The organism is Arsenicibacter sp. R0_47, from assembly GCF_057652235.1.
The window spans coordinates 1-57,671 of record NZ_JBYFCJ010000011.1; the positions used below are offsets into that span (position 1 = coordinate 1).

At 47.9% G+C, this 57,671-nt stretch carries 39 protein-coding genes and 1 rRNA gene (1 of these 40 running past the window's edge); 23 read left to right on the plus strand and 17 right to left on the minus strand.

Features of this window, described 5'->3' with window-relative positions; all coding sequences use genetic code 11:
* Both AC23NW_RS18555 and pruA read right to left on the minus strand, forming a co-directional pair.
* Window positions 1-69: ribosomal RNA gene (locus tag AC23NW_RS18555) — 16S ribosomal RNA — on the minus strand; the annotation flags it as partial.
* A gap of 197 nt (window positions 70-266) precedes the next feature.
* A complete protein-coding gene (pruA, locus tag AC23NW_RS18560) occupies window positions 267-1,898 on the minus strand; it encodes an L-glutamate gamma-semialdehyde dehydrogenase (RefSeq protein ID WP_487451172.1) in 1,632 nt (543 codons plus the stop codon).
* Between the two features lie 143 nt (window positions 1,899-2,041).
* Between pruA and thrC the strand changes: the two genes are divergently transcribed.
* Window positions 2,042-3,349, plus strand: coding sequence for a threonine synthase (gene thrC, locus AC23NW_RS18565; RefSeq protein WP_487451173.1), 1,308 nt, complete (start codon window positions 2,042-2,044; stop codon window positions 3,347-3,349).
* 35 nt (window positions 3,350-3,384) lie between these two features.
* Here the strand turns inward: thrC and AC23NW_RS18570 are convergent, their stop codons facing one another.
* The 5 genes from AC23NW_RS18570 to AC23NW_RS18590 form a co-directional block, all read right to left on the minus strand.
* Entirely contained in the window at window positions 3,385-5,196 is a 1,812-nt protein-coding gene (locus tag AC23NW_RS18570) for a tetratricopeptide repeat protein (protein ID WP_487451174.1), read from the minus strand.
* Window positions 5,197-5,708: 512 nt separating this feature from the next.
* Complete coding sequence (locus AC23NW_RS18575) at window positions 5,709-6,593, minus strand: class I SAM-dependent methyltransferase (protein ID WP_487451175.1); 885 nt, start codon at window positions 6,591-6,593, stop codon at window positions 5,709-5,711.
* Between the two features lie 80 nt (window positions 6,594-6,673).
* Entirely contained in the window at window positions 6,674-8,542 is a 1,869-nt protein-coding gene (gene mnmG, locus AC23NW_RS18580) for a tRNA uridine-5-carboxymethylaminomethyl(34) synthesis enzyme MnmG (protein ID WP_487451373.1), read from the minus strand.
* A gap of 147 nt (window positions 8,543-8,689) precedes the next feature.
* Window positions 8,690-12,100 carry a DUF4175 family protein gene (locus AC23NW_RS18585; RefSeq protein ID WP_487451176.1) on the minus strand — a complete coding sequence of 1,137 codons (3,411 nt, stop codon included), beginning with the start codon at window positions 12,098-12,100 and terminating at the stop codon, window positions 8,690-8,692.
* 39 nt (window positions 12,101-12,139) lie between these two features.
* Entirely contained in the window at window positions 12,140-12,505 is a 366-nt protein-coding gene (locus tag AC23NW_RS18590; RefSeq protein ID WP_487451177.1) for a hypothetical protein, read from the minus strand.
* Between the two features lie 49 nt (window positions 12,506-12,554).
* Here AC23NW_RS18590 and AC23NW_RS18595 point away from each other — a divergent pair, with 49 nt between their 5' ends.
* Window positions 12,555-13,253 carry a ComF family protein gene (locus AC23NW_RS18595; protein ID WP_487451178.1) on the plus strand — a complete coding sequence of 233 codons (699 nt, stop codon included), beginning with the start codon at window positions 12,555-12,557 and terminating at the stop codon, window positions 13,251-13,253.
* A gap of 51 nt (window positions 13,254-13,304) precedes the next feature.
* Here the strand turns inward: AC23NW_RS18595 and AC23NW_RS18600 are convergent, their stop codons facing one another.
* The 3 genes from AC23NW_RS18600 to AC23NW_RS18610 form a co-directional block, all read right to left on the minus strand.
* Window positions 13,305-14,567 carry an SUMF1/EgtB/PvdO family nonheme iron enzyme gene (locus AC23NW_RS18600; RefSeq protein WP_293843733.1) on the minus strand — a complete coding sequence of 421 codons (1,263 nt, stop codon included), beginning with the start codon at window positions 14,565-14,567 and terminating at the stop codon, window positions 13,305-13,307.
* A gap of 48 nt (window positions 14,568-14,615) precedes the next feature.
* Window positions 14,616-17,981 carry a transcription-repair coupling factor gene (gene mfd, locus AC23NW_RS18605; protein WP_487451179.1) on the minus strand — a complete coding sequence of 1,122 codons (3,366 nt, stop codon included), beginning with the start codon at window positions 17,979-17,981 and terminating at the stop codon, window positions 14,616-14,618.
* A 95-nt stretch (window positions 17,982-18,076) separates the two neighbouring features.
* Window positions 18,077-19,006, minus strand: a complete 930-nt coding sequence (locus AC23NW_RS18610) for a DUF72 domain-containing protein (RefSeq protein ID WP_487451180.1) — start codon at window positions 19,004-19,006, stop codon at window positions 18,077-18,079.
* Window positions 19,007-19,175: 169 nt separating this feature from the next.
* Here AC23NW_RS18610 and rplM point away from each other — a divergent pair, with 169 nt between their 5' ends.
* From rplM to ftsZ, 16 genes are all read left to right on the plus strand, one after another.
* A complete protein-coding gene (gene rplM, locus AC23NW_RS18615) occupies window positions 19,176-19,619 on the plus strand; it encodes a 50S ribosomal protein L13 (protein ID WP_071505111.1) in 444 nt (147 codons plus the stop codon).
* Between the two features lie 14 nt (window positions 19,620-19,633).
* The gene (gene rpsI, locus AC23NW_RS18620; protein WP_487451181.1) at window positions 19,634-20,020 is read left to right on the plus strand and encodes a 30S ribosomal protein S9; all 387 of its coding nucleotides are present in this window, start codon (window positions 19,634-19,636) and stop codon (window positions 20,018-20,020) included.
* Between the two features lie 152 nt (window positions 20,021-20,172).
* Window positions 20,173-20,994 carry a 30S ribosomal protein S2 gene (rpsB, locus tag AC23NW_RS18625; RefSeq protein WP_487451182.1) on the plus strand — a complete coding sequence of 274 codons (822 nt, stop codon included), beginning with the start codon at window positions 20,173-20,175 and terminating at the stop codon, window positions 20,992-20,994.
* Window positions 20,995-21,157: 163 nt separating this feature from the next.
* On the plus strand, window positions 21,158-21,991 hold the full coding sequence (tsf, locus tag AC23NW_RS18630) for a translation elongation factor Ts (RefSeq protein WP_293843655.1): 834 nt from the start codon (window positions 21,158-21,160) through the stop codon (window positions 21,989-21,991).
* 178 nt (window positions 21,992-22,169) lie between these two features.
* Complete coding sequence (locus AC23NW_RS18635) at window positions 22,170-22,778, plus strand: RNA polymerase sigma factor (RefSeq protein WP_487451183.1); 609 nt, start codon at window positions 22,170-22,172, stop codon at window positions 22,776-22,778.
* 1 nt (window position 22,779) lies between these two features.
* Window positions 22,780-22,953, plus strand: a complete 174-nt coding sequence (locus AC23NW_RS18640; protein WP_487451184.1) for a hypothetical protein — start codon at window positions 22,780-22,782, stop codon at window positions 22,951-22,953.
* A gap of 19 nt (window positions 22,954-22,972) precedes the next feature.
* Window positions 22,973-23,833 carry a mechanosensitive ion channel family protein gene (locus AC23NW_RS18645; RefSeq protein WP_487451185.1) on the plus strand — a complete coding sequence of 287 codons (861 nt, stop codon included), beginning with the start codon at window positions 22,973-22,975 and terminating at the stop codon, window positions 23,831-23,833.
* A 1-nt stretch (window position 23,834) separates the two neighbouring features.
* A complete protein-coding gene (locus tag AC23NW_RS18650) occupies window positions 23,835-24,791 on the plus strand; it encodes a DUF3078 domain-containing protein (protein WP_487451186.1) in 957 nt (318 codons plus the stop codon).
* Window positions 24,792-24,866: 75 nt separating this feature from the next.
* Window positions 24,867-25,196, plus strand: a complete 330-nt coding sequence (gene mscL, locus AC23NW_RS18655; protein ID WP_487451187.1) for a large-conductance mechanosensitive channel protein MscL — start codon at window positions 24,867-24,869, stop codon at window positions 25,194-25,196.
* 133 nt (window positions 25,197-25,329) lie between these two features.
* Window positions 25,330-26,691 carry a UDP-N-acetylmuramoyl-L-alanine--D-glutamate ligase gene (murD, locus tag AC23NW_RS18660; RefSeq protein WP_487451189.1) on the plus strand — a complete coding sequence of 454 codons (1,362 nt, stop codon included), beginning with the start codon at window positions 25,330-25,332 and terminating at the stop codon, window positions 26,689-26,691.
* Between the two features lie 32 nt (window positions 26,692-26,723).
* Entirely contained in the window at window positions 26,724-27,887 is a 1,164-nt protein-coding gene (locus AC23NW_RS18665; protein WP_293843673.1) for an FtsW/RodA/SpoVE family cell cycle protein, read from the plus strand.
* A 33-nt stretch (window positions 27,888-27,920) separates the two neighbouring features.
* Entirely contained in the window at window positions 27,921-29,012 is a 1,092-nt protein-coding gene (murG, locus tag AC23NW_RS18670; protein ID WP_487451190.1) for an undecaprenyldiphospho-muramoylpentapeptide beta-N-acetylglucosaminyltransferase, read from the plus strand.
* Window positions 29,009-30,394: a UDP-N-acetylmuramate--L-alanine ligase gene (locus AC23NW_RS18675; RefSeq protein ID WP_487451192.1), complete on the plus strand. Its 1,386-nt coding sequence runs from the start codon at window positions 29,009-29,011 to the stop codon at window positions 30,392-30,394. Before murG ends, AC23NW_RS18675 begins: the two co-directional genes overlap by 4 nt.
* A 37-nt stretch (window positions 30,395-30,431) precedes the next feature.
* The gene (locus tag AC23NW_RS18680; protein ID WP_487451194.1) at window positions 30,432-31,205 is read left to right on the plus strand and encodes a cell division protein FtsQ/DivIB; all 774 of its coding nucleotides are present in this window, start codon (window positions 30,432-30,434) and stop codon (window positions 31,203-31,205) included.
* Window positions 31,202-32,569: a cell division protein FtsA gene (gene ftsA / locus AC23NW_RS18685; protein ID WP_487451195.1), complete on the plus strand. Its 1,368-nt coding sequence runs from the start codon at window positions 31,202-31,204 to the stop codon at window positions 32,567-32,569. Before AC23NW_RS18680 ends, ftsA begins: the two co-directional genes overlap by 4 nt.
* A 77-nt stretch (window positions 32,570-32,646) precedes the next feature.
* The gene (gene ftsZ, locus AC23NW_RS18690; protein WP_487451197.1) at window positions 32,647-34,101 is read left to right on the plus strand and encodes a cell division protein FtsZ; all 1,455 of its coding nucleotides are present in this window, start codon (window positions 32,647-32,649) and stop codon (window positions 34,099-34,101) included.
* Window positions 34,102-34,187: 86 nt separating this feature from the next.
* Here ftsZ and AC23NW_RS18695 read toward each other — a convergent pair whose 3' ends face one another.
* On the minus strand, window positions 34,188-34,748 hold the full coding sequence (locus tag AC23NW_RS18695; protein WP_487451199.1) for an NADPH-dependent FMN reductase: 561 nt from the start codon (window positions 34,746-34,748) through the stop codon (window positions 34,188-34,190).
* A gap of 95 nt (window positions 34,749-34,843) precedes the next feature.
* Between AC23NW_RS18695 and AC23NW_RS18700 the strand changes: the two genes are divergently transcribed.
* Window positions 34,844-35,548, plus strand: a complete 705-nt coding sequence (locus AC23NW_RS18700) for a DNA alkylation repair protein (protein ID WP_487451201.1) — start codon at window positions 34,844-34,846, stop codon at window positions 35,546-35,548.
* A 74-nt stretch (window positions 35,549-35,622) separates the two neighbouring features.
* On the opposite strand, the gene AC23NW_RS18705 is transcribed toward AC23NW_RS18700, so the two are convergent.
* The 3 genes from AC23NW_RS18705 to AC23NW_RS18715 all read right to left on the minus strand — a co-directional run bounded on the left by AC23NW_RS18705 (window position 35,623) and on the right by AC23NW_RS18715 (window position 44,220).
* On the minus strand, window positions 35,623-39,045 hold the full coding sequence (locus AC23NW_RS18705; RefSeq protein WP_487451202.1) for a VCBS repeat-containing protein: 3,423 nt from the start codon (window positions 39,043-39,045) through the stop codon (window positions 35,623-35,625).
* Between the two features lie 99 nt (window positions 39,046-39,144).
* Complete coding sequence (locus tag AC23NW_RS18710) at window positions 39,145-41,001, minus strand: RagB/SusD family nutrient uptake outer membrane protein (protein ID WP_487451204.1); 1,857 nt, start codon at window positions 40,999-41,001, stop codon at window positions 39,145-39,147.
* A gap of 18 nt (window positions 41,002-41,019) precedes the next feature.
* A complete protein-coding gene (locus AC23NW_RS18715) occupies window positions 41,020-44,220 on the minus strand; it encodes a SusC/RagA family TonB-linked outer membrane protein (protein WP_487451205.1) in 3,201 nt (1,066 codons plus the stop codon).
* Window positions 44,221-44,661: 441 nt separating this feature from the next.
* Here AC23NW_RS18715 and AC23NW_RS18720 point away from each other — a divergent pair, with 441 nt between their 5' ends.
* The gene (locus AC23NW_RS18720) at window positions 44,662-48,888 is read left to right on the plus strand and encodes a hybrid sensor histidine kinase/response regulator transcription factor (protein WP_487451207.1); all 4,227 of its coding nucleotides are present in this window, start codon (window positions 44,662-44,664) and stop codon (window positions 48,886-48,888) included.
* 25 nt (window positions 48,889-48,913) lie between these two features.
* Here the strand turns inward: AC23NW_RS18720 and AC23NW_RS18725 are convergent, their stop codons facing one another.
* Window positions 48,914-50,422, minus strand: a complete 1,509-nt coding sequence (locus AC23NW_RS18725; RefSeq protein ID WP_487451209.1) for a c-type cytochrome domain-containing protein — start codon at window positions 50,420-50,422, stop codon at window positions 48,914-48,916.
* 45 nt (window positions 50,423-50,467) lie between these two features.
* Window positions 50,468-51,535 carry a 6-bladed beta-propeller gene (locus AC23NW_RS18730; RefSeq protein WP_293838373.1) on the minus strand — a complete coding sequence of 356 codons (1,068 nt, stop codon included), beginning with the start codon at window positions 51,533-51,535 and terminating at the stop codon, window positions 50,468-50,470.
* A 122-nt stretch (window positions 51,536-51,657) separates the two neighbouring features.
* On the opposite strand from AC23NW_RS18730, the gene AC23NW_RS18735 reads away from it, so the two are divergent.
* From AC23NW_RS18735 to AC23NW_RS18745, 3 genes are all read left to right on the plus strand, one after another.
* Window positions 51,658-52,035, plus strand: coding sequence for a hypothetical protein (locus AC23NW_RS18735; RefSeq protein WP_293838376.1), 378 nt, complete (start codon window positions 51,658-51,660; stop codon window positions 52,033-52,035).
* A gap of 127 nt (window positions 52,036-52,162) precedes the next feature.
* Window positions 52,163-55,183, plus strand: a complete 3,021-nt coding sequence (secDF, locus tag AC23NW_RS18740; RefSeq protein ID WP_487451210.1) for a protein translocase subunit SecDF — start codon at window positions 52,163-52,165, stop codon at window positions 55,181-55,183.
* Window positions 55,184-55,370: 187 nt separating this feature from the next.
* Window positions 55,371-56,864: an APC family permease gene (locus AC23NW_RS18745; protein ID WP_293840679.1), complete on the plus strand. Its 1,494-nt coding sequence runs from the start codon at window positions 55,371-55,373 to the stop codon at window positions 56,862-56,864.
* A gap of 54 nt (window positions 56,865-56,918) precedes the next feature.
* Here AC23NW_RS18745 and AC23NW_RS18750 read toward each other — a convergent pair whose 3' ends face one another.
* Window positions 56,919-57,671, minus strand: the 3' portion of a protein-coding gene (locus AC23NW_RS18750) for a cystathionine beta-synthase (RefSeq protein ID WP_487451212.1). Its footprint extends 639 nt past the window's final position; the window shows 753 of its 1,392 coding nt (coding positions 640-1,392); the start codon falls outside the window, past its right edge — the gene reads right to left on this strand; it ends in the stop codon at window positions 56,919-56,921.

Sequence of the window (57,671 nt, forward strand, 5' to 3'; positions counted from 1 at the left end):
CCGTTCGACTTGCATGTATTAGGCCTGCCGCTAGCGTTCATCCTGAGCCAGGATCAAACTCTCCATCGTAAATAATTTGCGTAATCCGAAGATTACAATTTTCTAGCCAAATTTAGTGCTTATTACTGATATCAATACGTCAAAGAACTGGTTCCTTTTCAGGATGGCGGCTAACCGTTTGTTAGCCCGTTGTTGTTGATTGGGACTGCAAAGGTAGGGGCATTTTTTACGTTTGTCAATACCTCTGCCAAAAAAAAGTTAAATTTTTATTCGGCCTGTAAGAAAGGATATTCGTAACTAACTGGAGGAGAGAACGTTTCCTTAATTGTTCTTGCCGAAATCCACCGAAATAAATTTAACATTGATCCCGCTTTATCGTTCGTTCCGGATGCTCTGGCCCCTCCAAATGGTTGCTGACCCACTACAGCACCGGTTGGTTTGTCATTAATATAGAAGTTGCCGGCAGCGTTTTCGAGTGCTTTTGTGACCTTTTCTACAACATACCGGTCTTTCGCAAAGATTGACCCTGTCAATGCGTAAGGGGATGTAGTATTGATAATAGTCAGGACCTCATCAAATGCATTGTCATCATATACATACACTGATAGCACTGGTCCGAATATTTCTTCGCACATAGTCCGATAGGCAGGGTCCTCTACTTTTAAAACCGTTGGCTCTATGAAATAACCGATGCTGTCGTCATAATTTCCTCCTGCTACGACCGAAACGTCTTTACTTGCCCTGGCTTCGTCTATATAGGCGGCTATTTTCCGGAACGACCGTTCGTCAATGACAGCATTTATGAAATTGGAGAAATCTTCAGTACCGCCCATTTTAAGCGTTGCCAGCTGTGCCTGTAGTTTACTTTCTATTGCTGCCCACAGCGACTGCGGAATGTACGCTCTGGAAGCGGCTGAACACTTTTGCCCCTGATATTCGAAAGCCCCCCGCAATAAGCCGGTAACTACTTCATCAACACCAGCTGAATTATGGACTAAAACAAAGTCTTTTCCACCTGTTTCGCCAACTATCCGCGGGTAGGTTTTATACCGGTGAATATTTGCACCGATAGTTGACCAGATTTGCTGAAACACTTTTGTACTACCCGTAAAGTGAATTCCGGCAAAGTCAGGATGACTGAATATGATGTCACCGGCTACCGGACCATCTACATAGATAAGGTTGATTACACCGTCAGGCAATCCCGCTTTCTGTAATACTTCCATGATTACCTGAGCGGAATATACCTGTGTATAGGCGGGTTTCCACACAGCAACATTTCCCATCAAAGCAGCTGATGTAGGTAAATTCCCCGCAATAGCCGTAAAGTTGAATGGTGTCAATGCAAATACAAATCCTTCCAGCGGACGGTATTCAAGCCGGTTCCATATGCCGGGTGATGAATTTGGTTGTTCCTGGTAAATCTGCGTCATGTAGCTTACATTAAACCGCAGAAAATCGATCAGCTCACAGGCAGAGTCAATTTCGGCCTGGTATGCGTTTTTAGACTGCCCCAGCATGGTAGCAGCGTTAATCTTAGCACGATAGGGTCCGGCGATTAACTCAGCGGCTTTTAAAAAAATAGCCGCCCGGTTTTCCCACGATAAATTGGCCCAGCTTTCTCTGGCCGACAGTGCGGCATCAATTGCCTGATGGACATGCGTTGCGTCACCTTCATGAAAGTAACCGAGTGTATGTTGGTGATCGTGTGGTGGCGATAACCGGATTTTATTACCGGTAAATACCTGCTCACTGCCAATATACATCGGGATGTCAACTTCTGTTGCCCGCAACTCGTTGATCGCGCTCTTCAATGCTTCCCGTTCCGGTGAACCGGGGCGGTATTCTTTTACTTGCTCGTTTGCTGGCGTTGGAACTTTGCTGATTCCGTAAGACATAACTGAAGTGCTTTTTTTCTCAAATTTAGTACATCCTCTAACTTTTTCATTACTATGCTATGCCGCCGGCGCTACCTAATTACTTTTACAAGAGGGGCTTTTGGGTGATTTCCTGTAACTTGCCAGCGTTTTAGTCAATCATCATGCAGTTTTACAGTACGAATAATAACTCTTCAAGGGTTTCCACAAAACAAGCACTTTTCCACAGCATGCCTGTGGATAAAGGCCTTTATATGCCTGTTTCGATTCCTTATCAGGACATTTCATTCTTTGATAAGATTGCAGGTGGTTCACTTGCCGATGTAGGTTACGAAATTTGTAAGTCGCTTTTCGCGGGTGAAATAGCCGATGCTGACCTTCAGCAAATAACTCATCAGGCCTTTCCGTTTGAAACACCGGTTATCAATCTTACAGAAAAAAATCTGGGGGTTCTGGAGCTATTTCATGGTCCTTCTCTTGCTTTCAAGGATGTCGGAGCCCGTTTCATGGCTAGCTTAATGTCTTACTTTTCCGGTAAAACGGATAAGGAGGTCCATATTCTTGTTGCAACATCCGGCGACACCGGCGGAGCAGTTGCGATGGGCTTTCATAATGTTCCGGGCGTACGGGTTTCCATTTTATATCCTAATGGCCGTGTCAGCGATCTGCAGGAAAAACAGCTGACTACGTTAGGCGGCAATGTTCAGGCTTTTGAAGTCAAAGGCTCATTTGATGATTGTCAGGCAATTGTCAAGCAGGCGTTCCTCGATCCTACCCTGACCGACCGCGTTGCGCTTTCATCAGCCAATTCTATCAATATATTCCGGTTAATCCCGCAAAGTTTTTACTATGTGAGTGCTTACGGCCAGTCAAAGCACGTTGGTAAACCAATTGTATTTTCGACACCAAGCGGAAATTTCGGTAACCTCAGCGCCGGTGTTTTAGCGCAGCGTATGGGTTTGCCTGTACATCACTTTATCGCGGCAACAAACCTGAATCATGTTGTTCCTGATTATCTGCATACCGGAGCGTATCAGCCTAAAGAGTCTGTTGCCACCATCTCCAATGCAATGGATGTCGGTAGCCCAAGTAATTTTGTGCGTCTGACACACTTATACGGCGATCAGTTTGACAATGTTTCCCGGCAGGTTAAAGGTTATTATTTTGATGATGCTGCCACAGAAGCAGGCATGCAGCAAATCTATGCCCGATATGGTTATGTCGCCTGTCCGCATACTGCTATCGGCATTATGGGGGCTCAGGAAGACAAAAAGCAGACGAACGAAGACTTCTATCATATTGCTTTGGCTACAGCCCATCCTTCTAAATTTAAACCACTTGTTGAGCAAGTGTTAGGTATAGAGGTTGATGTTCCTGAACGTCTGGCTGTTTTATCAGCGAGGGAAAAAAAATCATTTTTGATTGATCCGGATTACGAAAGCTTTAGAGAAGCCTTTTCTGCTACTTTATAACAAAAAGGCCGGAGACTTACTCTCCGGCCTTTTTGTTAATTCAATACATCGCCCCGTAGTGCTCTGAACCGCTTTCTGGCTTCAGCCCCATAAATACTAGCCGGATAGTCAGTCAATAACTTCTGGTACAACGCCATCGCCGCAGCTTTGTCCTTTTTACGCTCTTCAATGATTTTTGCCTGCAGGAACAGAGCATCATCGCCAAGTATATCCTGCGCATACTGACTTAACAGTTGCTTCAGATCTTCCAGTCCCTCATCCGTTTTACCTTGTTTGAAATACGTATTGGCACGTAACCACAGGATTTCATCAGCAAGCATGTGATTCTGATACTTTTTCAACATTTCTGACAGGTTATCCACAGCTTCCTCTGTTTTGTTCTGAAATAACATCAGTTCAATAGCAGCATATTCACGAAGTGCCGTTTCATTGCTGTCCAGACCTGTGTTATCCAGAATCAGAAGACTCAGGGATCCAGCGTCATTTGCGATCTCCCGCGATGTAGCCAGTTTAAGGATGTCCAGAATGTCTTTTGCCACGGCAAAGTTTCCGCTATAGTAATGCAGTTTGGCATTTTTCAGCTTGGCCTCGTGCCCTAGTGGCTCTTCCTTCTGCGATTTTTCCACCTGTGCATAGAGCAGCGTTGCTTCCCACGGTTCTGCCTTCAGCAGATATACATCTCCCTTATCAATTTTACACCGGTCTATGAAGTTTTTATCGCCTTTGCTTAAGTTGATCGTCAGATCCAGGACGGTTAACGCCGTGTCTTTTTCGTCCAGGTAGTTCGCGTACAGATTAGCCGTACTTCGTAGTGCCTCCAATGTTTTAGCACTTGTACCTACCTCCTGAAGCATTTTCTGATAATCTGTAATCAGCTTACGTATTTCTGATTTATCCACAGGATACGTGTTTTTAACCTGCTCCTCCCGTGCATTAATGACCATCCGCCGGGCAAATGCATATAATTGCCCCTGTGGATAAGTCGTGGCTACATAGTCAAATGCATCGGCAGCCGTCTTATATTCTTTGTTGTTGAGCGCGATTACCCCTAAATCATAAACCCGGCTTCCGTTCAGCTTAAGCCGCTTATCAGTCGCTTTTTCCTGCAATAACGCCCTGCTGAATTTTTGTTTCTGAACGAAGTACCATGTCAACAGCTCGCTATGTCCAAGCTCCATGGGCTCCTGCTGTATCCGGCTATACAGGACTTTTTCCAGTAACTCTTCTTCTTTTGAATTAATAAGCCCCTGTAATCCGGCTAAGACGACTTCCTTTTTGTCAATCTGCCGGTTCAGTGAAATCAATTCATTGATCCATTTCTCCGTTTGACCCGCTCCCCGGTAAAGCTTCGATAGTTCTTCATTGTAGGCATTTGGGTTACCACTTTGCGTGCGGGCCATTTCAAGCGCTTTAATTGCCCACCGGCTTTCGCCGATGTCGTTAAATGCGATAGTTACCTGCTCCAGCTTTACCTGTGATTTTTTTGCCAGATCCAGGCCTGCCTGAAAATGCTTTTGCGTTTCGGTTGTGTCCCCCTGCTGATTATAGACCATTCCGGTCAGGACTTCAAAGATTGGTGCGTTTACTTCGTCGGAACGGGTTTGCTTCTTCAGGAATTTCAATGCCTCTTCGTCACGCTTTGTTTTCAACAAACTATTCACATAACGAAACCCGACCGGCCAGCTCGTTTTTTCTTTAAGCACCTTTGCGTATTCCACAGCTGCTTTTGCATACTCCTCTTTCTTGTAATACTCATTTGCCAGCTCATCCGACACAGACTGCCCTGCTGCTGCTCCACCCACAAGCATCAACAATCCTAACAGATTATTAACAACCCTATTTTTCATTTTATAAATATCTTTTTTAAATAACGTTATTATAAGATTTAGCTGTGTGGAAATGTGAATTACTTGACTATGCACACATTATACACATTTAACAAATAGTAATCAACATAGTTATCCCCTTTTTCCACGTAAGCTATCCACTTATAATTGCTTGTTTTTAAGTGAATTAACATGTTGTCCACATTTTGCCGGTTTTTTTATTAACAAATCCACCAGGTTAGAAGATCCACAATTGACCTATGCGTATAACGTGTGTCTTCTATGTTTATGAATTGTCGTTTTTCCCGACAGCCCAATGTGGATAAGTCAAAAAGTGAATATCTATAAAGTTATTCACATTCTGACCATGGTTAAGATTATAGTTATCCACGGTCAATCCGGAGTTATACACAGCCTTATCCACAGAAAATTTTCACTTTTTTTATTTTACATTGACCTTTTATCCAGAAACGCTAAATGAGTTCTCAGGCGTGGATAAGTAAAGGGCAGGCATCACAGCACACAGTTATGCCTTAATGACGGAATATGTAAATCACGCTGGAGTAATTACCGGACTTGCGGGCTGCCCTGTTAGATTTCATGCCTTGCCAGAAACTCTCAATCAGATTGGTACGGCCATCCCGATATTTAGTACTGAGCATGGCAATATAGAAGGAGTCAAAATACATTGGCCGCTGCTCTTTCAGGGTTAGGGCATGTTTAGCCATTAGCTGTTTAATCGTAGCGGGAGTGAAATGATGCAGGTGTCGTGGGACGTCATATGCTGCCCAGTGCTCTTTATAATAAACAGCATCTGCTGATGCATTATTTGGTACAGCTATGATTAACGTACCTTCCGGCTTCAACAATTGCTTTAACCGCGCGGCTGCCTGATCAAGCTCAGCAACGTGTTCCAGTACGTGCCACATCGTAATGACATCAAATTTCTGAGTTGAATCTAACTGCTGCAAGCTCTCCCCTACCCTACTGTTTAACCGCGCTGCTGCAACACTGCGGGCATCTGCATCAGGTTCAATTCCCTGAATAGTCCATCCGCTGTGTTGGCAGGCTTCTAAAAAACTGCCTGTTCCACATCCGATATCCAGAATGCTGCCTGTTCCTTTATTTAACTCGTGAATCAGATTTACTTTTCCTTTCAGGGTATACTGCCGGACTGTACGGTATAAAAAATTTATGAGTCCTTTGCTTTCGTCGTTGTGAGAAACATATTGTTCCGATTTGTAAAAACGGCCAATAGATTGTTGGTCTGGTCTTGGGTTGGTGAAACGAAAGTTGCACTGCGTGCATTCCTGAATGTCGAAATCTGTGTGGCTGACCAGATAATCTTTACAGGTAATAAAGTTGCGGAGTTTACCGGATCCGCAAACCGGACATGCCGTTAGGGTTTCTGTACTCATAAAAGGTTAAATCGATATGTTACAAAAATCCCCTGATAACAGGTGCTGTTCCCGTTATCAGGGGATTGTCAGTTTTAAAATTACCGGCCCATGTACACCAGAAGAATGGAAATATCAGATGGGCTGACACCACTTATCCGCATCGCCTGCCCGATAGTAGCCGGCCGCAAACGTTTCAATTTATCTCTTCCTTCAAACGACAAGGCGTGTATCCGGTCATAATCAAAAGCAGGATTGATTTCCAGTCCCTCCCATTTAGTGATCTTTTCCGCATTTAGCCTTTCACGGTTCAGATAGTCTTCGTATTTGATTTCAATTGCTACCTGTTCAACGGCCTTTTGTGGTACTTCGATATAACGTTCATTTTCCGGTAGCCATTTCAATAGCTCTGTTACATCATCGAATCCAATCTCCGGTCGTTTAATCAGTGTATACAACGGACTTTTTTCCCGGATTGCTGTACTGCTTTTTGTCGATAGCCAGTCATTGATTTCGTCGGGTTTAACTTTTGTTACTTTGATATCATCAATCAGATTGGCTACCAATGTACGTTTGTCCTGCAATTTCTGATAACGCTCTTCGCTGGCTAATCCGATAGCATACCCTTTTTCTGTTAGCCGGAGGTCTGCATTATCCTGCCGGAGAAGCGTTCGGTATTCTGCTCTCGACGTAAACATACGATAGGGCTCTTCTGTACCTTTTGTAATCAGGTCATCGATCAGTACACCGATATATCCTTCAGACCGGGAAATGGTAAACGGATCCTTTTCTGTTACGTTCTGATGCGCGTTGATACCGGCAATAAGTCCCTGGCAGGCTGCTTCTTCGTATCCGGTGGTTCCGTTTATCTGTCCTGCAAAGAAGAGATTGTGGACCAGTTTCGTTTCAAGTGTATTCGTTAATTGGGTTGGCGGGAAAAAATCATATTCGACTGCATAACCCGGACGAAACATTTTTACCTGTTCAAATCCGGCGATTTTACGCAATGCTTCATATTGAACATCTTCCGGCAGAGATGTTGAAAATCCATTCACATAAACTTCTACAGTATCCCAGCCTTCCGGTTCTACAAAAATCTGATGCCTGTCTTTATCGGCAAACCGATTGATTTTATCTTCTATAGACGGACAGTACCTTGGACCAAGGCCTTTGATGCGGCCTGTAAACATCGGCGATTTTTCAAAACCGGTTTTAAGTATATCATGCACCTGCTGATCTGTATACGTGATCCAGCAACTCCGCTGTTTTGTTAACGCAGGTGTATCCATATACGAAAACTTGTCAGGATTTTCATCTCCTTTCTGTTCCTCCATAGCTGCATAGTTGAGGCTGCGGCCGTCAACCCGCGGAGGTGTACCGGTTTTCATACGCCCTGATTCAAAACCAAGCGTAATCAATTGCTCGGTTAAACCAGTAGCTGATTTCTCCGCAGTCCTCCCACCCCCAAATACTTTTTCACCGATGAAAATCCGTCCGTTCAGGAATGTCCCGTTTGTCAGCACAACTGCTTTTGCGTGGAACGTAATGCCCATGCTCGTTTTTACACCTGTGACCTGTCCTTTGTCAACGAGTATTTCATTGACTGTATCCTGCCAGAAATCAACATTCACATTTTGTTCCAGTGCCATTCGCCATTCATTGGCAAACACCATACGGTCACTTTGACAACGCGGACTCCACATGGCCGGGCCTTTTGAGCGATTCAGCATTCTGAACTGAATCATGCTCTTATCACTTATGATACCTGACATACCACCCAGTGCGTCGACCTCCCGAACAATCTGCCCTTTAGCGACTCCCCCCATTGCAGGATTGCAGGACATCTGCGCTATGGTTTGCATATTCATTGTGATCAGCAATACCTTAGAGCCCATTGCGCCTGCTGCATGTGCTGCCTCACACCCTGCATGCCCTGCACCTACTACTATTATATCGTATGAAGCGAACATTTTTGCGAATTTTGTAAAATGTTTCACGTGGAAACTTTTGCAAAGTTGGTGAATTCGTGGAAAATAAAAGAACTTATGAGGAACAACAGGTATAAAAAAAAGGTGCCACACATAATGTAGCACCTTTTGAAAAAAGCTAATGATCAATTACTTAGATACTTTTTGCAAGTATTGATTAGCTTCCTTTTTATAGAAAGAATTGTAATTCGGAGTTACCGAACGTAACACTTCAACTTGTTTAACCTGTTGTTTATTCGTTAATGAGTCAAAAAACGGAGGCGTACTGCGTTTTGATGATTTTGCGGTCTCAGCCTGTCTTTTCGGATCCTCTTCCTGCTGCTTCAAGGCTTTCTCAGATTCCAGCAACCGAACCATGATTTCATTCTGACGATTGATTGTATTCTGATTGACACGCTTATTCACGAGATCTGTTTCCGTTTCATCCATCTTTTCCATTAACTCATTCACCTGCTTGTCCATCTGCTTACCCGCCTCAGTGCCTTTGTTCTTTTCCTGAAGCTGTTTCAGCATATTACGGATCATCGCCTGCTCAGCAGCTAAACGCGAAAGTTCTTCTGATAAAGCACGGCCCGATTGGCCACCTTGCTGAAGTTTCTGCATTCTGCCATTCAATTTCTTCTGCATCTCTCCCATGTCCCCATCCGGCTTCTGGCCTTTCTTACCTTTACCGCTAGCGCCCGGCATAGCCATTGCGTTCATCTGCTGCTGCATATTTTTCAACGCATCGCTCAGCATCAAGGATAGATTATTCATTGATGTCATGGCATACTGTTGCTTAGAGGCCGCCTGATTGAGCCGGCGTTCACGGATCTGAAGCACACTTTCATCCATATAGCCTTTCATATTATTAACCTCTCTGGTTACAAAAGACTGGATCTGGACCACACGGCTTGCTAATGCGTTCAAGCTATCTTCAATTACTTTAGCATCATCCTGTAATTTAAGCTGCTCCTGAGAGAGCTTAACAACGCGCGGATCCTGCAAGGTCATGCCTTTAAAATCCTTCATAATCCGCTCCTGTGAAAAAGACAGTGTAATCAGGTTTTCCAGAATATTGCGCAAATCATCAATGTTCTCCTGCGCTTCATCCATTTCCGCAGATTCCATTGCTTCCTGCATCTGTTGTTTCATCTTGCGCATAGCCTTCGCTGTCTTACTCTGCGATGATGATGCATTCTTGCTTTTCTTCTGATTCAACTGCTGCTTGGCATCCTGCATCTGTTGTTCGATGTTTTGCTGCTCATCCTGCTGTTGATCCGGCATTTTAAGGTTATCCTTCTCGGCTTGTTTCTGGATGTCTTTAAGTTGCTCCTGGAGTTTCTTAAAATCTTCCATTGCTTTTTCCTGATCTTTCTTCTGCTGTTCCAGATCAGTCTTTTCGTTGCCGTCCTGCTTATCCTGCTTGCCGTCTTTGTTGTCCTGTTTGCCGTCTTGGTTATCTTGTTTACCGTCCTGCTTATCCTGCTTACCGTCTTTGTTATTTTTTTCGTCTGCTTTATTGTTCTCCTGAGCTTCTTTCTCCTGTTGCTGAGCTTGTTTTTCAAGCTCTTCCATTGTGTTTGAGATTTTTTGCTCTAGCTGCATTTGCTTAAATAATTTGAGAGCACGCTCTAAATCCCGTTCCATGTTGCGTTCTTTGCGGCTCAGGCGATCCAGCATCTCTGATGCTTTATCATCCTGTTTGCGTTCAAGAAGCTGCTTCAGCTCATCATACAGCTTTTTTGATTCAGGATCTAACAGTTCATTAAAGAGCTTCTGCAACTGCTGCATTTTTTCCTGTAGCTGCTGATCTTTCTGGTTAAAGCGCTGTTGTGTATCATTCGTTTTCTGGAATTGCTCCTGCAACTGCTGAATTTCCTTCAACAACTCTTCCCGCTTTTGCAGTACTTCATTGAGTTGCTTTTTGTCCTGGAAGTCGGAAGTTTTCTTCGTCCTCAACCGGTCTTCCATCTGATTCAGCTCCTTTTTAATATTTTGCGTCTTACTGAGCGCTTCGTCAATCTGCTGTTCAGTCTTCTTCGCTGACTCATCAATTTGCTTTTGTACCTCGCTGTTAGACGGGATCGCAAAATTCAGCGGATTTGAACGCGCTGATTTCGGGCCGTTGACACCATCGTTATCCCAAACCTGAACGAAGTATTCAATCCGGTCTTCCTGTCCCAGCTGTAAACTATCAAGGTACCAGTTGTAAGAGTAATTCTGCGATGTTGTATTTCTGTTGACAGGAATGTCTTTTGAATACAAAGGCGAAAATTTACCTCCTTTCTGTATACGGTAATTGAGTTTAAGCTTTGTAAAGCCATAATCGTCCGAAATTAAACCTGACAGCGCTATGTAATTATACGTAACTGTATCCTGAACCCGCTCAATTGAGATTGTCGGAATACGATCAGGAATAACCTGGATATTGTATTGTATATTAGACGGTGTAGCGACTTCCTTATTTTTCAGAGAAACAGTATAAACCGCATTCTGCATAACGCGGCGTGAGATGGCAAACTCATTGGTCTCGGCTGATTTAGTCCAGGCGGTAATCGATTCTGAATTGAACCGCAAGCCTAGGGAGTCAGTATGGTCCGCCGTAAAATTCCAGTCAATAACAGTGCCTTGCGGTACCAGAAGATTACCAACGTTCGACAATTGTTCTGCTGGTTTGTTGAGGTAAGCCGGGTAAGTGAGCTTAACATCAAAATTGAGCACGGCCGGCCGGTCAATCAGCGATAATGTATATTGGTCTGAATTAAACCCGGATGCCTCCAGATGAAAATCCAGATCGCGCTGAACATTGTCAAACGTGTAATGGTAAAGTCCGTTCGTTTGTTCAAGTTTAAAGCGTGTACCATTGGCAACCAGGTAAACAGATTGGGGTAGGGCATCGCCGGTGAGCTTTACCGTCAGCGGAAAATCTTCATTACGGAAGGCTTTCATCGACTTATTCTGAATCACAAATTTAAACGGTGCTTCTTCGGCAAACTCTTTATTGTAGTTGACAATCCGTGCAGATGGTTTTGAAAAAAAAGCCGGATTCACCAGAAAAATAAAAAGAATTAACGCAAGCGGCGGAACGGCATATTTTAAAAACTGCCGGTTTTTATCAATCTGTATTGCGTTAGCAAAACGATTTATCAGCAGTTGCTGAGATCTTTGCTGTAAGCTGGCCTGAAGAAGATCACTTTCAGAAAGACTAATCCGGCGCAGCTGAAGTGTATTCAGCAGCTTATCGCCCACTTCAGGAAAAAAACGACCGATCTGAGCAGCGGCTTCATCATCCGTCAGTGATTTCCGGAGCCCGTAGAGGCTGAGCAACGGCTTTATGATAAAAAGGAAAAGGCTGACAAAAGTCGTCAGCACAAAGGAAAAGAATAAGACGCCACGCCCTGTTGAACTAAACCGCCCGACAAATTCGGCCGTGTTTATGAGCAGATATAAGGTACCTAAAATGGCAAAGAAGAATAAGCTTCCTTTTACCAGCTGATTTAAGTAAAAGCGTTTTTTATATTCTTCGATCCGTTGCAGCAGAATATTGTAAGACTCCATATAAAAAAACGGTTGTCAAAGGTGTATAGGTAAACAGGCTCAGATTAGCTGATGATGCTGGAAATAAGAAATAACATGCTCCTTTAGAAATGCCTCCTGCGCTAACAAGTCATTCAGCGGAAGTGGCTTTTGTAAGGAATATTGCGGCCACCCATCCAGATCAAATCCATCAAACTGATAATAGCCCTGAAGGCTCAGAACACTACAGATAGCAATATGAAGCAAATCTTGTTTTTGTTCTTTGGAAAAACGTTTAGGTCCGCGGCCAAGCTCCTGCATGCCAATTAAAAATAAGACACCATTAAGATCAGCCGGACGCTTGCCGACAAATTTTTCCAGATGCCCTATCAAATCTTCCCAGTTTTCGTCTAATGAGTTAGCCGTCAGTTCGTGAGATGTATCCATAGACTCTCTAAGTTACAACATATAAGTCAATTAATAACGAATATTTTGTATGATTCGATTACTACGCCGGGTACTAATTGATTTTATTGATCTGCTTTTACCATGTTCCTGTCTTGCCTGTCAAAAGACGCTGGAAACAGGCGAAGCGTTGCTTTGTATTTCATGCCGGTTAAAATTACCCGAAACAAATCTGCATAGTACGCCTCTTGTTATAACCAAATTTACCGGAAAAGTGCCCGTCGATTTTTCAGTTTCCTATCTGTATTTTACTAAAGGAGGCATTGCACAAAAACTGATCCATCAGATCAAATACCGGGGAAAAAAGGAGACGGCCCGGCAGTTAGGATTCTGGTACGGAAACAGGCTGAAAGATGAGTCGGATCTGATACTGGAAACCGATTTACTGGTTGGGGTACCTTTGCACAAAAGCCGTTTAAAACAGCGGGGCTATAATCAGGCTGACTGGATTGCTGAAGGGCTTTCTGATGCGTTGAATATACCCTTTTCAACCAGCCTGCTCCAGCGCCATGCTTTTCAGGGATCTCAGACGAAAAAGAGTAAGGTAGAGCGCTGGGAAAACGTAAGAACTGTATTCTCGGTGACGGATAACAGCCGCCTTTCCGGAAAGCGGGTTATACTGGTGGATGATGTACTGACAACCGGGGCAACGCTGGAGGCCTGCGCTCAAACTCTGCTACAGGCAGGGTGTGCATCTGTTGCCGTAATTACTCTGGCAATAACAAAATAAAAAGCGGCTGTTCCGGATCAGAACAGCCGCTTCCTGTAAAAAAGAACTTAATTACTTGTTACGTCCCAGACCGATCATAGCGCAACGGAAGCCGATTGAGGCAGTTGCTGAATCCTGGTCAAGGAAACGACGCGTACCTGGTGATAACCAGTAAGCAACGTCATTCCACGAGCCGCCTTTATACACACGAAGTTTATCATTAATCAGTGACTCTTTCGTGTTATAGTTTTTGGCTTCGTCCAGATAACCATTCCGGCGGATTGGGTTCAAATCACTCACATCACTGAATGACAGCGGACGGTAAACGTCATATACCCACTCGTTTACGTTACCTGCCATGTTATAAAGACCAAAGTCGTTGGCCGGATATTCCCAGATTTCCTGGGTGATAATGGCGCCATCATTTGAGCGACCGGCGATACCGGCGTAGTCACCACGGCCACGCTTAAAGTTGGCTAACATCTGGCCTTGCTTACGCCCTTTCTTCGGATTTCGGATCGATGATCCATCCCATGGGTAAATACGCTGGTTAGCCTGATTTTCATCAACATACTGGGTGCCAATCATAGCCTTTGCTGCATATTCCCATTCTGCTTCTGTCGGCAGACGATATTCAGGAAGAATCAGGCCGCTTTCAATGCCCGGACGCGCAGGGGCAGATGAAGCCTCAGCAACAGCCGCCGCCGCTGCATCGTCTTTCTTAGACTTACGTTTCAGCGAGAATCCGCCGCCTTTTTTCTTAGTGCTGGTACCACCTTTAGCTAACTCTGTATTAACAGCATTTGTCCGCCATGCAGCATAGTCATTGGCCTGAACCCATGAAACACCAACAACAGGATAATAACGGAAAGCAGGGTAGCGTAAATATTGCGTTACATACGAGTCATTAAACGAGAGCGGATTAGCCCAGACTGTTGTATCGGGCAATGCCGCACGGACAACTTCCTCAGACGAGTCGCGCTTGAGCGCGTCAAGGTATTCTAAGTAGTGTACGTTTGCCATTTCTGTTTCATCCATGTAGAAGGACTGAACACTGACTGTCCGCTCGCGGTTGTCGCGGGTGTTCATTACATCCTCTTCCAAAGCACCCATTGTAAAACGGCCACCTTCGATGAAAACCAGGTTAGGCCCACCATTAGGCGCTTTGAACGATTTTACCTGAAATCCTTCTTTCTGGTTGTATGCTATACCCGTAGCCGTACTCTTCTTTCCTGGCTTCACGCTGGTCGGGTGTTTTTGTTTACTACAAGCTGCTAGTGCCAAGGTAGCCAGCAGGACATAAGCCGCTCGTTGCAAGTGATACGTTTTAATCATCGCTGTATCTGTGTAAGTCGGAATTGCAAAAGTATGTAATATTGATAACTAATCCGTTAATGCTGTCAGCACTTCATCCATTTGTATAACGGACGAAACATTGCTGTGTGTAAAAATAAGCCGGTTTTTCACGTCTTTCAGCGAACACCTGAGCGGATTCAGCTTGATGTAATCAATAACTTTGCCAAACTGCTCTGACTGAAAGAAACGTTCTGCTGTTCCGGAACCATTCTCGGAAGAAACGAAGTACCCCTTCAGGATATTATTCTTCAGTGTTAGTTTTTCGAGGTAAAGGCTTTCAGCTTTCCACCTAACGTTCACCATCTTAATCAGGTTTTCAACTTCTTCCGGCAGCGGGCCGAAACGATCTTCGACTTCCTTACGGAATGCTGCCAGCTCTTCCTTATTTTTGATATTATCTAACCGAGTATATAACGACAAACGTTCTGATATATTCGATACATATTTCTCCGGTATAACAACCTGTAAATCGGTTTCAATAACCGTATCCGGCACAGCCGCTTTGAACGGATTCGAATCCGGTAAAAATAGGTCTTTAAACTCGTTTTCGCGCAGTTCCTGTACGGCTTCGTCCAGAATCTTATGGTACATTTCGTAGCCCAGATCGTTAATGAAGCCGCTTTGTTCGGCACCCAGCAGGTTACCTGCCCCACGGATGTCAAGGTCACGCATCGCTATTTTGAAGCCCTCCCCTAAATCAGAAAAATCTTCCAGTGTTTGCAGCCGCTTACGGGCATCCGAGGTAAGAGACGACTGAGGAGGTGTCAGTAAATAACAGAACGCCTTGCGGTTTGAACGCCCTACCCTACCCCGCATCTGGTGGAGATCTGACATACCAAACATGTGTGCTGAATTAATCAGGATGGTATTGGCGTTGGGAATATCCAGCCCCGACTCAATAATATTAGTAGACACCAGAACGTCGTACTCGCCTTCAATAAAGCGGGTCATGACTTTTTCCAGCTTTTCGCCTTCCATCTGTCCGTGGGCCACACAAACACGGGCATCGGGCACCAGCCGCAAAATCAGATTACCGATTGACTCAATATCACCGACGCGGTTATGGACGAAAAATACCTGACCTCCCCGCCGCAGCTCATAGCTGATCGCATCACGAACAGTCGTTTCGCTGAAGGTATGCACTTCTGTGGTTACAGGCTGGCGGTTTGGCGGAGGGGTGGCAATAACGGATAAGTCGCGGGCACCCATCAATGAGAAATGCAATGTTCTCGGAATCGGCGTGGCGGTCAGCGTCAGGACATCTACTTCAACGCGCATTTCCTTAAGCCGGTCTTTGGTTTTAACACCAAATTTCTGCTCTTCATCAATAATAAGCAGGCCCAGGTCTTTGAACTTAATATCCTTATTTACAATACGGTGCGTGCCAATCAAAATGCCGATTTCACCGGCAGCCGTTCCTTTCAGAATATCTTTGATCTGACCGGTCGTCCGGAACCGGTTGATGTATTCAATCTTAACGGGAAAGTCAGACAAGCGCTCGGAGAACGTCCGGTAGTGCTGCATGGCCAGAATGGTAGTTGGCACCAGAACCGCAACCTGCTTATTGTCCGAAACAGCTTTAAATGCCGCGCGTATGGCTACTTCAGTCTTACCAAAACCAACGTCACCGCATACAAGCCGGTCCATCGGGTGAGGTTGTTCCATATCAACCTTTACATCCGCTGTAGCTTTGGCCTGATCCGGTGTGTCTTCGTAGATAAAGGAAGATTCGAGCTCGGCCTGCAGAAAGCTGTCGCGGCTGAACGCATACCCGGGCGCCTGACGACGTTTTGAGTAGAGCGAGATAAGCTCCTTGGCAATGTCTTTGACCTGCTTCTTAACGCGTGATTTTTTGAGTTCCCATTCCTGAGAGCCCAGTTTGCTCATGGTTGGCGGTCCGCCCTCCTTGCCGCTATATTTGGCAATTTTATGCAAGCTGTGAATACTGACCAGCAACACATCATTATCGCGGTAAATCAGACGGATTGCTTCCTGCATCTTACCACCAACGTCTACTTTCTCCAGACCGGCAAACCGACCGATACCATGGTCAATATGAGTCACATAGTCACCAGCCTGTAGTGTTTTTAACTCTCTGAGTGTAAGTGCTTTTGATTTGGAGAATTTATCCTGAACGCGGTACTTGAAATAGCGGTCAAAAATCTGGTGATCAGTAAAGCAGGCTATTTTGAGGGATTCATCAATGAAGCCTTCACGGAGACCTATGTTCATCGGCTGAAATCTGACAAACGGATCCAGTTCTTCAAAAATCATCCGTAATCGTTCCAACTGCTTGAAAGACTCGGCTGCAATAATGTTGGTAAAGCCTTTCGATTGATTTTCAGCCAGGTTTTCGACAAGCCGTTTGAAATCCTTGTTAAAGGAAGGCTGGGCTTTAGCCTGATAGAGCTGTTTAGTTTCGGTTTTAAAGTAAAACTTACGCCCGAATTCAACCGTTGTAAACTGTTTAAGCTGATTCAACACTGAGCGGCGGGTCTCAAAAAGCTGATTAGGATCAGAAACGATCTTTACACCACCGCTACCGGCCACCACCGCTTCAAAGCTTTGCTCGGCTTTCTCAAAGCACTTATCCACAATGTCGAGCGTGAAATCCACATCTTTCAGCCAGACAACCGTATTTTCCGGTAAAAAGTCGAGGAAGGGTTCACGGCTTTCCTGAATCAGTTTAGTCTGAATGTTGGGAATAATGTTGATAAAGTCGACGTTGGTTGTGGATAACTGCGTTTCAGGGCTGAAAAAGCGGATGCTTTCCACTTCATCGTCAAATAAATCAATGCGGACCGGAAATTCGGAGGCAAAGGAAAACACGTCGATGATCCCGCCCCGCAGTGAAAACTGGCCGGCTTCGTAGACAAAATCTGTTTTCTCGAATTCGTAGTCCTGCAACAGTTCTGATACAAAGTTAGTATCAAGCCGGTCGCCAACACGGATGGTTAAGGTATTTGCCTGAAGTGAACGCTTGTTAATTACTTTTTCCGACAAGGCCTCCGGATACGTAACAATAAACAGGTTTTTGGTGGCTGTTGAGTTAAGCTTATTCAGGACTTCGGCCCGCATCAACACATTTGCATTTTCAACTTCTTCGTATTGATAGGGCTTTTTATAGGACATCGGAAAAAGCAACACATCCTTCCCCGTCAGGTTCTGTAAGTCGTTATAAAAATAAGCAGCTTCGTCACGGTCATTTAAAATAAACAGCTGACTGCCAGTTGTCAGGTTGCCGATTGCCGAGGCCAGAACAGCATCAATACTACCAACTAAGCCCTTTATCTGTAACCGCATAGGCTCTCCGGCACGATGTAGCAGCGGTTCGGCAAGGAGCTGAATAAAGCTGTCGTCGGAATAAAGCCCGATTAATTCTTCCGGTTTCAAAATACCTTTGGTTAATGTGATAACGAACGCACCAAAAGCCGCGGAGACCTGATCTACGCGGCAAAAAGTTAACCTATATTACAGAGAAATGTTGTTCAGAACAGATTCCCCTGAATCACTTGCGGTTGTAAAGTTGGTTCTTTTAGGGATAGGCCACAATGTTTGTTCAGCCCGCGCACCCAGTACCGGATCAGTTCCGGGGCGGTATCGTTGTCATCGCCACCTCCGTGAACAAAGATATAGGCCGTCTGCAATCCCTTGTCAAACCATGTCTTTAACCGCTGAATCCACGCATCAGTTCGCGAATAATCAGATTCATGCCCTTCATTGGCAATGAAACGCAGCGTGAGGACCGGACTGCTCAGACCCATGTGCAGCACGTCGCGCCGACCGGCAACATCGGTAATGACAACATGCCGGTGTAAACCATGTAGTTTTTCGAGCGTTGACTGCCAGATTTCCGTGTGTTTAAACCAGTCGGGATGCCTGAATTCGACCGCGACATTCAGTTCATCGGGCAGATGCTTCAGGTAATTAGCCAGTACCGGCCATTTTTCCGGCGAAAAAGCCGGTGGCAACTGCAGGAAAGACATGCCCAGAAACTGTTCGAGCGCAAGAATGGCATTAACAAATTCTTCGGTGATAAATTCCGTCGCGAGCAGCATACGTTCATGGCTGATCGACTGCGGAAATTTAGGGCAAAACGTGAATCCGGACCGGAAAGGCGACGTACCGGCTTCTGTTTTCCATTTCTCAAGCATGCCTTCCGTCGGAATCTGGTAATGGGTGAGATTCAGCTCAATGGTATTAAACTGCTGCACATAATGGTGTAAAAAATCCTTCTCTTTAGCGGTAGAAGGATAAATTTTACCAACGTATTGCTTGTTTGCCCAGACCGGACCTCCGATGAAAACCTCAGGATGACCGGCCCGTTCGACTGCTGTCCATATCCTGGTATTAAATGCCGGATCGGGCGGAAGTATGGGGCTTACAGCGTCCAGATTGGTGGTTTTTCCAAATTCCATATCGGCGAAGAAGTTACTGGTTCTTTGGTGTAACAACAATCCATAACTGAAAAAGTTGAAATTAGTTGTTTCTCAGCACGATAACCTCTATATTTGCACTCCCGTTTTTGGGCGGGGACGGATTGCTCTTAGCAATTAATTCGAAATCAACCAATTATCAATACAAACAGTGAATACACTCAGTTATAAAACCATCTCCGCTAACAAAGAGACGGTGCAAAAAGACTGGGTTGTGATTGACGCAGAAGGACAAGTGCTGGGTCGGCTGGCCAGCCAGGTTGCCTTCATGATTCGCGGCAAACACAAGCCGAATTTTACACCACACGTTGACTGCGGAGACAACGTGATCATTATCAATGCTGACAAGATTCGTCTGACCGGCAAGAAACTGACAGACAAAGTGTACGTACGTCACACTGGCTACCCTGGTGGTCAGCGTTTTGCGACGCCGCGCCTGCTGTTGGAAAAACATCCGGAGCGTGTTCTTGAGCACGCCATCCGTGGCATGTTGCCTAAAAACCGTTTAGGCCGCCGGTTGTTCACAAACCTGTATGTTTATGCTGGTGGCGAACACCCGCATGCAGCTCAGCAACCTAAAGAAATTAAATTCTAACAGGCGCAAAACACATGGAAAGAATTAATGCCATTGGCCGCCGGAAAACAGCCGTGTCACGTGTATACATGACAGCTGGTAACGGAGCCATCACGGTAAACGGGAAAGACTACAAACAGTATTTCCCATCAGAAGTTCTGCAGATCATCACCAACCAGCCGTTTGCTACAGTTAACGGTATGGGCGCTTACGACGTGAAAGTAAACGTTCGTGGCGGTGGTGTTACCGGTCAGGCTGAAGCCACTCGTATGGCAATCTCACGGGCTCTGTGCGAAGTAAACGCTGAGTTCCGTCCTGCCCTGAAGAAAGAAGGCTTCCTGACACGGGATTCACGTATGGTTGAACGGAAAAAATACGGTCGTGCCAAGGCTCGCCGGCGGTTCCAGTTCTCTAAACGTTAATCACCGGAATGGGCAAACGGTCTCATTCTCGGGCCGGATTATTCTGCTCATTCTGAATTAATTATTTTAAAGTCGTCCAGACTGCCCTTAGATGTTGCCGACGGGCGGTGCTGCGTAACCAAATTTCAAAAAATCAATTTCACTAACAGAAAATGGCACAAGTGGAATATAAAGACCTACTCGACGCTGGTGTGCACTTCGGTCACCTTACGCGTAAGTGGGATCCTCGTATGGCTCCGTACATCTTCATGGAGAAGAACGGTATCCATATCATTGACTTGAATAAAACTCTCGCGAGCCTGCAGGAAGCTCAGAATGCTATCCGTGGTATTGTTCGTTCGGGCCGTAAAGTGATGTTTGTGGCTACGAAAAAGCAAGCTCAGGAGATCGTTGCTGAAGAAGCACGTCGTCTGAAAATGCCATTCGTTACGGATCGCTGGTTAGGTGGTATGCTGACTAACTTCGCGACGATCCGCAAGTCGTTGAAGAAGTTGCAGACTATTGAGAAAATGTTGAAAGATGAAGCAACGGCAGGTAACATTGCCAAGCGCGAACTTTTAACGCTGACTCGCGAAAAAGATAAGCTGGAGCGTGTATTGGGCGGTATTACTGACCTGACTCGTTTACCGGCAGCACTGTTTATTGTTGACGTGAAGCGGGAACATATTGCTGTTGCAGAAGCTAAGCGCCTGGGCATCCCGGTATTTGCAATGTGCGATACGAACTCGAATCCGGATATGGTTGATTTCCCGATCCCGGCTAACGACGATGCTTATAAGTCAATCGCTCTGATCACTCTTGCTATGGGTAAGGCTATCGAAGAAGGTCTTATGGAACGTAAGCAGGATAAAGACGATCAGCGTTTGCAGGAAGAAGAAGAAGCAAAGCGTGCTGAAGATGTTCGTCAAGCTGCTCAACCTGTAGCTGAAGCTTCTGAAGGTTCAGAACCTGTAGCTACTGAGCAGGGAGAATAATCTGAGTTTACCGGTAGTGTTTCGTTTTCTGTAAATGAACATTCTATCGTAAAACTTCTGAGAATAGCCCGTAGCCAGCCGCTATGGGCTATTCCATTATAATTTAAAGCCTATTGTTGGCTTATTGTTAATTTCGACAATTTATTTATTTATAAAACTTAATATGGCAATCACCGCAGCAGACGTTAACAAACTTCGGCAAGAAACCGGAGCCGGTATGATGGACTGTAAGAAGGCTCTGACCGAAGCAGACGGCGATTTCGAAAAAGCAAAAGAGATTCTGCGTAAGCAAGGTCAGAAAATCGCTGACAAGCGTGCTGACAATGCAACTGCAGAAGGTGCCGTTCTGGCACAGGTAAGCGAAGATGGTAAGAGCGGTATCGTTGTCGCTCTGGCTTGCGAAACTGAACCGGTTTCAAAAGTTGCCGACTTCCAGACACTGGCAAAAGCTACACTGGAATCAGCTGCTGCATCAGGCGCAACTACAAAAGACGCACTGTTAGCTGTTGCTCAGGCAGACGGCCGTACATTGCAGGATCACATCACGGATTTGATGGGTAAAATCGGTGAGAAAATCGATATCGTGTCGTTTGAAGTTGTTACAGCTGATCAGGTTGTAGCTTATATCCACTCAAACGGCAAATTAGGTGTACTGGTTGGCCTTGTTAATACAAACGGTACCGACGTTTCAGAAGTTGGCCGCGATGTAGCGATGCAGGTAGCTGCCATGAAGCCGGTTGCTATCGATAAAGACGGTGTTGATGCCAGCATCATCAGCCGCGAAATCGAAATCGGTAAAGAGCAGGCACGTGCTGAAGGTAAACCGGAAGCTATGCTGGAAAAAATTGCTATGGGTAAACTGAACAAATTCTACAAGGAAAATACCTTGTTAAATCAGGAATTTGTTAAGGATAACTCATTGACAATTGCTCAGTTACTTGACAAAACGACCAAAGGGCTGACAGTTTCTGTGTTTAAACGTGTTGCTATCGGTTAAGCCGGAACGACTCCCTTATAGTATTGAAAGCCCGGACTGCACAGCAGTCCGGGCTTTCTTTTTGGCGTATGAATATATGAAGTAGATAAATTTTTATATTTTTAATAATTCTGAAAAGAATACATAAGCATGGCGTTACTTTTTATATAAATTCTTGTCTTATAGGAGAACTTGTCCTATGAAAGCATACACTGACGAAGAACTCGTAAAATTGTACGTAGAGACACAGCGAAATCAATATTTCGAGGTCCTGTACAGCCGCTATTGTGATAAGGTTTATCGCAAGTGCTTATCATTTACTAAAGACCCTGCGCGGGCCGAAGATTTCACGCACGATATTTTTCTGAAGCTGATCGTCAAGTTAGGTGGCTTTAAGGAACAGTCGAGGTTTTCAACGTGGCTCTATTCAGTGACGTATAATCACTGTATGGACCATGTCAGAAGCAAGAAAAACGTAGAAGTCCTGGTAGATGACGATCATGAACATCTGCTGAATTTCAGCGATGATGACGATGAACTTGACTTTTCAGAAATGTCTATTCAGGGGTTACGGAAAGCTATGGAGAAAATGACAACTGAAGAACGGAGCCTGTTGATGCTCAAGTATCAGGATGATGTCACGATCCGTGATATGGCCGAAATCCTGAATCTTACCGATAGTGCTGTCAAAATGCGCCTGAAGCGTGCAAAAGACAAACTTAAAAAACGGTACCTGGAAAGCGTTGTGTTTGGAATTTTAGTAGCACTGAGATGGATTTCGGCTAAGTTTCCGGTACGATGGTTTTAAAATGATAGAAAACGTTTTTAAACAGCTCGAATCGGACGATAGCTGTCCTGCCCATTTGAAAACAGAAATCATTTCTGAAATAGATTTGATCAGAAATGCTTTGCAGGTAGTTGAGTTGTATGCCGGTGACCTCTTTGGCGTTTTATCTGCTTTGACGAATCCTCTGGAAGATTAATCACTCAAACGCCTGCGTAATGGATAAACTGCCTAATCTGACTGAAATTTTAATCAATACCTTCCGTACTTTGATTAATCAGTTTATCAATTTTGTCCCGAAACTGATTGGTGCCGGTGTTGTGCTGTTAATCGGTGTTTTGGTAGCCAGAGTAACGTCAATTGTTGTCAAAAATATACTAGGGCGTATTGGTTTTGATAAAATCGGTGACAAGCTGAATGAAATTGATTTTATCAAACAATTACAGACTGAAATCAAACTTAGTGAGCTAGTTGCTAAAGTACTGTATTACTTTATCTTGCTGGTATTCATTACTGCGGCAACCGAAACCTTAGGGGTTAAAGCCATTTCGGATATGGTCCTGTCGCTGGTAAATTTTATTCCCAAAGTTATTGCTGCGGCAATCATGCTTCAGATTGGCGTCCTGGTTGCTGATGCTATGAAAAAGGCAGTTGTATCGCTTTGCCAGACCTTTAAAATTGCGTCCGGTAAATTACTTGGCATGATTGTTTTTTTCTTTTTCCTGATTATTACTATTATCAGTTCACTTGGCCAGGCCGGAATTAATACGGAATTACTCGAATCCAGCTTTAATTTATTGATTGGCGGAATCATATTTGCTTTCGCTGCCGGATACGGCTACGCATCCAGGGATGTTATGGCAAATATTTTGTCATCATTCTACTCTAAAAATAAATTTCAGGAAGGCCAGACCATTCAGATTGATGATGTCAAAGGAGTAATTGTTAAAATGGACAATACATCAATTACCCTGCGGACTGATGTATCAACGTCCGTTTTTCCGCTTCAGGCACTCCAGTCAAAACGGGTTGATATATTTCCTGATCCACCAACGAACGTAACTGACCCGATTGCTTAAAATGAAACTTTTCTACCTGCCCATTACACTACTTACACTTGCTTTTACATCACTTGCCAACGCTCAGACTTCGCCCGTAGTAACGACTAATTTTGCTGATACAGTGAGCGTCAGAAAGGATACTACCTACTGGCAGAAGTCCTTTACTGGTGGTGTCAACTTTAACCAGGCATCCTTTAGTAACTGGGTCGGAGGCGGTGTCAATTCAGTTGCCCTGGGCATGGTTATGAATGCCCGTGCATTATATGAGAAAGGGCGTACCTCATGGGACAATACTGCAGACTTACAGCTTGGCTATGTGACGCAGCGTGGCGACACCCGGAAGGCAGCCGATCAGGTTTTCGTAAACTCTGTTTTAGGTCATAAAGTATCTAAGAAAATGGATATTTTCGGCTCGGGTACCTTCAATACCTTTTTTGCGCCTGGCTATCGGTATGACAAACTTCCCGGCGATCAGAAGCGCCTGTTAGTGTCTAATTTTCTGGCACCTGCACAGATCACCTTTGCATGGGGTGTAGCTTTCCGGCCTAATGACTGGTTTTCGCTTCGATTGAGCCCTTTCTCGCCCCGGTTTACCATCGTCAATGATCCGGATGTCCGGATTAAAGAAGTGAACGGCGTTTATGTAAAAGATCCGAATGTAGTTGCATATGGCGTGAATCCGGGTAAAACAACACGGATCGAGTGGCTGGCGCTGCAGTTACAGGCTGCAGTAAGTAAAAAGCTGGGTGAAAATGTGAGTATTAATGCCCGTTATCAGCTGTATGCCAACTATAAGCAACTGAATGCGATTGATCATCGTCTGGATGCTGTCCTGACAGCTAAAGTGAGTAAGTATTTAAGTACAACATTTGGTTTGATTTTACTGTACGATAAAGACTTTGCCACTAAACTTCAAATACAGCAAACGCTGGCTATAGGGCTCTCTTACAACATTAGTACGTTCCGAAAAAAATAGTGCCGAAGTTGTATACATATTTATAAGTGTATAACTTACAATCTATTCCATAGTAACTTAAAACCTTGAAAAACTATGCTTAAGGAGTTTCGTACATTCATGGCACAGGGTAATGTGCTTGATCTGGCCGTCGGTGTTATCATTGGTGCGGCTTTCGGAAAAATTGTGAATTCATTGGTTGAAGACGTTATTAATCCTATCCTGGGCCTGATCTTAGGTAAGGTTGATTTCAGCGAGTTAAAGGTTGTTCTGAAAGACGCCGCAGATGGCCAGGCCGAGGTTGCTATACGGTATGGTAATTTCCTGAACCAGGTGATTCAGTTTGTTATTCTGGCCTGGGTAATTTTCCTGATTGTAAAGGCCGCCAACAAAATGAGGCTCTCAAACTCGATGGACCCGAAATAATAGTATTAATTACTTCATGATAAAAGCCCCTTCTTTGCGATGGGGCTTTTTTATTTACATTAATTTTGGTGCGCATTTAGCATAAACAGCTATTTGGCGATTATTAATTCATCGGTGTACAGCATAGTCAGGTATGGAAAAGCAGAAATTAGTAATTCTGGGTGGCGGAGAAAGCGGAGTCGGTTCGGCCTTGCTGGGAAAAGCAAAAGGCTACAGCGTTTTTTTATCCGATCGGGGCCTGCTGAAAGATTCCTATAAGCTTACATTACAACAAGCCTCCATTGATTTTGAAGAAGGTACCCATACCAAAGACCGTATCCTGGAAGCTGATGTTGTGGTAAAAAGCCCGGGTATACCGGATACGGTACCACTGGTGGTTGAACTGCTGCAGGCAGGTGTTCCGGTTATATCCGAAATAGAATTTGCCGCCCGCTATACCCATGCCCGTCTGATTGGGATCACAGGCAGCAACGGAAAAACGACAACGACGCTGCTGACGTACCATCTTTTGAAGGAAGCAGGATTGAATGTAGGTTTAGCCGGTAATATCGGCGATAGCTTTGCGAAACAGGTGATCGATGATCAGTTCGATTATTACGTTCTTGAGCTGAGTAGTTTTCAACTGGACGGGATGTTTGAAACTCACCTGCATACCGCAGTTTTATTGAATATTACGCCTGATCACCTGGATCGGTATGGGTATAACTTCCGGAATTACGTGAATTCAAAATTCCGTATTCTGCAAAATATGTCCCCGAAAGATCACTTTATCTACTTTGAGGATAGTACGGTGATTACTGAAGGGCTGGCTGAGCGTTCTGTTGAGGTGAATACATTACCCGTTTCGCTGACAAAGGCGCTTACTACCGGCGGCTATATGGCCGGAGAGCAGTTACTTGCGTCAGCAGGTGGCAACCCAGTATCAATTGATCTAAAAACATTGCCGCTAAAGGGTAAACACAATGTTATTAATATGCTGGCGGCCTCTCTGGCAGCATTAACGGCCGGAGTAGCACCGGAGACGATTGCAGAAGGCTTGCTTAGCTTTAAAAATGCTGCACATCGTCTGGAACCGGTGGCAACAATTGACGGAGTTCAGTTCATCAATGACTCCAAAGCGACCAATGTTGATTCGGTGTATTATGCCCTTGAAAGCATGACTGCCCCAACAATCTGGATTGCAGGTGGCCAGGATAAGGGCAATGACTATAGCCAGCTTGACGAGCCGGTAAAACAAAAAGTAAAAGCACTGATTTGTCTGGGAAAAGATAACCGGAAACTCATCGATTATTATACCGGTAAAATTCCGCAGATTACAGAAACACAGGATATACATGACCTCATTAAGCAATCATTACTTTGGGCCGTACCCGGAGATGTTGTCCTGCTTTCTCCGGCTTGTGCGAGCTTTGATTTGTTTAAAAACTACGAAGATCGTGGTAATCAGTTTAAGGAAGCGGTTCTCAAGGCCGCAAATGAAGGTATAAATCAATAAAGGGTACTTGCAGCTTGTAAGCGAATAAACGTATGACGTTCTCAATCGGAGATTGGTTGAAATTTAACCTGAAGGGCGATCGCCAGATCTGGTGGATTGTACTGTTCCTGTCTATCATGAGTGTGCTGGTCGTATATAGTGCAACGGGGACGATTGCTTTTCAGAAAATGCAGGGTAATACAGAATCGTATCTGTTGAAGCATTCCGCACTGGTAATCCTGGGGCTGGTGTGTATGTACTTTGCTCATAAAGTCAACTATGTCTATTATGCAAGGCTGTCAAAGTTCGGGATGTGGCTATCGGTTCCGCTGCTTTTATGGGCTTATTTTAAAGGTGTAAATGCCAATGACGCCTCGCGCTGGATTACCATTCCGATCATTAATCAGACATTTCAGCCCTCGGATTTAGCCAAACTGGCGCTGATTGCCAACCTGGCGGCTATGCTGGCGAAACGGCAGCGGGTAAAATACGAACCTAAAGTACTGGTCAATATGATCGGCTGGATCGGAATTATCTGTGCGCTCATTATCCTGACCAATACCTCAACGGCCTTGCTGCTGGGCGCAACCTGTTTTCTGCTGATGTTTATCGGCCGTGTTCCGTTCACCTACCTGATGGGCATGGTCGCCTTTTGTATTGTGGTCGGCGGTATTGCGCTGGCTGTCGGTCAGCGTTTACCAACTGCGATCAACCGTGTGAAAACGTTTTTCGGCGAGACCAACAAGCGGATGAGCAAGGAGGAGAGTGCGGAAGCCAAACGACAGCTTTTTCAGAGCCATCAATCCTTTATCGCGCTGGCAAACGGCGGCATTCAAGGACAGGGTCCGGGACGCAGCCATCAGCGTAATACATTGCCTCACCCCTACTCCGATTTTATTTTTGCCATTATTGTTGAGGAATATGGCCTTTGGGGAGGGTTACTCACAGTAGCGGCCTACGTCTGGCTGCTGGCCCGCGGGATGAGGGCTATGCGGATAAGTACACGTCCTTTTGGCGGATTATTATCCGCAGGACTAACATTTAGTTTAGTTTTGCAGGCTATGGTAAATATGGCTGTAGCCGTCGGGTTAGTTCCGGTTACAGGACAGCCGCTCCCCCTGTTAAGTATGGGGGGAACGTCATTGATTTTCACCGGCATCGCAATCGGCATTGTGATCAGCGTGAGCCGTGATGAAGTGGATGAAAGTAAAATTTAAACAGCTGATTCAGCGACAAACCATAGCAAGCGCATGAGAGTAATCATAAGCGGAGGCGGTACCGGTGGTCATATTTATCCTGCCATTGCTATTGCCAACGAGCTGAAATACATTGACCCGTCAACGGAAATCCTGTTCGTCGGCGCCGAGGGGAAAATGGAGATGGAGAAAGTACCTAAAGCCGGATATTCGATTATAGGATTGCCGGTTGTAGGTATAAAGCGAGAATTGACAGTTACTAATCTGGTTTTCCCCGTCAAATTAGGAAGGAGTTTACTTAAAGCAAAGTCCATAGTCAGTGACTTCAAACCTGATGTCGTGGTCGGAGTCGGCGGTTATGCCAGCGGACCGGTACTACTCTCGGCATCATTAGCCGGTATTCCGACACTGATTCAGGAACAGAATTCATATGCCGGATTAACCAATAAGGCGCTGGCACGCTGGGCCAAACGGATTTGTGTCGCCTATCCTGGAATGGATGCGTTTTTCGCAGCGGGTAAAATCAAAGTAACCGGCAATCCGGTACGGAAAGATATTCAGTTTGCCGACCAGCAGCTTGATGCCGGCCGGCAGTTTTTTGGCCTTAGCGCGGATAAGCCAACGGTGCTGGTAATCGGCGGAAGCCAGGGCGCAAGAACCCTGAACGAAAGTATAGAACAGGGGTTATCTGCCTTTGTAAATGCCGGAATACAGGTACTCTGGCAAACCGGAACCGGTTTTATCGACCGGGCCCGCAAAGCAGTTACGGATGCGGGTACCAGTCTGATCAAGCCGTACGACTTTATCTATGAGATGGATAAAGCCTATGCGGTTGCGGATGTTGTCGTCTCAAGGGCTGGTGCTTTGTCGGTTTCAGAGCTGTGTCTGGTTGGCCGGCCAGCCATTCTGGTACCGTTGCCAACGGCAGCAGAAGATCATCAGACAAAAAATGCCATGAGTCTGGTTGAACTAAATGCGGCCCTGCTTGTCAAAGATCAAGTTGCGCGTACAGAACTGGTGACAGAAACAATTCAATTGCTGGGTAATAGTACCAAATGCGCTGAGTTAAAGAATAATATCAAGCAATTAGGTAAACCAAACGCTGCACGCGAAATTGCGGAGGAGGTAATCAAATTAGCCAAATGAGTCTGGATACAATTAAATACGTTTATTTCCTTGGAATTGGCGGGATCGGGATGAGTGCCTTAGCCCGTTGGTTTGGTATTAACGGCTTCGAAGTTGCCGGGTATGACCGGACGCCGACCGCCTTAACAAAAACCTTGCAGGAAGAACGAATGTCGATTCACTTCGAGGATGACATTACGTTAATTCCTGCTCATTTTCTGGCAAACCCTGACGAAACGCTGGTAATTTACACGCCTGCTATTCCGAAAACACATCAGGAACTGATCTATTTAACCGCAAACGGATTTACGCTGCAAAAGCGGTCGCAGGTGCTGGGTTTGCTGGCTGGTCAGATGCGGACGGTAGGAATTGCCGGTACTCATGGCAAGACAACAACTTCGTCAATGGTCGCCCATATTCTTCAGGTTGCGCAGGTTAACAGTGCAGCTTTTCTGGGTGGTATTACCCAGAACTATGGCACGAATTTCTTATTGAATGAACCGACTGATGACCTGAAGTCTGTCGTTTGTGTAGTGGAGGCTGATGAGTTTGACCGATCTTTTCTGACCTTATATCCGAATATTGCGGTTGTTACATCGACTGATGCAGATCACCTGGATATCTACGGTAATGAAAACGCAGTTCTCGAATCATTCAGTGCTTATGTAAGCCAGATTGAGCCGGAAGGTATTCTGTTTCAGAAAAAAGGATTATCATTAAAAGATAAAACAAAGGCAACCGTTTATGAGTATTCCCTGCACGAAGAGGACTATACGAGCCGGAACCTGCGTATTGATAATGCGCGGTTTGTATTCGATTTAGTGTATCCTGGTGGTGTTATACCGGAGATCAGAATGATTGTGCCGGGATTTCATAATGTCGAAAATGCAATTGCGGCTGGTGCGGTTGCCCTTACATTGGGAGTGGCACCTGATACTGTCTGTGAGGCATTAAGTACCTATCGTGGAGTGAAAAGGCGGTTTGAATATATCATTCAGGACGGCCCGCACATACTGATCGACGATTATGCGCATCATCCGGCAGAAGTCGAAGCCTTTTTATCATCGGTAAAAGCCTTGTACCCCGACAAGCAACTGACGGCTGTTTTTCAGCCCCACTTATTTTCGAGAACAAGGGATTTTGCCGTGGATTTTGCCCGAAGCCTGTCAATTGCCGACAGCGTATTTTTACTGGATATTTATCCTGCGCGGGAATTACCAATTGAAGGCGTTACATCTGCTATTATCTTTGCTGAAATTACCGCAGAGACAAAACAACTATGTGGTAAAAATGAGTTGTTAACGATCATAAAAGGTGAAAAGCCATCCCTTTTAGTGACTATAGGCGCGGGGGATATAGATCAAATGTTACCAGATCTAAAGGATATATTAACGAGCCAATAAATAAAAATATTGGACTCCTTACTTAGCTTATTTACAGATGTTTTCTACATTTAAGCTAAAACCAGGCTATTTGTTCACTTTAGCGGGATTAATTGCACTTTTTTTTCTGATCGCTTTTACGGAGATCAGGCAGGATCAGAAAGTCTGCAAATCGATTGTTATTGAATTTGCCGGCGAAAGTGCCAGACGGTTTATCACTAAACGTGACGTGATGGGCTACTTAACTAATCAGGGTACAGACCAGATTGTTGAGGAGCCATACAGTAGCATAGATTTTAGAAAACTGGAAAAACGGCTGCTGCAGCACGGGTTTATAGAAAAATGTCAGGTATCACGTGACCTTTTCGGAAATTTAATAGTCACTATAACTGAACCTGTACCGGTTGCGAGAGTTTTAACGTTTAACGGCAGCAACGGGTATATTGACGGTAACTATGTAAGCGAAGCCGGCAGTTTGTTTCCGGTTTCGATGAATTATACAGCCAGAGTACCGCTCTTGAAAGGAGCATACTTTAGCCGCAGAAGTGCGTTAAAGGATTCATTGAGTAAACCAGTATTAGATTTGCTGATTACACTCAAGGAGGATCCTTTTTGGCGTGCGTTAATAGCTGAAATATCGGTCGATGAGGCGCGTAACATCATTATGTGGCCTCAGTATGGCAACCAGCAGTTTGAACTGGGGCCGCCAACGAACGTTCCGATGAAGCTGGAAAAGCTGAAATTATTTTACAAACACGTTCTTTCGTTAAAGAATGCTGAAGGATATAAGCGGGTAAATGTTCAATACCGTAACCAAATTGTGTGCGAATGACAACGTTGATGGATGATAAGATCGTGGTAGGGCTCGACATCGGCAGCACAAAAATCTGTGCCGTTGCCGGGCGGATGGTTCGTCATAAAGATCACGCAACTCTTGAGGTTTTAGGTGTTGGTAGAGTGGAGTCGGAAGGAGTTGCAAAAGGGGCTGTCGTTAATATTAACAGAACTGTTGAAGCAATTAACCGGGCGATTGAAGAAGCCGGTAACCAGTCAGATATTGATATTGGTGCCGTCAACGTCGGCTTTAGCGGTAAGGATATTGAAGCCAAAAAACAAAACGGTAATATCACGCGGAGTTCCCCCGGTGACGAGGTGACCTCGCTGGATATTGATCACCTGTTAGGTGATATGTACCGGAATCCTGTTTCGCCCGGTAAAGAAATCGTGCACGTACTGCCGATGGACTTTACAGTTGATAACGAACCGGGCGTTGAAGATCCTGTCGGCCGGAATGGAGTAAAGTTAGGTGCTGAATTTCAGATAATTACGGCACCTGTAGCTGCCGCTATCAATGTTCGTAAGTGCCTGGAAAGAGCTTCGGGTGGGCTACAGCGCGAGCAGATTCTGCTCTCACCGCTGGCCTCCGGAATGGCCGTACTGACAGAGGATGAAAAACGGGCAGGAGTTGCTCTGGTAGATATTGGCGGGGGAACAACCGATATCGCTATATATCACCGGAATGTGCTTCGGTTTGTATCCGTTCTGCCGTGGGCAGGCCGTAGCCTGACCGATGATATTGAGATGGGATGTAAAGTACTGCCTAACCAGGCTGAAATCCTGAAAACTAAATTCGGAACAGCCGATCCCACCGACTACAAGTTCAATGAGGTTGTTTCGGTGCCGGGGCTGGTAAACCGGCCGCCAAAGGATGTGTTGCTGAAAAACGTGTCAATTATTATTGAAGAGCGGCTGAAAGAACTGGCGGCCCTTATTCAGGCTGAAATTATCCGGGCAGGTTACGAACATAAACTACTCGGCGGAATTGTACTGACAGGCGGTACAGCCGCAACACCAGGCATTGAGCGGGTGTTCAACCGTGTTACAGGTATGGATATCCGCATCGGTTATCCGGATCAGCTGGAACGCAATTCCCGCGCTGACCTGGTCAGTGACCCGGCTTATGCGACGGCGTTAGGACTGGTATGGGCAGGCTTTAAGAAAGTTGACGAGCGGATCTCGTTTTTCAGTGATCCGGGCCGTATTGTTGTAGAGGAGCCGCCGCGGATTGTGACGCCAACTCCGAAACCTACACCAAAGGAAAAACCAAAAGAACCACCAAAGCGAGGGCTTTTTGGGGCGATACGCGATTTTTTGACGGGAGATAACTATAATCCGGACTCAGATCGCTACGAATAACAGTAGAAGAAATACAATGTCAAATGTTTGACAGAACATTAACACTTAAAATAAAAGGGTTACGCCTTTATTGATATATGCTGGATCACGGATATACATTTGACATCCCAAATGATAATCTCCCGATTATTAAGGTAATCGGAGTGGGGGGCGCTGGTAGCAACGCGGTTAAGCACATGGTCGAAATGGGCGTAGCTGACGTTGAATTTGCCATCTGTAATACAGACCGGCAGGCGCTTTTGAGCAGCCCTGTAAAGACACGGATTCAGCTGGGTCAGGGCCTTGGGGCCGGGACCGATGCTGAAGTCGGCCGAGAGTCGGCGCTGAGCAGCATTGAGGAACTACGGAATCTGTTGCGGGAGCCGATTAAAATGGTGTTTATCACGGCCGGTATGGGCGGTGGTACCGGTACCGGCGCTGCTCCTGTCATTGCCGAACTGGCCCGTGAAATGGGTTTGCTGACCGTTGCAGTCGTAACGGCACCAAATCGCTATGAAGGCCTTGATAAAAAAGAGCAGGCAATGAGGGGTATCGAGGCATTAAAGAAAAGCTGCGATACTGTTTTAGTTGTACTTAACGATAAACTTGCCGAACTTTATGGTAAGTTGCCTATGCGTAAGGCATTTGCCCATGCTGACAACGTATTGGCAACGGCCGTGAAAAGTATTGCCGAGATCATAACCACCCGTGGTGATATCAATGCGGACTTCATGGACGTGAAGAAGGTCCTTGAAAAAGCAGGGCAATCTGTAATGGGAGCGGCCGAAGCAGAAGGTGAAGACCGTGCATTACTGGCGATCCAGAATGCACTCAACTCGCCGTTGCTGAACGACCGTGACATTCGCGGGGCGAAACGGATTCTGTTGACGATTGCGTCAAGTGAAATCGAAGAGTATGAGGCAACTGTCGATGAGCAGGAAGTTATTGCCAATTACATCATTGAGAAAATCGGTTCTGAAGCCCGTATGTTTAAACTGGGTGCCATTTTTGATAAAAATCTGGGACCTAAACTGCGGGTGACGGTGATTGCGGCTGGTTTTGATACAAACGGTGATATAACTATCCCCGTTACACCGATAGTTGTTGAGCCGGAACCTGAGCCAGAGCCGGAACCTGTTGCAGAAGAAGAACTGGCAATCGCTGAACCGGTAGCTGCTCCGGTTATGATGCATGAGCCGGCACCGCTCGCACAGCAGCCGAAGCCGGTTAACGGGCATCCGGTTATTGAATTAGCCGGTACGAAGCAACCGGTAACCGATACAAACGGTGGTACAAGAATTTATGTACCACAGCCGTCGCCGAAAGGGAACGTTGCACCGCCGGAGCCTGTTCTGAGTGATGTATTTGTACCTGAAGATAAACAGGAGGCAAATGAACAGATTCAGCGTATGCTGGGTTTGTTTATTCAGGCGAAGGGCCGTTATCAGGATTTTGATATGGATACACCGGCTTATTTAAGACATAAGGCCGTGTTGCACGATATGATGCTCGTTCCGGATCATGAGTTGATCCGGATCCGGCTCAATGATTAATAAGATTAACGTAGCGGGTAAAACAGAGAGTAGCGGGTAACAGGAGCCGGGCGGTAAGCACTGGCTCCTGTTCTTTTTTAGCCTGGTCAGAAAGCAATAAACTGCTTCATCTGCGAATGCAGCAATTCGTTATACAGATCATGTTCCAGCCGGTTATCCTTCCAGTATGACCGGATCTGGGCTAGTTTTATCCGTAATGCCAGCGTATTAGACCCCAGGTAGCTGAAAATGTCATTCAGGTGGCTAAGCGCCAGCGCTCCTCCCTGGTGACCCGCAGAGAGCCCTACCAGCGCCATTTTTTTATTCGCCAGCCCGCTCGGATAACTCATACCGTCGATAAATGACTTCAATACGCCCGGAATAGAATTGTTGTATTCGGGAACGATAAACACCATTTTGTGCGCCTTCTCAACAACATCTTTAAAGCGGTTAAAGGCAGGGTTCTTACCCGTGTTTTCGTATAAGGCTGATGATGTAAAATCAGCAGGCAGGCCGCTGAGGTCCATAATCACGCTATCGGCGTGATAGGTAGTCAGCAGGCTATGGTAATAATCAGCAATTTGTCGGGAAAGTGAATTACGGCGGTTTGTTCCGACGATAATCAGAATGGTCTGATCCGTTATCGGATGACTGTCAAAATTGTCCATGTTTCAGTAAAGACCCCAATCTATGAATTAATCTGTACCTGACTTGTTACTTTTGCTGTGATAACAAGCCATTGTCGAATAAGTTCGGGAAATTCATGACGGCAGAACACGTTAAAGAAACAATTTTTGACCTGATGCAGCCGGAACGGGCTGTGCTTCTTGCCCGTTTTTTTAAAACAGGCTCCGGTCAGTATGGTGAAGGTGACCAGTTTCTGGGACTGACAATGCCTCAGCAGCGCCAGATTGCCTATCAGTTTGCGGATTTAGCATTCACTGAAGTGGAGAAACTTGTACAGGACGAATACCACGAATGCCGGATGGTAGGGCTGGTCATCTGGGTGAATCAGTTCCGCAGCCGGACAACGAGTTCGTATGGCAAAGAAGCGATTTATATGAGCTACCTCGAACACCGGCAGTTTATCAATAACTGGGATCTGGTTGATGTTACCTGCCCGACGATTGTGGGGGGCTATCTGCTTCAGAATGACCGGTCGGTACTGTATGAATTAGCCGCTGAAAATCACCTCTGGAGCCAGCGGATAGCGATGGTTTCAACGCTGACATTCATTCGCAAAGGGCAGTTTGCTGACACGTTTGCACTGGCTGAACAGTTATTGCCCCACCGGCATGACCTCATTCACAAAGCGGTTGGCTGGATGTTGCGTGAGGCGGGCAAAAAAGACGAACTGGCGCTGGAAGAGTTTCTGACCGATCATGTCCACCAGATGCCCCGCACAACTCTTCGCTATGCCATTGAGCGCTTCGAGCCGAAACGCCGGAAGGCCTTTCTGGAGATGTAGTTGTAATCAGTCTAAAATATAAAAAGCCCGGTACCAGCTTCCGTACCGGGCTTTTTTATAGAAAGTGTAACCGTCTATCGCTTCGCCTGTGACAGTAACGGCCGCTGTACCGGAGCCTGAAGCTGATAGGCGCGGATCGGCTGCTGATTGATGCCAAACAACAACGTATTGCCGACACGTAAAACACGCCGCACATCGCCCGTTAGCCGGAAACCAGCTTGTGTCTGCGGAATGGCCGCAAAACCGCCCCGCCCGTCGCCTTTGAGCAACACCCCGTAGTTCGCATCAGATCGGCCGAAGCGCAGCCGTACCTGATTGGTGTTACCACACAGCAGCAAATCTTTATGGCCGTCCTGATCGTAATCCAGCGGTGTAATCGTAAATACCGGTGATACCTGGGCTGCGAGCGGCAAGGGCTTCTCAGTCAGTTTACCGGCCGTACTGCTCATAAAGCAAACTGTCCGGAGCTCATTGGCGGTTAATTTCGAGGCGTCTTTCAGCTCGTCGCTGGTGAAAACATCGGTTAGTGTAGCATTCGAGTAGCTGTCGTAATTCGTAAACCGGTGGCGCAGCATACCAACCTGTTCAAGCAGCTCATCGCGGGTAGGGTGCGGATAGCTTTTGCCCTGAATGTAAAAGCACAGAATAGGGTCAACCTTGCCGTTTTTATCAAAGTCCTTGTAAATCAGCTCGGCAGGCTCCTTATCACTGGCCCGGCATTGGGCATTCATACCGTGGTTGCCCACAACCAGATCCGGCCGGCCGTCGCCGTTAAGGTCATCAACTTGCAGCGTATTCCACCAGCCCCGATATGGCTTGTCAAAATAGGTATTCGTCTGGTCAGTAAGCTGGTTGTTTGCCCAGCCGAGGACGGTCACCGGCATCCACTCTCCTACTAAAACCAGCTCGGCTTTGCGGTCATTGTTCAGATCCGTCCAGACAGCATCGGTAACCATGCCGATGCTTGCCAGCATTGGCGCCAGTTTGGCCGTCTGGTCGGTAAACTGCCCTTTGCCGTTATTGATCAGCAGGTAGCTGCGCGGTGTTTCCGGATAGCGGCCAGGCACCACCCGTCCGCCGACGAACAGGTCGGGCTTTCCATCGCCGTTTACGTCGGTGGCGCGGACGCAGCTTTTACTGGTAAGCATGGCCGGCAAGGCACCGGAGCTTGCCGTAAACTGTCCTTTCCCGTTATTTAGATACAGGTGGTCCTGTAGTTTTGGGTCATTAGGCTGGAGGGTGCCGTAGCCACCACTGCATACGTACAGATCAGGAAAGCCGTCGGCGTTGGCATCGAAGAAAAGCGCGTCCGTATCCTGTCCGCCTTTGTTGGCTTCAAACGCCGGTTGCGGTAGTTTCCGGAACTGATGATCCGGCTGCTGCATGTATAAACTGCCCGCCTGTCCGGCATTACCCCCCACGAAAACATCTTCCAGACCATCGCCGTTTACGTCGGCTTTGGTCATGGCAGGGCCGTTAAATGACTGGGCATTTACCAGCAGAATCTGCTGTTTAAAGTCGTTAGAAGGGTCGGCGGGATCGGTATAGGCCAGCGGTGATTTAATTTCGCCGAAGATTAGCTGTGGTCCTGCCGGCGTCTGATAAACAGTCTGTGCGTCTTTTTCCTGCAAAGTCAGCAACTGGTCGGCTTTTACGTTTTTGAGTACTTGCTGTTTCCCGCTGCCTGGCCAGACAATCCGCAGGGAGTCAATGGCCGGGTTACTGCCCAGACCGAGGTGCATCCGCGGCGAAACGCTGGACTGATAACCACGGATCGGCATCTGCTCAATGTATTGCTGTTTACCTGCCTGATAAGCCGTTACTTTCGCCCCGATACCCTGGGTATTGCCGCCCATACCCACCAGTTTGATGGACAGGTAGTGGTGTTTGCGCTCGCGGTTGGTTTCATTCTGGAAAACAAAGGCGGGCTGGTTGGTATTATTCACAATCAGGTCCAGATCACCGTCGTTGTCGAGGTCGGCGTAGGCGGCGCCTGTGCTGTTCGATGCCTGATTCAGGCCCCAGGCTTGTCCTACATTCTCGAAGCGAACCTGAGCGGATGAGTCGGCGCCCAGATTACGGAACATATAGTTGAGTACATTCGACGCTGGAATTTTATGGACCAGTTCCAGCACATCCTCGCGGCTGAAGTTGGCCGGACGGTTCTGCATGTAGTCGGTCATGTACTTCAGGAAGTCCTGATTGGTGTAATCGCGGACATAGCCATTGGAGATAAACAAGTCCTTCCAGCCGTCGTTATCGTAGTCGGCCAGCAAGGGCGACCAGCTCCAGTCGGTATTTGAAATGCCTGCCATCTGCCCTACTTCGGCAAATAAAGGCGTATTGCCGGGCTTTCCGGCCACCGGTTCTGTCCCGACGTTGAGTTGCAGCATGTTGCGCATATGCTGGTAATGGAATCCTGACGAAACGGCAAGGTTAAACTTGTCGTAGTTATCCGGTGCCATCAAGAGTTTCTGCCGCCGGTTATCTTCAGGAAGCATGTCAAGGGTAAAAATATCGGGCCGGGCGTCGTTATTTACGTCAGCTACGTCGTTACCCATCGAAAAATGCGACGTGTGCCGGATACTTGATTTTAACTGATTAGTAAACGTCGGGCCGTTGCCGCGGTCGTCGTGGTTATTGATGTAGAGGTAGTCAGGGATGGTGTAGTCGTTGGAAATATAGAAATCCGGCCAGCCGTCACCATTAAAATCCGATACACCCAGACCCAGACCGTAGCTCAGGACCGAGCTGCTGATGCCGGCTTTTTCGGTAACGTCATCAAAATGATTCCCCATATTCCGCAGCAACCGTACGCCGATTTCCGGATTGCTGCGCTGCATCAGGGCCGCGGTCGGCGCAGGGTCTAATACCGGCAATAAACGCGGGTTATGGTTAAGCATAAACAGGTCCAGATCGCCGTCACGGTCATAGTCGAAGAAGGTCGCCTGTGTGGTCTGGCCGGGCAGAGCCAGTCCCCATGCCATGGTCTGGTCCGAAAAGTGCGGCACGCCCTGTGCGTCGTTCCCGTCGTTTATAAAGAGCTGAGGTGTACGTTTGAAGGGAGGCATGCTGCCTGAATAACAGACAAATAAGTCAAGACGGCCATCGGCGTTGACATCGGCCATCGAAACGCCTGTACGCCAGGGACCTTCGCGGCCGGCAACACCCGCCGCACCGGTTATGTCAGCAAACTTCATCTGTCCCTTATTGAGATACAGCTGATTCGGGACCATGTTGCCGCTGAAGTAAATATCATCTAATCCGTCGTTGTTCAGATCGCCAACGGCAACCCCGCCCCCATTGTAGAAATATTCGTATATCAGCACATTGGTATTAACGCCTTCGGTCAGGTTGTTGGCGAAGGTAATACCGGTCTGTTCCGGCGATAAAGAGGTGAAAAGAGGCGATGTATTATCGGATGATTTATCGGCGGACTGACAACCAACCAGGCCCAGCGCAATGAGCAACAGGCCTGAACAAATACGGAGTTTCACAAATAATGAGCTTAGGGTATACTACTATTCAACAAAAATAGGGTGGTTGGAGCAGGCAAAAAAGTATGCCCGCTCCAACCACCCCATAATATACTATTATTAGTTGTATCCCGGGTTCTGAACTAACTTATTATTCCGGTTCACTTCGTCACGGCTGATCGGCAGGAAGTAGATTTTATCATCCCACTTCCGGTTTTCCTTGCCCGTGCCCAGATCCTGAACGCTGTAGCTATAGGTATAGTTGTCTTTGCTATACTTATAGGTGGTTACTGTTTTCCCCGCTTTGAGTTTACCGGTGATTACAATAATCTTCGCCTGTTTACCCAGTGCTGTCGGAGCGATCATCCAGCGGCGGACATCGTAAAAACGCTGATCTTCGAACAACATTTCGACGTTCCGTTCATTCTGATACCGGGTAACCAGCGCTGCGCCGGATTCTGTAATGGCCGGCATACCAACGCGGTAGCGTACCCGGTTGATCCATGTTTTGGCTTCGGCTTCTTCGCCCAGTGCCAGACAGGCTTCAGCGTAGTTCAGCACAACCTCGGTAAAACGGATCTGAATCGAAGGCACTTCCTGACGGATATTCATATCGACCAGGGCTGGATCCGGATCCATGAACTTCCGGATGCCATAGCCTGTCCACGTACCGTTCCAGTTTTCGATGGTACTGTTGCGGGTGTCCAGACCGGCATAAGGCGTGGTTGCCCCGCCACCGGTTCCGACTTCATAGAAGCCCATCTGAATCTGACCGGCCGGGTCAATACCGGCTCCGTCCGGCGTACGTGGTTTCCACTGCGCGCCGTCATACAGGATAGATGCGTAGAAACGAGGGTCACGATTTTCGTAAGGTGAGCTTGCGTGAGCCGGGTTGTTCCAGTCAAATTTAGTACCATCCATCATCTCATAGCTATCGACCAGCTGCTGGGTTGGCTGGCTGGATGTCCAGCCATGATAGCCGTTCGGCATGTTATTGCGCGGATACCACGAGCCCCAGTCATCAGGAGAAGCCCGGATGTAATACTTCAGGAAAATACCGTCGGTTTCACCGCCGTTGCGCGAGAGGTACAGGTTGATGTAATTCTGCTGACCGTCGGCGGCGGTTGTCGGACTGGTCATATTCAGTTTGTACCCGTACTTATTCAGATCCATAACCGCTTTAGCGGCGTCTTTGGCTTTCTGCCAGCGTGTTTTGCGGTCGCCGCTGGTGTAGCCCAGCAATTCAGGTTTACTGAAGCCGGCAATAATGCTTGATTTCGCTTTAGCCGTCGGAATGTCGTGCAGGTCGCTGGCAGCATAGAGCAGGACACGGGCTTTGAGCGCCATGGCGGCTCCCTGTGTGGCACGGCCGGCATCCAGCGTTTTCCCCTGAAGCAGTAAGGCAGCAGAGTCCAGATCACTGACAATCGCATTCACACATTCTTCGTAGGTATTACGAGCGATACCAAAGTCCGGATTATCCAGCGTATAGGCTGATTTAATGATCGGAACACCACCGTAGTAACGCACCAGCTGATTGTAATAATAACCACGCAGGAAATACATTTCGCCTTTCATGCGGTCAGAAACGGTCTTATTATCAAATTTAGGTTTCGCTAAATTAGCGAGGGCAATATTGGCGGCACGAATACGCTGGTACATGTTACTCCACTCCATCGTATTCTTGATATTACCTAAGTTTGACGGACTTACGTTGGCTTCGTTCACATCTTGTTTACCGAAGCTGTACAGCGCGTTGTCGGTCTGGCAGTCCATACTCATCTGATCCAGAATCCCGTCCCGGATTCCGTTATAGACGTCGTTAATAAAGGCTTCCGAAAGTGCCTGATCTCCCCAAACCGCATCGCCGGATACTTTGTCAAGCGGCTTTGTGTTCAGAAAGTCAGAGTTACAGGCGTTAAGGGTTACTGCTACGACCAGAAGCAACAAACAATAATTTATAATAATATTCTTCATAAGATTCAGATGGATCGTTTAGAAACTAACTGACAGGCCGGTATTTAACAGACGCGACTGCGGGTAGTACTGTGCACTGCCGCTGGTTGATTCCGGGTCGAAAAGGCCCTTCATTGTCGGTGAATACGTGAGCAGGTTCAGGCCGCTGACATAAACCCGCAGGTTATTCAGGCCAATCCGGCTGGATAAAGCGGTTGGCAGCGTATAACCAAATTCCAGGTTTTTCAGACGGATGTAGTCTGTGCTTTTCAGCCAGTAGGTATTGCCGTTTGAGAAGTACTGATTGCTCCGGTCAACAATACGCGGATCCTTGGTGCTTGGGTTGTCAACGGTCCAGCGGTGGTCATAGCTCCATTGCAGGAAGTTACCGATCGTACCTGATTCAGTCTGCAGGAAGATCTGTCCGCCGGTTGATGCCTGGAAGAGTAAGCTCAGGTCAAAGTTTTTCCAGCGCAGGTTGGCGTTAAGACCACCCTGGAAACGAGGCTGGTTGTTGCGGTCGGCCCGCACGCGGTCGTCACCATTGATTTTACCATCGCCGTTGATGTCTTTCAGGCGCATATCGCCGGGACGCAGTACGCTGGCACCTACACCGCTGTAATCTACCTTGTTGGCGTCAATGTCGGCCTGTGTCGAGAAGATACCGTCATACTGGTACATCAGTGTACCGTTTGCCTGATTCGGGTCGTTTACGTTGGTCGGAATCGGCTTGCCGGTTGACCGCTGCCATTCCGGAGCGCCCGGTGTTTCGTCCCAGAACGTAATCTGGTTTTTCGCGTAACCGCCATTCACGCTGACGCTATACTTCAGCTGGCCGGCCTGACCGTTGTAGCCCACCCGGAATTCATAGCCTTTGTTAGTCACCTTACCGATGTTGGTTGCCGGCAGGGTCATACCTGTTGTTTGCGGAATAGAAGCACTTTTCCGCCACAGGATGTTTGAGCGCTTGTTCTGGAATACGTCGAATTCGAAGAAAATCTTGCCGTTCAGCGCCGAGCCTTCCAGACCGATGTCTGAGTTGTTGGCCACTTCCCAGGTCAGGGTTGTATTCGGTACACCGTTTTCATACAGTGTCTGCGCTACCTGACCACCCATTACATAACCCCAGCTGGAGTTCACTACGTCGCCGTAGGCATAGGTTGGCAGGTAATCGTATTCACGCAGGGAGCCATTGAAATACACCTGATCGTTACCCAGCTGACCCCATGACGCCCGTAGTTTCAGTGAGCTGATAGCTGGTACGCTCTTCTTGAAGAAACTTTCTTCCGAGATACGCCAGCCGGCTGTTACGCCGGGGAAGAAGCCCCAGCGGCTGGCCGCAGGGAACATATACGAACCGTCATACCGCCACAGGAATTCGGCGAGGTACTTTTCTTTGTAGTTATAACCGGCCCGGCCGAAATAGCTCATCCGCGCGCGTTCCCAGGCGGCGGTTGTGTTGCTGTTTTTCTCGGCGTTACCACCCGCAAAGAGCTGATCAATGGCGGTTGACGCGAAATATTTACGATAAGCCGAGAAGCCGTTTGAGTTGGCGCGCTCCTGCGTAATACCGGCTAACAACGTGATGGCATGGTTACCCGCAAAGGTGTGATCGTAGGACAGGATGCCTGACAACAGTGAGTTGAACTGATCGTTTGTGTATTGATTCAGGGTTGCCTGCGCCGGACCTTTCGCTACTTTCTGCAGAATCGGCTGCTTGTTGGCATCGTATGAGGTATAATCCCAGCTGTATACATACCATGGTGTCTGCCAGGTTTTCCCCTGCTGGATGTATTTATCAAGGGCAACGCTGCCGGTAAACTTCAGGCCTGGTACCCATGGGTTGGTAATATTCACACTGGCGTTGCTCTGCACATAATACCGGGTATCTTTATTGTAGCCGGTTGCGCTGGTAGTCACCAGTACGGGCTGCTGACCGTTTTCGATGTCCGGAGCCGGCAGACCATTCGGCCAGAACGCAGGCTTATTCGGATAACCGCGCATCAGCATCCGGAAAATAGACCCGGCATCGACCGTTGGGAAAAAACGGTTTTCCTGACGACCTACTACGCCGACAACCGTATTGATGTATTTGTTGACTTTAGCGTCCAGATTGAGGCGGAAGTCATACTGCTTGTAGCCGGTTGCCGAGTTTTTGTAATACCCATCCTGATTCTGGTAGTTAGCCGAAGCGAGGTATTTGATATTTTCGCCGCCACCGACTAACTGCAGCGTGTGACGTGTCTGAGGCGACCATGTTTTCAGTGCTGCCCCAAACCAGTCGGTATTCGGGTGGCCCCACGGGTCTGAACCGTCCTGGAATTTTTTGATGTCATCCGGCGTAAAGGCCGCTTTAGCAATGGCGCCGTTGTCGGGGCGGGTATAGCTGCCTGTTGCCTTAAAGGCTGCGGATGCATCTTTCCAGTACTGCGACGGCAGGTTATAGAGGTTAATTTCGTTGTTCAGCTCAGCATATTGTGCCGCTGAAGCCATTTTCGGGATAACGGTTGGCTGCGAAAAGCCCTGGTTGAAGCTATATGAAATTTCTGGTTTTCCTGTCTTGCCGCGTTTAGTCGTCACGAGGATAACCCCGTTGGCTGCCCGTGAACCATAGATGGCTGCTGAGGCATCTTTCAGGACCGAAATGCTTTCGATATCGTTCGGGTTCAGGCGGTCAATACCACCGGCCCGTGCCGGAACACCGTCAATAACGATGAGCGCATCATTGTTCCCGAGCGTGTTTGAGCCACGGATCCGGATAGCCGATCCGTCATAACCAGGCTCACCGCTTGCATTGGTGGCAATAACGCCTGGCATCCGGCCGGCAATGGAGTTACTCAGGTTCACGGCCGGTGATTTTACGAGGTCACCGCCCTTGACGGTGGCTACCGCACCGGTTACGGTTTCCTTTTTCTGTTCGCCGTAACCAACCACCACTACTTCATTCAGCATCCGGTCATCAGATGCCAGCGTGACGTTGATTTCTGTCTGGCCATTCATCGGAATCTCCTGCGTAGTGAAGCCGATGAACGAGTAGACCAGCGTACCACTCCGGTTCGGTACATTCAGCGAGTAGGTACCTTGCGCTGACGAAATGGTGCCTACTGATGTGCCTTTAATGACAATACTTACCCCCGGCAGTGCGATTCCTTGTGCATCAACGACCTTACCGGAAATCTTCGTCTGCGCAAATGCCCCCACTGACGTAAGCAGCAAAAACAGAAACAGAGCGCGTGCCATGAGCCGTAATGAAGCCGGGGCATGTGAAGAGGCGCCATTTCTGCGGGTCGGCAAGACCCTCTGGCATGTACATGTTTTTTGCATAAGCTTTGTTTTGGTATTAATTAACTGGTACTGGGTATAAGAAACTGTTTTCAAGAGACTGGTATGGATGTCTTCAGATATGGTGTGCCGGATGTTGCACTTGCTGTCGGGTATTATCAGAGAAGGGATGTGTTGAAGAAGGAGGATAGATAGATTTAATTTGACTGAATTTGTTTCGCAGGGGTTATTGCAAATTTATGTTGGTATAACACAATTAGGCGAGGGGCTAAATGATCAATATAGGGGGGTAAAATGACCACTCCGGTAGCTTTTAAAAGAAATAAACGCACAGGCCGTTAACGATTTATTAGGTTCATAGTCAGTTACATTTATCCACTTGACGATTACTCACCATATATGGAAAAAATGTTTACTTGTAGGCTGATCGTTATTCTTTTCTTTTCAGGGCTGTATATATGTGGATTTGCCCAGACGGATCCGGTACAGTTCCGGTTTGAACACCTTACGGTTAATGAAGGATTGTCGCACAGCGATGCTATGGCAGTTGTTCAGGACCAGCAGGGGTTTATCTGGGTGGCTACCAATAAAGGCATTGACCGCTATGACGGCTACGAAATAAAACCCTATCTGCTGCCGATTGATAATGAAAACGGGCTTTCTAATAACCGTGTGCGGTCGCTGCATGTCAGTCCGGAAGGAACGTTATGGGCGGGTACGGAAGGCGGCGGCCTGAATGTTTATAACCTGAATCAGGACCGGTTTATGTGTTTACACATGAAACCCGGTACGTCAGGCAGCGACCTCCTGCAACTGGTAAACCAGTCTGAAATTGCGGCGCTGGCGGTGGATAACCAGGGACGTGTATGGGCCGGAACCAGGCAGCATGGGGTGTTTATTGTTCAGGCGGGTACGAACGGCGAGGTGCAGTGGATTAAGCAGATTAAACTGGCCACGCCCCGAAGCCGTTTTTGTGAAACCACGGATCTCATTATTGATAAGGCGGGCACGGTCTGGATTGCAGCGGCAAGAGACGGGCTTTTTACCATACCTGCCAGGCAGCCCGATGCAGTGGCCGGTGTAGTTACTGCATTTACCGGAAAATATGTACGGGCCCTGGCACCTGACCGGCGGAATGGCTTGTGGGTAGCGACCGATAGCCAGGTCATGTGGATGCCGGCCGGTACGCGGGCCAAACAGGTTGTTGATCCTTTTGTGTTGCCGCAGACGTTCCGCAGTATCGACTGTCTGCACCGGGATTCGTTCGGCCGGTTGTGGATTGGGACCAATTTCGGTTTATTGATGCTGCCGGTACAGGTGCAGGAAGGCAAAACGCCTCTTGTGACCGATAAAGTAACAACCTATTTGCCATTGGATACCGATCCGTTCAGTATTAACTCCGGCCGGATTCACTGCATTTTTGAAGACCGGTTTCAGGTGCTCTGGCTGGCGGCGTCGGCAGGCGGACTCAACAAAATTGATCTGCGCCAAAAGCCGTTCGGGCACCTGTCCCGCCAGCCAAGCCAGCAGCCTACGCTGGCCAATAATTACATCAATGCCTTGTATAAGGAAGATGCCAGAAACCTGCTCTGGATTGCTACCCGCAACGGAATTTCCAGCTACGACCTTACGCACAAGGTGTATCAGAATTATTTCAGCCGCCCGTTGCCGGGAAACGTGACCGGTATGGATGTTGCCTGCATTTTTCAGGATACTGACAGTACGCTGTGGTTTGGTACGCAGAATGACGGGTTGCTTGCGCTGCGCCGCCGGCATGGGCAGGTCCGGTTCACAACCTATAATCCGCAGGGTGATCTGTTTAAGGAAGTCGAAAGTATAGTCGAAGATAAATTTGGTACCATCTGGACCGCTACCTTTGATCATGGCCTGACGCGTCTGGATCATGAAGGCAAGGTGCTGGCGACCTATACCATGCAGAATAGCGGCTTGCCAACGGATCGCTTTACATTCTTACTCTATGATAAGCCCACAAATATTCTTTGGGCCAGTACGCAGAATGCCGGTGTGCTGAAACTGAAGGTATGGCCTGACAGAATTGAAGTACTCCGGCAGTTTAAGCATGATACGCATGATCCGGGCAGTTTACGGGTTAACTATGCCTGGCCCCTGCTCAAAGACCGGCATGGCGTTATCTGGGTTGGCACCATTGGCGGTGGTCTGCACTGGATTGTGACCGGCAAAGATGGCCGGGAAGTGGTCAGCCGATGCACGTCATGGCTGCCCGACAGCGATGTAGAGAGTATTCTGGAAGACAACGAAGGTAACCTCTGGCTGGGAAGCGAAGGCCTGATCCGCGTGAATACGGCCACACACCGGGTACTGCGGTATAATGTTGCCGACGGTATTCAGAGTAATTCGTTTAAAATCGGGGCGGCCTGCCGGGCCAGTGACGAAACGCTGTTTTTCGGGGGCATCAACGGCATTACCTTTCTGAAGCCCTGCCTGATTCAGTCGAACCCTTACCCGCCCTTTGTGCAGTTAACGGGGTTTGCCATTCAGAACCAGCCGGTTCATGTCGGGCAGGAAATTAACGGCAGGGTACTGGTCCGGGAGTCGCTTAACCACACGCAGGGGCTGGAGATCAAGGACAATGAAAATGACTTTTCCGTCTCATTTGTCGGCCTGAATTTTGCCAATCCCCAGAAAAACCATTACGCCTATCAGCTGGTCGGTTATAATGACAAATGGATTCCGCTTTCGGCCAACCAGCGCACGGTCAGTTTTACCAACTTACCGGCCGGTGATTACACCTTTCAGGTAAAAGCCGATAATGGTGAAGGCGTCTGGACACATAAGCCCGCTACACTGCAACTGACGATTTTGCCGCCCTGGTGGAAAACATGGGTGGCCTACGCAATTTACACCCTGGTGCTGATCACCGTTTTGCTGCTGGCCCGGCATATTCTGCTGCGGCAGCAGGCACTGGAAAATAAGGTGGCTTTCGAACATTTTCAGTACGAAAAAGAAAAAGAGCTAAGCCACCTCAAACTGGAGTTTTTTACCCACGTATCGCACGAAATCCGTACGCCACTGACGCTGATTCTGGGGCCGATGGAAGAACTCGCGGCATCGGCCTGGAAATTCAACGGCATGAAAGATAAGGTGCTGCTCGTTCACCAGCAGACCCGCCGGTTGCTGTCGCTTATTAACCAGCTACTGGACTTCCGTAAGATGGAGTCGCAGCAGATCACCTTGCAGGCCTCGCAGCATGATATTATTCCGTTTGTGACAGAGCTGTTTCTGATGTTTCAGCTGAAAGCAGAAGAACAGCGGCTGCACTATACGATTGATGTTCCGCCGGCTATTGTGCCTGTATATTTTGACCGGAACAAACTTGAGGTGGCCATCATCAATGTGCTGTCGAATGCACTCAAATACACACCGGCAGAACGGGGCGTACACCTGCGGGTGGTTGCCGTCGGAGATCCGTCGCAGGATGCCCGTTATGACGAGCAGCGTAAACTACAGACCAATTTTCTGGAAATCGTGATTGTGGACGAAGGAGTTGGTATAAAACCGGAAGAGCTGGAAAAAGTCTTTGATGTATATTATCAGGCCTCGCACTCGGCCTCGATGCGGGTGGTCGGGACCGGTATCGGGCTCTCGCTGGTAAAGCAGTTTATTGAGCGGCATGGCGGCGAGGTGCAGCTTACGAGCCGGATCAACGCCGGCACTACGTTTACCATACGCCTCCCCTTCGGGAAGCAGCACCTGACACCGGCTGATTTACTGACGCAGGAAGCGTATCCGTCGCCGGCGGCGCTTGTACCGTCCGATCACGCGTTTATCGTGGACCCATCGGTGCTGATGCCGGCTAGCCTGCGCCTGCTGATTGTCGAAGATAACAGCGATGTCAGGGAGTATATTACGCAGCTGTTTGCGGCAAAATTTGACGTACATACCGCCGCCGATGGCCTGGAAGGCTGGGAGAAAGCTACCCGGCTTGTACCGGATCTGATCATCAGCGACATCATGATGCCGCAAAGCGACGGCCTTGAGTTGTGTAAGAAAGTAAAACAAGACCCTAAAACCATGCATATCCCAGTGCTGCTGCTGACGGCGCGGGCGGCGGTTATTCATGAGATTGAAGGGCTGGAGCTGGGGGCCGATGAATATATAAGCAAGCCGTTTAACCCCGATGTGCTGACCGCCAAAGTCAATACGCTGGTGTATAACCGCTTAAAAATCCGGCAGTATTATCAGCAGAAAATATTGCTGGAACCCACCGACATCAGCATTCCGGACGGCGACAGGGTGTTTCTGGAAACAGCCATGGCTATTGTCGAAAAGAATCTGATGGAGCCTGATTTTTCAGTCCAGGAGCTGGTAAAGGCCATGGCCATGAGCCGGTCGGTTTTTTACCGGAAAATCAAGAGCATTACCGGGCAATCAGTTGTAGAATTTATTAACGATATCCGGATGAGACGGGCCGCTAAATTGCTCATCTCCAGCCAGCTCAGGGTGTTTGAGGTATGTACGCTGGTAGGGCTTGAAGACCTGAAATATTTCCGTAAGGCTTTTCAGCAGGTACATGGCGTATCGCCTTCGGAATACGCCAGAAAACACCGGGCCGAAAAAGAGATGCAGGATGCTGAGCCATCTTAACAATGAAGGCAGCACCCTGCTTCTTTTATTTTTTCCCGTCTGCCACCGCCGTTGTTGTCTGCATAAACGCAGCAATGCGGGCTTCGCTGAGACCCCCGATAAACTCAACGCCCGGCATGGCCTGTTTCGCTTCGGCCAGCCCCTTTTCAGTCACGCCGGTCTGCCATATATAGACGGTACGCAGGCTTTTGATACCTGCCAGTTGTTTCAGGCCGGCATCGGTGATTTTGGTACCATACAGGTTCAGGTATTCCAGATAAGGTAAGGCCGTAAGTTGCTTCAGGCCGGCATCAGTTACGGCCGTTTGTTCCAGGTGCAGTTTCTGGAGGTTTTTCAGCTGCGCAACCTGAGAAAGTGCCGCATCCGTAATTTTGGTGTCTCCCAGTTTCAGCCAGACAATCTGTTCGGCGGCTTTGCTCAGGCTGGCCGCCTGCTGATCGGTAAAGCTACGGTTGTTAACCGCACTGACTTCCAGCTGATTCTGCTCTTTCGATAAGGGCATCACCAGTAAGCCTTGTTTTTTCAGCTCATCCAGGGCAGAAGCGCCGGCCGGTGACAGTTTCATGCTTAAGACCGGTGATTCCGGTATGGATGGTTTGGCTGTGGGGCTGGCCGACGGGCTGCCGCCAGAACCCAGAGATGCCAGTGCAGGCTTCACCGCATCGGTCATGGTCAGGTCCGCTACTTTTTTGTCAAACGGCGCGCCCTGGTCAATCCACCAGGTCAGGATCGCTACCTGACTGTCGGTAAGCTGGGTTTTGCCTTTAGGCGGCATGTGGTTGTCGTCCTCAAGCGGTAACAGACAACGTTTTATCAGCTCGCTTTCGCCGCCTTTTCCGGCCACGAATACCGGACCATCCTCACCACCTTTGCGCAGCATGGCCGGTGTATCCAGCCGGAGGTCACCTTTCGATTTTTCCGGATTATGACACTGTACGCAACGGCTTTTCAGAATCGGATTCACGATCTGATCGTATACCAGCGCCTGATTTACGTCGGCAATCGGTTTTATGGCCACTTCCTGCTCGCGCGGCGGAATGCCTGCCAGGGTACGGATCGGTTCGGGCGTGTATTGTGTCAGGTAATCGGAACCGTGGGTCAGGGAACCGCCCAGATGCCCGGCCGACATAAGCAGTACGACACCGGCGATGAGCGAAAGGCTGTAAACCAGCGATCCGAACGGAATTTTTTCGCCGAAACGGCTGGATTTGGCCAGCCAGGCGAGCCACGCAAAAACAGCAACGCCGATACCCTGCCACTGGTGAGCAGAGAGTGTTTCGGCTTCATAACCACCACCCAGCGACAGCATATAGCCGAATACGCAGGCAAACGTGGCACTTACCGCCGACCAGAACAGAATACTGGCAATACCGCTGTCGGAAATACTGCTTTTTCCCAGCCGCCGGCCAATTTCCAGTATGCCGGCAATCAGCAGAAAGCCGATCGGCAGGTGTACGATCAACGGGTGAAAATGACCAAAGAAAAGCACCCAGTCAGAAGCCTGAGGGGCAGATGATGCCTGTACTAAAAGCATAGCAATTGAGTAAAAAGGGTTGTTGACCAGCGCAGCGCCCGGCTGTTATCCGACGCGCTCCAGTTTGATCGGATAGGTTTTCCGGGAGGCCCACTGGGCTACATACAGGCTTTCATCACTATCGACCAGGACATCATGCGGGTGCAGAAAAGGAGAAAAACTCCGGTCTTTGCGCTGTTCCTGCAATTGTCCGTTCTGGTAAAGAGGCTCGGTGCCGCCCGGCGTCGAAACCACCTTGTCGTTTTTATCAAAAATCTGTACGTATCCCGAATCCGGATAAGCATCCGACGTGCTCCGGAAGGCAGCGGCAAAAATATAGTCGCCGTGCAGGACCGGCCGGCAGATGTACGTTCCCGGCACCGCAATGGTTGACAGGTACTTGCCATCCAGGGTAAAGCGCTTCAGACAGTTGTGCCGGCGGTCGGTAATCAGCAACGTCGGATTCGATTTGTTACGATTATCTACGACAATACCGTGGCAGCAGTCAAACTGGCCGTTGTCTGCCCCTTTTCCGCCCCAGTGGCGGATGTAGCGGCCTTTGGCGTCATACTGCGTAATGTAATTGGCGCCGTAACCGTCTGCCACGTAAATATCACCGTTGGCCGGATTAATGGCCGTTTCGGTTGGCAGGAACTGGGCCGGATGGTCGTAGACGCCGGTTTCTTTCGGGTAGTCGAGTTTGAGCAGCTCCTTGCCTTTAAGGTCAGTCTTGATTACCTGATGGCGGTTCGGGTCGCAGATAAACAGAAATTGCTCACCGCCTTCGTTAGACAGCGTCAGGCCATGAGCGCCCGGATAGGTTGTACCCCACGCGTCCAGTAACTTACCTGACTTATCATAAATCAGGATGTTGTTACGGGTCTCATTCGTCAGCAGGAAAATACGGCCTTTGGCATCCTGCACCATTTCATGGCAGTCGTTGACGGGGTTTTTGCCGGCGTCCAGCACGCCCCAGTTCGGGACGACACGGTACTTATGCGAATTATGCCCGACAACCGCTGGTTCGGCAGTCCGGTTTTTACTGAAAAGGGTACCGGGTGCTGCGAGTGCGGCTCCAACGGCTAAGGTAGTCTGGCGGGCAAATTCCCGGCGATTAACATTCGGCAGTTTCATGACGTAGCGTATTTGTTCTAAAAGAATCAGAACCACCTCGCTTACTGCCTGACCACAGGCTAAAAAAAGCACTTGCATTACTGCAAAAATGGTACGAAATTTGTCATCCGTTTTGTATTTCCATGAAAAGTTCGCGCAACATACTGGTCCGTTGGTCAAGCCTGCTTCTGGCAAGCCTGATGCTGTTCCTGGCTGGATGGAGCCACGAACTGACGTCACTGACGTCGGGAACAACAAAAAAGACAACGGCACAACAGCAAAGCGGTAAAAAAACAGGCGCGCCGGCCGAAGCAAAAATCCAGGCAGCCTCGTTTGAAGCGGTTGTTACACCAGCCTCTTCATTTGATTTTACACAGGCTATTTACCTGTTGCCGGCTCCGGTTTTTGTCTTTTTATTACTGGTTGCAGCATCCCTCCTCCGCATTTTTACAATACCATATTTTTATTTCAGTTACTTCAGGCACGTTTTTGGTCATTTCATTGCCCCCAACGCACCCTGATTCCAGTCTCCGGAAACGCAGGCTTTCCAATCTCTCCGTTTTTCTTACTACCAGTCTTTATTACCAATCGTTTACTTTTTCAATCCGTCTGAACCGTTAAGTACGCGTTCGGGCGAAAACCATTGTTATGCAAAATCGTAACGGTATTTTGATTCTGACAGGGATAATTGCGCTCCTGAGCATTTATTATCTGTCGTTTACGTTCGTTTCACGCAGCATCAAGGAAGATGCAACGGCGTATGCAACGAATAAGCAGGGTGTTGTTGACCTGACGAAAAAACAACGGTATCTGGATTCTCTCTGGAAAGAGCCGGTTTATCTGGGTAACACATTACAGGAAGTAACCGAACGCGAATTAGGCTTAGGGCTTGACTTACAGGGTGGTATGCACGTAGTTCTGGAGGTTGCTCCAGCCGACATCCTGAAAGGTATGGCCGGTAATACCCGTGATCCGAAATTCAACCAGGCACTGAAGGCTGCTGCTGAAGCACAGAAGACGAGCCGGTCAAGCTTTGTAGACCTGTTTATTGATGCGTATAAGGACCTGGTGCCTAATGCCCGTCTGGCCAGCTTGTTTGCTACAAGCGCCAACCGCGGTAAAATCAACTATCAGTCGACGGATACGGAAGTCCGCCGGTTACTGAACGATGAGGTTGAAGGGGCGATTGGCCGTGCTTTCAAAATCATTCAGGCCCGTGTGGATAAATTCGGTGTATCGAACGCTAACATCCAGCGCCTGCCGAACTCAGGCCGCGTACTGATCGAATTACCGGGCGTTGATAACCCTGAGCGGGTTCGCCGCCTGTTGACCGGTGCTGCGAAACTGGAGTTCTGTGAAGTATACCAGCTGGGCGAAATCTCAACCGGTCTGGAAGGCTTAGGTGCCTTCTTACTTGAGCAGGAAGCTGCCCGTAAAGCGGCTGCAAAAGCATCACCGACTGCGCCTGCTTCCGGCTCTACCGGAAACCTGGCGTCTCAGCTGTCGAGCAAAGCTGATTCAGCGAAAAAAGATACGGCCGCTGCCGGTCAGGCCCTGACACAGTTGTTTGTGCCGATCTCACAAAACCAGCTGGGTGTTTACCTGAAAGATACTGCCCGTGCCAACGCTACGCTGAATGATCCGCAGGTGAAGGCGATGTTCCCTGGTGACATGATTTATGCCTGGGACCGCAAGTCATTCCCGACAACGGATAACAAGGAAATTCTGCCGATTTACTTCCTGAAAAAAGCCGGTAACGTAGCCCCACTGGAAGGTGATGTAATCACGGATGCGGCTAACGATTACGACGACCGCGGTCAGCCGGAAGTAACGATGAGCATGAACCCGGAAGGCGCCCGTAAATGGCGTTCACTGACGGCTGCTAACGTAAACCGTCAGGTAGCGATTTTGCTGGATAACCTGGTTTATACGGCACCAAACGTACAGAATGAAATTCCTAACGGTCGTTCAAGCATCTCCGGCAGCTTCACGGTTGAAGAGACAAAAGACTTAGCCAACGTCCTGAAAGCCGGTAAACTGCCTGCTCCGACAACAATTGTGGAAGAAAGCATCGTTGGTTCGACCCTGGGTTCTGAAGCGATTCAGGATGGTCTGCTTTCATCGGTTGCCGGTTTGTTCGTGATCCTTGCGTTTGTGATCTTCTATTACAACCGTGCGGGTGTTATTGCCGATGCCGCCCTGTTAGTGAACACATTCTTCCTGTTAGGCGTAATGGCAGCGGTACCGGGTACGGTACTGACAATGCCGGGTATCGCCGGTATGGTACTGTCAATCGGTATGGCAGTCGATGCGAACGTACTGATTTTCGAACGGATTAAAGAAGAGCTTGCCCTCGGAAAAAGCTTTAAAGTAGCGGTAGCCGATGGTTTCAAAAATGCATACTCGTCAATCTTTGACTCGAACATCACTACCTTACTGACAGGTTTCATCCTGTTGTTGTTCGGTACCGGTCTGATCCGTGGCTTCGCCGTAACCCTGGTGATTGGTATTTTCACATCGCTCTTCGCAGCCATTCTGATTACCCGCCTGATTCTGGAAGCCTATACAAAAGACGGCAAGACGGTGAGCTTCTCGGCACCATGGACGAAGAACCTGTTCAAGGATTCTGACTTCGACTTCGTATCGCGCCGGAAACTGTACTACACAATTTCTTCGGTAATTATCGGTCTGGGTATCATCTCGGTAATCTTCAAAGGCTTCGGTCTGGGTGTAGACTTTAAAGGTGGTCGTTCATACGTTGTTCGTTTTGAGCAGCCGATCGGTACGGAAGATGTACGCAGCGCGCTGACAGATGCGTTGGGTGGCGATGCGCCGGAAGTGAAAACATACGGTGGTACAGGCGTTAACTCAAACCAGATGAAGGTGACGACTGACTACATGATTGATAACGACGATGCCAATGCCGATAAGCAGGTAGAAGCAGCGATGAACAAAGGCTTAGCCAAAGTCAGCGGCAACAAGGCGAAAATCGAGAGCTCGCAGAAAGTAGGTCCTACCATTGCGAAAGACCTGATCTACTCGGCCCTGTGGTCAATCTTGCTGGCAGTTGCGGTTGTGTTCGTCTTCATCCTGATCCGGTTTAAGAAACTGGCCTTCGGTTACGGTGCGGTGGTTGCCCTCTTCCACGACGTACTGGTGATCCTGGCGGTGTTCTCGATCTTTAACGGCTGGCTGCCATTCTCGCTTGACGTTGACCAGGCGTTTGTTGGTGCCTTGCTGACGATCATGGGTTACTCAATGAACGATACCGTCGTTGTCTTTGACCGTGTCCGCGAATACCTGGCTGAAAACAAGGGTAAGAAGGAAAGCATGTCAGTAGTTATTAATAACGCCTTGAACAGTACCCTGAGCCGTACAGCCGTAACGGGTCTGTCGACCATGCTGGTACTGGTTATCCTGTTCATCTTCGGTGGTGCTACTATCCGTGGTTTCTCATTTGCGATGCTGATCGGGGTTATCGTAGGTACGTACTCATCCCTGTTCGTGGCAACACCAATCGTGGTTGACTCGCTGACACAGGATCAGGACAAGCCATCGACACCAGCTGCCGGTACAGGTCCTAAAGTAACGCCTGACCCGCTGGCGGTTGCAGAAGGTGAGCCTGCGGTGAAGGTTCCGAAACCAAAAATCCGTCCGTCACAAGCGTAATTTGAGCATAAGAGTAAGTAAATAGGGTAATTAGGTTAATGAGAAGAAAGTACTGTACGATTTTACTTTCTTCTCACTTCCCTGATTACCCTATTTATGTTTGTCCGAAATAATTACGTACCTTGTCTGGTAAAATCAATTAATAATTTCATTGACTAAGCAAAAAGCCTAACTATCTTTCCCTTATATGGAAACCCAATTGAAACCCAAAGACACGAGTGTTTGGCGGAAAAAACCGCTTGCGGCTTATGAGGCCGACATGAAAAAGAGTGAGCTGAAGCGTGTATTAACCCGTTGGGGGCTGACCTCGCTGGGAATCGGTGCCGTAATCGGTGGCGGTATCTTCGTATTAACGGGGATTGCAGCACACGACTGGGCAGGTCCGGCGCTGGCACTGGCATTCGTACTGGCGGGTGTAGCCTGTACGTTTGCTGCGCTCTGCTACGCTGAATTTGCTTCTATCCTGCCGGTAGAAGGCTCGGCTTACGCTTACTCGTATGGTACAGTTGGTGAAATTTTCGCGTGGTTTATTGGCTGGAATCTTATTCTGGAATATATGATGGGGGCCACTACGGTGGCTGTGAGCTGGTCAGGTTATTTTGAAAAACTCCTGCACCTGTTCCATGCCGATCTGCCGATCTGGTTAATGAATGACCCGGTAACGGCGCAGGAAAAAGCTGAGAAGCTGCGGGCTGCGGGCGAATCGGTACCGGACTTTGCATTTGCCATTAACCTGCCGGCCCTGCTGATCGTTTGGGTGGTAACCTACATTCTTGTCAAAGGTATCAAGGAAGCGGCCAGTACAAACAACCTGATTGTGATTATTAAAGTAGCTACCGTAATCTTCGTGATTGTGGCAGGTGCTTTCTACATAGATACGGCTAACTGGACGCCATTTATTCCGTCGCCGGTAACAGATGAGTCGGGTCAGATCCACTACGGATTTAATGGTATCGTAACGGCAGCCAGTATCGTGTTCTTTGCTTACATTGGCTTTGATGCGGTATCAACGCAGGCTGGTGAAGCCATCAACCCGAAGAAAGACGTTCCGTTTGCGATCATTGCTTCCCTGATTATCTGTACACTGTTGTACATCCTGGTTTCACTGGTACTGACAGGTATGGTGAAATACACCAATCTTGACCTCAAAGCGCCGGTAGCGCAGGCGTTTGCCGATGCCGGTCTGACATGGGCGGTTTATCTGATCACGATTGCTGCCATTGCCGGTCTGACATCCGTTATGCTGGTAATGATGCTGGGCCAGACACGGGTTTTCCTTGGTATGGCCAAAGACGGGCTGCTGCCTAATTTCTTCAGTGCTGTTCACCCGACGTTTAAAACGCCTTGGAAAAGCACGATTCTGGTGGGCGGTATTGTGTCGGTTGTGGCTGCGCTGACGCCGATTGATAAAGTATCCGAGCTGTGTTCATCAGGAACCCTGCTGGCATTTGCCATGATTTGCGGTGCGGTATGGCTGCTGCGCGTTCGGGAGCCTAATCTGGAACGCCCGTACAGAACACCGGCCCTGCCGGTTGTAGCAACGCTGGGTATTCTGGCCAACCTGTACCTGATGTGGAACCTGCGTGTCGATACAAAAATCGCATTCGTGGTTTGGGGTACGTTAGGGCTGATCGTTTACTTCCTCTATGGCCGTAAACACAGTAACCTGAACAAGAACTAAGAGTATACAGCAGAATAGCATAGCGGACGACAGTAACTCTGTCGTCCGCTTTTTTTATACCGTCATTGCTGCCAGCAAATCGGCCTGCGTGATGATATGTACCTGTTGGTTTTCATCCCGAACAAGCAGGGCTTTGTTCTCGCGGTCAATCAGCGATGACAGGACATCGACGGTATTATCGAGCCCGACAAACTTAAAGGGCTTGTCCATAATCTCTTCTACCGTCCGGTCCTTGATACTCGGGTCGTCAATGAGTTTGTTAAGAATCGTAGAGTCGGTCAGGCTACCGACAATGTGATCGTTTTCGTCGACGACCGGCAGCTGCGAAATGCTGTGGCGGTTCAGAACCTGAATGGCTTGGGCAACCGTAACGTCTTTACCGAGCGTCGTCAGCATCGCTTGTTGCTCTCCGCCGCGGTGCGTTTTGCTGTAAATGATGTCACGGGCGGTTTTAAACGTCCGGTCTTCCAGAAAGCCGTGGTCTTTCATCCAGACATCATTGTAGATTTTGGCCAGATAACGGGTACCGTGGTCGGGCAGGATAATGACCATTACATCGTCGGCGGTCAGGTGATCGCGGGCCCATTCGAGCGCACCATGTACTGCCGAGCCGCACGACCAGCCGACAAACAATCCTTCTTCCCGCGATAACCGGCGGGCCATGATAGCCGCATCCTTATCGGTTACTTTCACGAAATGATCAATCAGGCTGAAATCAACGTTTTGTGGCAGAATGTCTTCGCCGATCCCTTCGGTCAGGTACGGATAGATCTCGCCTTCATCAAAAACGCCGGTTTCCTTGTATTT

Bases quoted from the DNA above. Each gene is read 5' to 3' on its own strand.
- AC23NW_RS18635 (WP_487451183.1), top strand. From the start codon at position 22,170: ATGAAAGCATACACTGACGAAGAACTCGTAAAATTGTACGTAGAGACA.
- AC23NW_RS18585 (WP_487451176.1), bottom strand. From the start codon at position 12,100: ATGGAGTCTTACAATATTCTGCTGCAACGGATCGAAGAATATAAAAAA.
- AC23NW_RS18730 (WP_293838373.1), bottom strand. From the start codon at position 51,535: ATGAAACTGCCGAATGTTAATCGCCGGGAATTTGCCCGCCAGACTACC.
- rpsB (WP_487451182.1), top strand. From the start codon at position 20,173: ATGGCACAAGTGGAATATAAAGACCTACTCGACGCTGGTGTGCACTTC.
- AC23NW_RS18645 (WP_487451185.1), top strand. From the start codon at position 22,973: ATGGATAAACTGCCTAATCTGACTGAAATTTTAATCAATACCTTCCGT.
- murD (WP_487451189.1), top strand. From the start codon at position 25,330: ATGGAAAAGCAGAAATTAGTAATTCTGGGTGGCGGAGAAAGCGGAGTC.
- rpsI (WP_487451181.1), top strand. From the start codon at position 19,634: ATGGAAAGAATTAATGCCATTGGCCGCCGGAAAACAGCCGTGTCACGT.
- AC23NW_RS18680 (WP_487451194.1), top strand. From the start codon at position 30,432: ATGTTTTCTACATTTAAGCTAAAACCAGGCTATTTGTTCACTTTAGCG.
- AC23NW_RS18720 (WP_487451207.1), top strand. From the start codon at position 44,662: ATGGAAAAAATGTTTACTTGTAGGCTGATCGTTATTCTTTTCTTTTCA.
- AC23NW_RS18650 (WP_487451186.1), top strand. From the start codon at position 23,835: ATGAAACTTTTCTACCTGCCCATTACACTACTTACACTTGCTTTTACA.
- mscL (WP_487451187.1), top strand. From the start codon at position 24,867: ATGCTTAAGGAGTTTCGTACATTCATGGCACAGGGTAATGTGCTTGAT.
- AC23NW_RS18745 (WP_293840679.1), top strand. From the start codon at position 55,371: ATGGAAACCCAATTGAAACCCAAAGACACGAGTGTTTGGCGGAAAAAA.
- AC23NW_RS18665 (WP_293843673.1), top strand. From the start codon at position 26,724: ATGACGTTCTCAATCGGAGATTGGTTGAAATTTAACCTGAAGGGCGAT.
- AC23NW_RS18610 (WP_487451180.1), bottom strand. From the start codon at position 19,006: ATGGAATTTGGAAAAACCACCAATCTGGACGCTGTAAGCCCCATACTT.
- pruA (WP_487451172.1), bottom strand. From the start codon at position 1,898: ATGTCTTACGGAATCAGCAAAGTTCCAACGCCAGCAAACGAGCAAGTA.
- murG (WP_487451190.1), top strand. From the start codon at position 27,921: ATGAGAGTAATCATAAGCGGAGGCGGTACCGGTGGTCATATTTATCCT.
- AC23NW_RS18725 (WP_487451209.1), bottom strand. From the start codon at position 50,422: ATGCTTTTAGTACAGGCATCATCTGCCCCTCAGGCTTCTGACTGGGTG.
- ftsZ (WP_487451197.1), top strand. From the start codon at position 32,647: ATGCTGGATCACGGATATACATTTGACATCCCAAATGATAATCTCCCG.
- mnmG (WP_487451373.1), bottom strand. From the start codon at position 8,542: ATGTTCGCTTCATACGATATAATAGTAGTAGGTGCAGGGCATGCAGGG.
- AC23NW_RS18595 (WP_487451178.1), top strand. From the start codon at position 12,555: ATGATTCGATTACTACGCCGGGTACTAATTGATTTTATTGATCTGCTT.
- AC23NW_RS18600 (WP_293843733.1), bottom strand. From the start codon at position 14,567: ATGATTAAAACGTATCACTTGCAACGAGCGGCTTATGTCCTGCTGGCT.
- AC23NW_RS18570 (WP_487451174.1), bottom strand. From the start codon at position 5,196: ATGAAAAATAGGGTTGTTAATAATCTGTTAGGATTGTTGATGCTTGTG.
- thrC (WP_487451173.1), top strand. From the start codon at position 2,042: ATGCAGTTTTACAGTACGAATAATAACTCTTCAAGGGTTTCCACAAAA.
- AC23NW_RS18695 (WP_487451199.1), bottom strand. From the start codon at position 34,748: ATGGACAATTTTGACAGTCATCCGATAACGGATCAGACCATTCTGATT.
- tsf (WP_293843655.1), top strand. From the start codon at position 21,158: ATGGCAATCACCGCAGCAGACGTTAACAAACTTCGGCAAGAAACCGGA.
- AC23NW_RS18735 (WP_293838376.1), top strand. From the start codon at position 51,658: ATGAAAAGTTCGCGCAACATACTGGTCCGTTGGTCAAGCCTGCTTCTG.
- AC23NW_RS18715 (WP_487451205.1), bottom strand. From the start codon at position 44,220: ATGGCACGCGCTCTGTTTCTGTTTTTGCTGCTTACGTCAGTGGGGGCA.
- AC23NW_RS18700 (WP_487451201.1), top strand. From the start codon at position 34,844: ATGACGGCAGAACACGTTAAAGAAACAATTTTTGACCTGATGCAGCCG.
- AC23NW_RS18575 (WP_487451175.1), bottom strand. From the start codon at position 6,593: ATGAGTACAGAAACCCTAACGGCATGTCCGGTTTGCGGATCCGGTAAA.
- AC23NW_RS18675 (WP_487451192.1), top strand. From the start codon at position 29,009: ATGAGTCTGGATACAATTAAATACGTTTATTTCCTTGGAATTGGCGGG.
- ftsA (WP_487451195.1), top strand. From the start codon at position 31,202: ATGACAACGTTGATGGATGATAAGATCGTGGTAGGGCTCGACATCGGC.
- AC23NW_RS18710 (WP_487451204.1), bottom strand. From the start codon at position 41,001: ATGAAGAATATTATTATAAATTATTGTTTGTTGCTTCTGGTCGTAGCA.
- AC23NW_RS18590 (WP_487451177.1), bottom strand. From the start codon at position 12,505: ATGGATACATCTCACGAACTGACGGCTAACTCATTAGACGAAAACTGG.
- AC23NW_RS18640 (WP_487451184.1), top strand. From the start codon at position 22,780: ATGATAGAAAACGTTTTTAAACAGCTCGAATCGGACGATAGCTGTCCT.
- secDF (WP_487451210.1), top strand. From the start codon at position 52,163: ATGCAAAATCGTAACGGTATTTTGATTCTGACAGGGATAATTGCGCTC.